General features: G+C 32.6%; 66 protein-coding genes and 2 riboswitches (2 of these 68 only partly in view). Of the genes, 58 read left to right on the top strand and 8 right to left on the bottom strand.

Annotated features, from left to right (window positions below; translation table 11 throughout):
- From bsdE14_RS16265 to bsdE14_RS16315, 11 genes are all read left to right on the top strand, one after another.
- Window positions 1-84 carry the end of a hypothetical protein gene (locus tag bsdE14_RS16265; RefSeq protein ID WP_264851055.1) on the top strand. The gene continues 144 nt to the left of window position 1, outside the view, so the window shows 84 of its 228 coding nt (coding positions 145-228); the start codon falls outside the window, past its left edge; the stop codon is at window positions 82-84.
- Between the two features lie 85 nt (window positions 85-169).
- The gene (locus bsdE14_RS16270) at window positions 170-550 is read left to right on the top strand and encodes a hypothetical protein (RefSeq protein ID WP_264851056.1); all 381 of its coding nucleotides are present in this window, start codon (window positions 170-172) and stop codon (window positions 548-550) included.
- A gap of 102 nt (window positions 551-652) precedes the next feature.
- A complete protein-coding gene (locus bsdE14_RS16275; RefSeq protein WP_264851057.1) occupies window positions 653-1261 on the top strand; it encodes an AAA family ATPase in 609 nt (202 codons plus the stop codon).
- 111 nt (window positions 1262-1372) lie between these two features.
- Complete coding sequence (locus bsdE14_RS16280; RefSeq protein ID WP_264851058.1) at window positions 1373-1897, top strand: GNAT family N-acetyltransferase; 525 nt, start codon at window positions 1373-1375, stop codon at window positions 1895-1897.
- A gap of 43 nt (window positions 1898-1940) precedes the next feature.
- Entirely contained in the window at window positions 1941-2111 is a 171-nt protein-coding gene (locus bsdE14_RS16285) for a hypothetical protein (RefSeq protein ID WP_264851059.1), read from the top strand.
- A gap of 65 nt (window positions 2112-2176) precedes the next feature.
- Window positions 2177-3310, top strand: coding sequence for a GNAT family N-acetyltransferase (locus bsdE14_RS16290; RefSeq protein WP_264851060.1), 1134 nt, complete (start codon window positions 2177-2179; stop codon window positions 3308-3310).
- 189 nt (window positions 3311-3499) lie between these two features.
- On the top strand, window positions 3500-3649 hold the full coding sequence (locus tag bsdE14_RS16295; RefSeq protein WP_264851061.1) for a hypothetical protein: 150 nt from the start codon (window positions 3500-3502) through the stop codon (window positions 3647-3649).
- Window positions 3650-3747: 98 nt separating this feature from the next.
- Window positions 3748-4020, top strand: a complete 273-nt coding sequence (locus bsdE14_RS16300; protein WP_264851062.1) for an NUDIX hydrolase — start codon at window positions 3748-3750, stop codon at window positions 4018-4020.
- Between the two features lie 25 nt (window positions 4021-4045).
- Window positions 4046-4309: a hypothetical protein gene (locus tag bsdE14_RS16305; protein ID WP_264851063.1), complete on the top strand. Its 264-nt coding sequence runs from the start codon at window positions 4046-4048 to the stop codon at window positions 4307-4309.
- A gap of 97 nt (window positions 4310-4406) precedes the next feature.
- Window positions 4407-4925: a methyltransferase family protein gene (locus tag bsdE14_RS16310; RefSeq protein ID WP_264851064.1), complete on the top strand. Its 519-nt coding sequence runs from the start codon at window positions 4407-4409 to the stop codon at window positions 4923-4925.
- Between the two features lie 298 nt (window positions 4926-5223).
- Complete coding sequence (locus tag bsdE14_RS16315) at window positions 5224-5481, top strand: hypothetical protein (RefSeq protein WP_264851065.1); 258 nt, start codon at window positions 5224-5226, stop codon at window positions 5479-5481.
- A 146-nt stretch (window positions 5482-5627) separates the two neighbouring features.
- Here the strand turns inward: bsdE14_RS16315 and bsdE14_RS16320 are convergent, their stop codons facing one another.
- Window positions 5628-6080 (bottom strand): GNAT family N-acetyltransferase, encoded by a 453-nt coding sequence (locus tag bsdE14_RS16320; protein ID WP_264851066.1) that lies wholly within the window; start codon window positions 6078-6080, stop codon window positions 5628-5630.
- Window positions 6081-6519: 439 nt separating this feature from the next.
- Here bsdE14_RS16320 and bsdE14_RS16325 point away from each other — a divergent pair, with 439 nt between their 5' ends.
- Window positions 6520-7059 carry a GNAT family N-acetyltransferase gene (locus bsdE14_RS16325; protein WP_264851067.1) on the top strand — a complete coding sequence of 180 codons (540 nt, stop codon included), beginning with the start codon at window positions 6520-6522 and terminating at the stop codon, window positions 7057-7059.
- 69 nt (window positions 7060-7128) lie between these two features.
- Here bsdE14_RS16325 and bsdE14_RS16330 read toward each other — a convergent pair whose 3' ends face one another.
- On the bottom strand, window positions 7129-7593 hold the full coding sequence (locus bsdE14_RS16330) for an NUDIX hydrolase (RefSeq protein WP_264851068.1): 465 nt from the start codon (window positions 7591-7593) through the stop codon (window positions 7129-7131).
- 356 nt (window positions 7594-7949) lie between these two features.
- Between bsdE14_RS16330 and bsdE14_RS16335 the strand changes: the two genes are divergently transcribed.
- From bsdE14_RS16335 to bsdE14_RS16365, 7 genes are all read left to right on the top strand, one after another.
- Complete coding sequence (locus bsdE14_RS16335; RefSeq protein ID WP_264851069.1) at window positions 7950-8441, top strand: GNAT family N-acetyltransferase; 492 nt, start codon at window positions 7950-7952, stop codon at window positions 8439-8441.
- A 156-nt stretch (window positions 8442-8597) separates the two neighbouring features.
- A complete protein-coding gene (locus bsdE14_RS16340) occupies window positions 8598-9140 on the top strand; it encodes a GNAT family N-acetyltransferase (RefSeq protein WP_264851070.1) in 543 nt (180 codons plus the stop codon).
- A 155-nt stretch (window positions 9141-9295) separates the two neighbouring features.
- Entirely contained in the window at window positions 9296-9766 is a 471-nt protein-coding gene (locus bsdE14_RS16345) for a GNAT family N-acetyltransferase (RefSeq protein WP_264851071.1), read from the top strand.
- A 126-nt stretch (window positions 9767-9892) separates the two neighbouring features.
- Window positions 9893-9995, top strand: a riboswitch (guanidine-I (ykkC/yxkD leader).
- An 85-nt stretch (window positions 9996-10080) separates the two neighbouring features.
- A complete protein-coding gene (gene sugE, locus bsdE14_RS16350; RefSeq protein ID WP_264851072.1) occupies window positions 10081-10401 on the top strand; it encodes a quaternary ammonium compound efflux SMR transporter SugE in 321 nt (106 codons plus the stop codon).
- 60 nt (window positions 10402-10461) lie between these two features.
- Complete coding sequence (locus bsdE14_RS16355; RefSeq protein WP_264851073.1) at window positions 10462-11169, top strand: B3/B4 domain-containing protein; 708 nt, start codon at window positions 10462-10464, stop codon at window positions 11167-11169.
- A gap of 60 nt (window positions 11170-11229) precedes the next feature.
- Window positions 11230-11919 carry a radical SAM protein gene (locus bsdE14_RS16360; protein WP_264851074.1) on the top strand — a complete coding sequence of 230 codons (690 nt, stop codon included), beginning with the start codon at window positions 11230-11232 and terminating at the stop codon, window positions 11917-11919.
- A gap of 320 nt (window positions 11920-12239) precedes the next feature.
- Entirely contained in the window at window positions 12240-13790 is a 1551-nt protein-coding gene (locus bsdE14_RS16365) for a hypothetical protein (RefSeq protein ID WP_264851075.1), read from the top strand.
- A gap of 135 nt (window positions 13791-13925) precedes the next feature.
- Here the strand turns inward: bsdE14_RS16365 and bsdE14_RS16370 are convergent, their stop codons facing one another.
- Window positions 13926-14729, bottom strand: a complete 804-nt coding sequence (locus bsdE14_RS16370; protein ID WP_264851076.1) for a Cof-type HAD-IIB family hydrolase — start codon at window positions 14727-14729, stop codon at window positions 13926-13928.
- A gap of 332 nt (window positions 14730-15061) precedes the next feature.
- Between bsdE14_RS16370 and bsdE14_RS16375 the strand changes: the two genes are divergently transcribed.
- The 19 genes from bsdE14_RS16375 to bsdE14_RS16465 all read left to right on the top strand — a co-directional run bounded on the left by bsdE14_RS16375 (window position 15062) and on the right by bsdE14_RS16465 (window position 35837).
- Complete coding sequence (locus bsdE14_RS16375; RefSeq protein ID WP_264851077.1) at window positions 15062-15823, top strand: DeoR/GlpR family DNA-binding transcription regulator; 762 nt, start codon at window positions 15062-15064, stop codon at window positions 15821-15823.
- A gap of 296 nt (window positions 15824-16119) precedes the next feature.
- Window positions 16120-16818 carry a VanR-ABDEGLN family response regulator transcription factor gene (gene vanR / locus bsdE14_RS16380; protein ID WP_264852283.1) on the top strand — a complete coding sequence of 233 codons (699 nt, stop codon included), beginning with the start codon at window positions 16120-16122 and terminating at the stop codon, window positions 16816-16818.
- Window positions 16796-17935: a vancomycin resistance histidine kinase VanS gene (vanS, locus tag bsdE14_RS16385; RefSeq protein ID WP_435382541.1), complete on the top strand. Its 1140-nt coding sequence runs from the start codon at window positions 16796-16798 to the stop codon at window positions 17933-17935. Before vanR ends, vanS begins: the two co-directional genes overlap by 23 nt.
- Window positions 17936-17962: 27 nt before the next feature.
- A complete protein-coding gene (locus bsdE14_RS16390; RefSeq protein WP_264851079.1) occupies window positions 17963-18511 on the top strand; it encodes a VanZ family protein in 549 nt (182 codons plus the stop codon).
- Between the two features lie 376 nt (window positions 18512-18887).
- Window positions 18888-19847 (top strand): D-isomer specific 2-hydroxyacid dehydrogenase family protein, encoded by a 960-nt coding sequence (locus bsdE14_RS16395; protein WP_264851080.1) that lies wholly within the window; start codon window positions 18888-18890, stop codon window positions 19845-19847.
- Between the two features lies 1 nt (window position 19848).
- Window positions 19849-20889, top strand: coding sequence for a D-alanine--(R)-lactate ligase (vanA, locus tag bsdE14_RS16400; RefSeq protein ID WP_264851081.1), 1041 nt, complete (start codon window positions 19849-19851; stop codon window positions 20887-20889).
- On the top strand, window positions 20886-21494 hold the full coding sequence (gene vanX, locus bsdE14_RS16405; RefSeq protein ID WP_264851082.1) for a D-Ala-D-Ala dipeptidase VanX: 609 nt from the start codon (window positions 20886-20888) through the stop codon (window positions 21492-21494). Before vanA ends, vanX begins: the two co-directional genes overlap by 4 nt.
- 376 nt (window positions 21495-21870) lie before the next feature.
- Window positions 21871-22896: a D-alanyl-D-alanine carboxypeptidase family protein gene (locus tag bsdE14_RS16410; protein WP_264851083.1), complete on the top strand. Its 1026-nt coding sequence runs from the start codon at window positions 21871-21873 to the stop codon at window positions 22894-22896.
- A 185-nt stretch (window positions 22897-23081) separates the two neighbouring features.
- A complete protein-coding gene (locus tag bsdE14_RS16415; RefSeq protein WP_264851084.1) occupies window positions 23082-23780 on the top strand; it encodes a FadR/GntR family transcriptional regulator in 699 nt (232 codons plus the stop codon).
- 56 nt (window positions 23781-23836) lie between these two features.
- A riboswitch (M-box (ykoK) riboswitch) is annotated at window positions 23837-24002 on the top strand.
- Window positions 24003-24192: 190 nt separating this feature from the next.
- Window positions 24193-25428: an Nramp family divalent metal transporter gene (locus bsdE14_RS16420; RefSeq protein ID WP_264851085.1), complete on the top strand. Its 1236-nt coding sequence runs from the start codon at window positions 24193-24195 to the stop codon at window positions 25426-25428.
- A 166-nt stretch (window positions 25429-25594) separates the two neighbouring features.
- The gene (locus tag bsdE14_RS16425) at window positions 25595-26941 is read left to right on the top strand and encodes a B12-binding domain-containing radical SAM protein (RefSeq protein WP_264851086.1); all 1347 of its coding nucleotides are present in this window, start codon (window positions 25595-25597) and stop codon (window positions 26939-26941) included.
- A gap of 175 nt (window positions 26942-27116) precedes the next feature.
- Complete coding sequence (locus bsdE14_RS16430) at window positions 27117-27821, top strand: ABC transporter ATP-binding protein (RefSeq protein ID WP_264851087.1); 705 nt, start codon at window positions 27117-27119, stop codon at window positions 27819-27821.
- Complete coding sequence (locus tag bsdE14_RS16435; RefSeq protein ID WP_264851088.1) at window positions 27821-30790, top strand: FtsX-like permease family protein; 2970 nt, start codon at window positions 27821-27823, stop codon at window positions 30788-30790. Before bsdE14_RS16430 ends, bsdE14_RS16435 begins: the two co-directional genes overlap by 1 nt.
- Before the next feature lie 12 nt (window positions 30791-30802).
- Window positions 30803-31318, top strand: a complete 516-nt coding sequence (locus bsdE14_RS16440; protein WP_264851089.1) for a hypothetical protein — start codon at window positions 30803-30805, stop codon at window positions 31316-31318.
- A 13-nt stretch (window positions 31319-31331) separates the two neighbouring features.
- Complete coding sequence (locus bsdE14_RS16445) at window positions 31332-32015, top strand: response regulator transcription factor (RefSeq protein WP_264851090.1); 684 nt, start codon at window positions 31332-31334, stop codon at window positions 32013-32015.
- Window positions 32016-32098: 83 nt separating this feature from the next.
- Entirely contained in the window at window positions 32099-33310 is a 1212-nt protein-coding gene (locus bsdE14_RS16450) for a sensor histidine kinase (RefSeq protein ID WP_264851091.1), read from the top strand.
- Window positions 33311-33542: 232 nt separating this feature from the next.
- On the top strand, window positions 33543-34160 hold the full coding sequence (locus bsdE14_RS16455) for a TetR/AcrR family transcriptional regulator (RefSeq protein ID WP_264851092.1): 618 nt from the start codon (window positions 33543-33545) through the stop codon (window positions 34158-34160).
- A complete protein-coding gene (locus bsdE14_RS16460) occupies window positions 34157-35047 on the top strand; it encodes an ABC transporter ATP-binding protein (RefSeq protein WP_264851093.1) in 891 nt (296 codons plus the stop codon). Before bsdE14_RS16455 ends, bsdE14_RS16460 begins: the two co-directional genes overlap by 4 nt.
- Window positions 35040-35837, top strand: coding sequence for an ABC transporter permease subunit (locus bsdE14_RS16465; protein ID WP_264851094.1), 798 nt, complete (start codon window positions 35040-35042; stop codon window positions 35835-35837). The genes bsdE14_RS16460 and bsdE14_RS16465 overlap by 8 nt, the downstream gene beginning before the upstream one ends.
- Window positions 35838-35859: 22 nt before the next feature.
- On the opposite strand, the gene bsdE14_RS16470 is transcribed toward bsdE14_RS16465, so the two are convergent.
- Window positions 35860-36717, bottom strand: coding sequence for an ABC transporter permease (locus tag bsdE14_RS16470; RefSeq protein WP_264851095.1), 858 nt, complete (start codon window positions 36715-36717; stop codon window positions 35860-35862).
- A 335-nt stretch (window positions 36718-37052) separates the two neighbouring features.
- Between bsdE14_RS16470 and bsdE14_RS16475 the strand changes: the two genes are divergently transcribed.
- From bsdE14_RS16475 to bsdE14_RS16525, 11 genes are all read left to right on the top strand, one after another.
- A complete protein-coding gene (locus tag bsdE14_RS16475) occupies window positions 37053-37496 on the top strand; it encodes a GNAT family N-acetyltransferase (RefSeq protein ID WP_264851096.1) in 444 nt (147 codons plus the stop codon).
- 103 nt (window positions 37497-37599) lie between these two features.
- Window positions 37600-38340, top strand: coding sequence for a class I SAM-dependent methyltransferase (locus bsdE14_RS16480; RefSeq protein ID WP_264851097.1), 741 nt, complete (start codon window positions 37600-37602; stop codon window positions 38338-38340).
- Window positions 38341-38430: 90 nt separating this feature from the next.
- Window positions 38431-39006: a flavin reductase family protein gene (locus bsdE14_RS16485; RefSeq protein ID WP_264851098.1), complete on the top strand. Its 576-nt coding sequence runs from the start codon at window positions 38431-38433 to the stop codon at window positions 39004-39006.
- Between the two features lie 124 nt (window positions 39007-39130).
- Complete coding sequence (locus tag bsdE14_RS16490; protein WP_264851099.1) at window positions 39131-39934, top strand: class I SAM-dependent methyltransferase; 804 nt, start codon at window positions 39131-39133, stop codon at window positions 39932-39934.
- Between the two features lie 205 nt (window positions 39935-40139).
- Window positions 40140-40595, top strand: a complete 456-nt coding sequence (locus bsdE14_RS16495; RefSeq protein ID WP_264851100.1) for an AraC family transcriptional regulator — start codon at window positions 40140-40142, stop codon at window positions 40593-40595.
- A 433-nt stretch (window positions 40596-41028) separates the two neighbouring features.
- Window positions 41029-41631 (top strand): GNAT family N-acetyltransferase, encoded by a 603-nt coding sequence (locus tag bsdE14_RS16500; RefSeq protein ID WP_264851101.1) that lies wholly within the window; start codon window positions 41029-41031, stop codon window positions 41629-41631.
- A 105-nt stretch (window positions 41632-41736) separates the two neighbouring features.
- Window positions 41737-42333, top strand: coding sequence for a YdcF family protein (locus bsdE14_RS16505; protein ID WP_264851102.1), 597 nt, complete (start codon window positions 41737-41739; stop codon window positions 42331-42333).
- Window positions 42334-42717: 384 nt separating this feature from the next.
- A complete protein-coding gene (locus bsdE14_RS16510; protein WP_264851103.1) occupies window positions 42718-43254 on the top strand; it encodes a GNAT family N-acetyltransferase in 537 nt (178 codons plus the stop codon).
- Window positions 43255-43418: 164 nt separating this feature from the next.
- A complete protein-coding gene (locus bsdE14_RS16515) occupies window positions 43419-44249 on the top strand; it encodes a class I SAM-dependent methyltransferase (protein WP_264851104.1) in 831 nt (276 codons plus the stop codon).
- Window positions 44250-44361: 112 nt separating this feature from the next.
- On the top strand, window positions 44362-44841 hold the full coding sequence (locus tag bsdE14_RS16520) for a hypothetical protein (protein WP_264851105.1): 480 nt from the start codon (window positions 44362-44364) through the stop codon (window positions 44839-44841).
- 132 nt (window positions 44842-44973) lie between these two features.
- Window positions 44974-45462, top strand: a complete 489-nt coding sequence (locus bsdE14_RS16525) for a GNAT family N-acetyltransferase (protein ID WP_264851106.1) — start codon at window positions 44974-44976, stop codon at window positions 45460-45462.
- Between the two features lie 116 nt (window positions 45463-45578).
- On the opposite strand, the gene bsdE14_RS16530 is transcribed toward bsdE14_RS16525, so the two are convergent.
- Window positions 45579-46736 carry a MerR family transcriptional regulator gene (locus tag bsdE14_RS16530; protein ID WP_264851107.1) on the bottom strand — a complete coding sequence of 386 codons (1158 nt, stop codon included), beginning with the start codon at window positions 46734-46736 and terminating at the stop codon, window positions 45579-45581.
- 303 nt (window positions 46737-47039) lie between these two features.
- Between bsdE14_RS16530 and bsdE14_RS16535 the strand changes: the two genes are divergently transcribed.
- The 7 genes from bsdE14_RS16535 (at window position 47040) to bsdE14_RS16565 (ending at window position 52047) form a co-directional block, all read left to right on the top strand.
- Window positions 47040-47255 (top strand): hypothetical protein, encoded by a 216-nt coding sequence (locus bsdE14_RS16535; RefSeq protein ID WP_264851108.1) that lies wholly within the window; start codon window positions 47040-47042, stop codon window positions 47253-47255.
- A 262-nt stretch (window positions 47256-47517) separates the two neighbouring features.
- On the top strand, window positions 47518-48102 hold the full coding sequence (rbr, locus tag bsdE14_RS16540) for a rubrerythrin (RefSeq protein WP_264851109.1): 585 nt from the start codon (window positions 47518-47520) through the stop codon (window positions 48100-48102).
- 277 nt (window positions 48103-48379) lie between these two features.
- Window positions 48380-48853: a peptide-methionine (S)-S-oxide reductase MsrA gene (gene msrA / locus bsdE14_RS16545; protein ID WP_264851110.1), complete on the top strand. Its 474-nt coding sequence runs from the start codon at window positions 48380-48382 to the stop codon at window positions 48851-48853.
- Window positions 48854-48944: 91 nt separating this feature from the next.
- On the top strand, window positions 48945-49685 hold the full coding sequence (locus bsdE14_RS16550) for an NADPH-dependent oxidoreductase (protein ID WP_264851111.1): 741 nt from the start codon (window positions 48945-48947) through the stop codon (window positions 49683-49685).
- Window positions 49675-50124 carry a peptide-methionine (R)-S-oxide reductase MsrB gene (gene msrB / locus bsdE14_RS16555; protein WP_264851112.1) on the top strand — a complete coding sequence of 150 codons (450 nt, stop codon included), beginning with the start codon at window positions 49675-49677 and terminating at the stop codon, window positions 50122-50124. The genes bsdE14_RS16550 and msrB overlap by 11 nt, the downstream gene beginning before the upstream one ends.
- A gap of 192 nt (window positions 50125-50316) precedes the next feature.
- On the top strand, window positions 50317-51234 hold the full coding sequence (locus bsdE14_RS16560; protein ID WP_264851113.1) for an ABC transporter ATP-binding protein: 918 nt from the start codon (window positions 50317-50319) through the stop codon (window positions 51232-51234).
- Between the two features lie 18 nt (window positions 51235-51252).
- Window positions 51253-52047, top strand: coding sequence for an ABC transporter permease subunit (locus tag bsdE14_RS16565; protein WP_264851114.1), 795 nt, complete (start codon window positions 51253-51255; stop codon window positions 52045-52047).
- Between the two features lie 223 nt (window positions 52048-52270).
- Here bsdE14_RS16565 and bsdE14_RS16570 read toward each other — a convergent pair whose 3' ends face one another.
- Window positions 52271-52504 (bottom strand): hypothetical protein, encoded by a 234-nt coding sequence (locus tag bsdE14_RS16570; protein ID WP_264851115.1) that lies wholly within the window; start codon window positions 52502-52504, stop codon window positions 52271-52273.
- A gap of 145 nt (window positions 52505-52649) precedes the next feature.
- Here bsdE14_RS16570 and bsdE14_RS16575 point away from each other — a divergent pair, with 145 nt between their 5' ends.
- Together bsdE14_RS16575 and bsdE14_RS16580 are read left to right on the top strand one after the other, a co-directional pair.
- A complete protein-coding gene (locus bsdE14_RS16575; protein ID WP_264851116.1) occupies window positions 52650-53966 on the top strand; it encodes a helix-turn-helix transcriptional regulator in 1317 nt (438 codons plus the stop codon).
- 49 nt (window positions 53967-54015) lie between these two features.
- On the top strand, window positions 54016-54945 hold the full coding sequence (locus bsdE14_RS16580; RefSeq protein WP_264851117.1) for a WYL domain-containing protein: 930 nt from the start codon (window positions 54016-54018) through the stop codon (window positions 54943-54945).
- A gap of 88 nt (window positions 54946-55033) precedes the next feature.
- Here bsdE14_RS16580 and bsdE14_RS16585 read toward each other — a convergent pair whose 3' ends face one another.
- Complete coding sequence (locus bsdE14_RS16585; RefSeq protein WP_264851118.1) at window positions 55034-56887, bottom strand: DNA-binding transcriptional response regulator; 1854 nt, start codon at window positions 56885-56887, stop codon at window positions 55034-55036.
- Window positions 56887-57671 carry the final stretch of a hypothetical protein gene (locus tag bsdE14_RS16590; RefSeq protein ID WP_264851119.1) on the bottom strand. Its footprint extends 1417 nt past the window's final position, so only the last 785 of its 2202 coding nucleotides appear in the window; its start codon lies beyond the right edge, outside the window; it ends in the stop codon at window positions 56887-56889. Before bsdE14_RS16590 ends, bsdE14_RS16585 begins: the two co-directional genes overlap by 1 nt.

Consider the following 57671-nt stretch of genomic DNA (forward strand, 5'->3'; position numbering starts at 1 on the left):
AATACAACAACATACTTTTTATCATTAATATCATCTGTGTTAATTATTAATGGGTATAGCAGGGTTAAGAAGGAAAACAGTTAGAATGTGTAGTTAAGTTTGATTGCAAAATTCTAATGCAAAGTCGCTTTGGTAAAGTATTGTACATTAATATTAGAAAGGAAAAAATATGTCAAATAGAAAAGTGAAGGTATTTATATTTGCTAGTATTGTGATTATAGCATTTGCTCTTATTACGATGAACTTTGACCTTAGGCTTGATAGATTTGGAACTTCAAAGATTACCTGGACAGATTGTATTCAAATAAATAACACAAAATATTATAGAGGTAACAAAAAAACTATAGTTGAACCATCTGAAATAGGAAATAAAATTGGAGAAGTTACTTATAATGTTGCTGGAAAGGTGGGTAATCCTAAATATCGTTTTAGAGATGGTGATGCAACATTGGTAAGTGTTGGAACAGAGATATACGACATAAACAAAATAGATAATGCAATAGCGGTAAAAATTGGAGAACAGTATTATTTATATAGCATTGAAAAATAAATACTTTGTTAATATAGTGGCTAAATATAATGGAAGTTGGTTATTGTGCAAGAAAAAAAGCAGAGATACTAATAAGCATAAGAGATTTAAGGGGATATATTTATGATTATATGGATAAATGGAGCTTTTGGTGCAGGTAAGACACAAACTGCTTTTGAGCTTCATAGAAGAATTGAGAACTCTTTTGTTTATGATCCTGAAAACTTGGGGTTTTTCATTTCAAAGAATATACCATCAAGCATCAAAAATAAAGAGGACTTTCAAGATTACGAAGTGTGGAGAGAGCTTAATTTTTCACTTATAAAGTATATAGAAGGGAAGTATGATGGTGTTTTAATTATTCCTATGACTGTAGTTAACCCAATATATTTTAATGAGATAGTTGGATCTTTGCGAAGTCATGGGATGATTGTAAAACACTATGCGTTAATGGCTTCAAAAGCAACCTTACTTAAAAGACTAAAAAGCAGAGGGGATGGAGCTAATTCTTGGGGTGCAAAACAGATAGATAGATGTTTGGAAGGCTTGTCAAATGAAGTTTTTCAGTCACATATAAATACAGAAAATATGTCAATTGATGATGTTGTAGAGAGGATTGCTTTAATGTCAGGAATCAAACTTAAGCCTGATGATATGGGCAAATTTGAGAAAAAAATCAATCGCATTAAAACGCAGCTTAAGCATATAAGGTTCTTTTCATGGAGGCTTTAGATGCTCACAAATTTATTATATATAAAAAGTGCTTTCTAATATGTATTAATAGATATTCCACATTTTAATGGGTAACTTTTACAGATAAAATTATAATGGAGGAATAATAGCATGATATATTATAGCGACGGTAAAATTGTTATTAGGACGATGAAGGAAGAGGATGCTGATATTATATTTTTAGAAGAAACAGCACAAGGATGGCATCCCAACATTGAATTATTTAAAAAATATTATAGAGAACAAGATAGTCATAATAGATATGTCTTTATTGGAGAGTATGAGGGTAATGTAGCAGGGTATACAACGCTAATCAAAAGTGCTGAGAATGGACCATTTATGAATCAGGGCATCCCAGAGGTGGTTGACTTTAATGTATTTATAAAATATCAGAAGAAAGGAATCGGCAATAAGATTTTGGATGTGGCTGAAAATGTGGCTGCCGGGTTAAATGATAAGATATGCCTAGGAGTAGGATTGCATTCAGGATATGGTTCAGCACAACGTATTTATGTAAAAAGAGGATATTTATTTGATGGCTCTGGTGTGTGGTATAAAGGAAAGCAATTAGAGCAGTATGCAGATTGCTGTAATGATGATGATTTGGTATTGTTTCTATCAAAGTCTTTACGGTAATTTGTGATGAGATTGATATTGTAAGATGGGGGGGAGTTTTGCAGTGGCTGTATGGTTTTATGGGTCTATAGTTGCTATAGCAATATTATATATCAATATTGAATCTACACTTAAAAAGATAAAGGATGATCAAGATACTCAAGTTAATACAGTGATAGGAGTCTGCTGTTCAATTTTTATTTTTATTTCCTTAGTATGTATCTTTGGAAATTAAATGACTAATGTAGCTTTAGAATTATAAGGTAATTGCTTTTTAGGGAAATTGAGGAGGAATTTTTAATGGATTACGAGATTATAAAGGGGAAGCCTGAGGATTATGAGGATATTATTGATTTTTGCAATTACGTTTTTAACGAAGAATTTCTTTTACTATTGCCAAAATTATATAAAGATCACAGAGAAACTTCTAAATATCACTATATTGTAAAAGAAGGGAAAAGAATAAAAGCCATAGTGGGAAGTTTTCCATTGGAATTAACAGTATGCGGAAATTACTTAAAAGGACGGGGAATTGGTAATGTATCTGTTCATAGGTATTCTAGGAACTCCGGATATATGAGGACTTTAATGGATAGAGCCGTCGAAGAAATCATAGCAGAGGATTGCGATTATGCCGTTCTTTGTGGACAAAGGCAGCGTTATGAATATTGGGGCTTTACGACCTGCGGAATGTCTTTAAATTTAAATTTTAATAGCTCTAATATTAGGCATTGCAATATAGACATAGAAGATGTTTATAAATTTATAGAATACGATAATGCTATTGCTAATGATTTAGAAAAGGCTGTTAGTCTACATGATTTACAGCCTGTGCATGTAGTAAGAGGAAAAGACAATTTTATTGAAATCTCAAAGACTTGGAACAGCCGTATTCTTTTTATATATAAAAATGATGAATTTGCAGGTTACCTATGCACATCAGATAATCGTGAAAGGATAAGTGAAATACTATTAACAAATCCTGAAGAAATAGATGAAGTAATAGTATCCTATATGAAGTACTTTAATTTAAAAAATATAAATGTAGTGCTGAATTTGAATAGACCTAATGAGTTCATGCAGTTAAGCAGGTTCTGTGAGAATTATTCATTAAACAGTTCTGCTAATATATATATTATTAATTATAAAAATGTTATAAAGGCATTTATGAATTTAAAAAACACTCTTTATCCGTTAGACGAAGGAACTCTTACTTTAAATATTGAGGAAAAGGGAAGATATAAAATTGAGGTGAAGGACGGAATTGTTAACGTGGAGGAAACGGATATTCCTTATGATATATCTTTATCACATATTGATGCTAGTGCACTGTTGTTTTCTCATTCAAGTTTTGTAAATTCAGAGTATAAAAACCATTTGGTGAAATCATGGTTTCCACTTCCATTGTTCTTTCCTGAACTTGATAACGTGTAAATTCTGAAGTTTTTTGTTTTGCTGTTGCTGTCAATAATATAGTAGCTACTATTTATAATATGGCATGATTATTTGCAAAGTAACTGTATATACTGCCATGCCTGAAAAATATCCAGCTCTAAATAAACTATATGAATCAGTGAAATTTAGAATTATAGGAAAACAATATATAAGTATAGGGGAAAATTGATGAATAGACTATTAGATAAGGTTATTTCAGGTGGAATTGAACAACGGATTCTAGTGAGAGGTATAAGCGAACAAAAACCTATTATTTTATTTTTGCATGGTGGTCCAGGACTGCCAATGATGCCTTTCCATCAGCATTGGACAAGTTAAGGTAATCATACTAGAAAACTCTGCTCATTATCCCTATATCGAAGAACCAAGTGCTTTTTCACAAGCTATAATAGATATTTTAGAGGTAGGACATAAGCATGGATAGACATTTTACAGTTTCAGTATATATTGTACATGAGGATAAAGTATTATTACATTTACATAATAGGGCGAAAAAAATACTTCCTATAGGTGGACATATAGACTTTGTTTATTATACAACTGCAAAATCTTTTGATACAAAACCAGAGGCTGGAGAATCTAGTTTGCTCAAGTGGTACAATAAAGAAGATTTGAAGAATGCATATGACATTCAGCAGAATGTTTTAACAATGGCTAATGAGGTATTGGAATTATTAGGAGAAGGATAACTTTGATACTTCTTTAGAAAATGTTTTGCAGGATATTGAGAAAAGAATAAGTAATCGTCAAATTTTATTAAATAGTGTAAATGTGTTATTGGAAGAGCCTACTGACTTTAAAGTATCCAATTTGTGTAAGACCATTATTTGTTTTTACAATAAAGATTATCAGAAAGCATTGACATATCTAAATGAATGTACTGAGAAGCAAAATAATGATGTATATGTACATGCTAATAATAATGGAAAAGCTGCTACCGAATATGCTTTTGAGTATTGTATGGAAAAATTGGTGTAGTTTTTTCAAAAATTTAATATTAATGCAACTTAGTAGAAAAATGCGAACTAACTAAAATAGAAATGTTATAGAGCAAAAAACTAAAAGGTGGGGTAAAATGAATGCATTTTTGACAGTAATACCACTAATACTTATTAGGTATGGGGTTTTAAGTATAATAGACAAAGAATCACTTAAACGTGCGGGTTTCTTTGCTCCATTAATCGGAAGAGAAAAAGTAGCATTCTGTGTTTATCAAATTACAACCGTCCTTATTTTACTATACCTATTATTACTCAAAATCAAAACTGACTCTGATTGGTTTTACATAGGTTTAGTAATATATAGTTTAGGAATTATTTTATATGCTGTATCTGTAGTAAATTATGCTAAGCCTAAAATGAATGGAATAAATTTAAACGGATTATACCGAGTATCCCGCAATCCTATGTACATTGCATATTTTATTTATTTTTTAGGGTGTGTATTGCTAACACATTCGTTGATATTACTTGCGTTATTAATCGGCTTTCAAGTATCCGCACACTGGATTATTCTTTCAGAAGAAAGATGGTGTATTAAGAAATTCGGAGAAGAATATATAAAATATATGAATAAAGTGAGACGTTATATTTAGACAGGTATGCTATAACTCTATTATTAAAGTTATGGTTTGTGTTCTTCTTATATTATTCACCAAGGAGAAGACTTGCAATGTCATAAATTTCTTATATTGTAACGTAACAACAATTATAACTTAAAAATATATGAACTATTTGTCAACTTCTCATTATTCATATAATTAAATGTTAAGTAGTCTGTATTCATAATGAGTACAGGCTTTTTTATTGATAATTAATTACCATAAGTTATATAATTAATTATTGAAGTAATACGAACTTGTGAGATGTTGTGAATCAAATGGAGGTTAAACAATGAATAATAATGAAGTGTATTATATAATACTGGAAGATTGTGTTCTATTAAGTAAGAAGAAATACAATGATTGGCATGAAATTCAAGATGAGTATTATGACAAATTCAAGACAAGTATAGGTCCTATGACATATGAAGATTTGATAACGTATTTTGAGGATGATTTTGGAGATGAAAACAAATGGCCATTAAGAAAAGAAAACATAATTGACTTTTTTGAAAGTACTGAAGAAATACTTTATTCGGATAGATTCTAATATTAGTTCGCATTTTTCTTAAAATGCGACGTAAAAACACCGCAAAATTCACATTTGAATAATGCGGTGTTCTAAATAATTATTAGTTTTTTATTGTTGTGACGCCAAATAAGAAATATGGGACTAAATAGAGCTACATATGATGATTACTTTTTAAATATATTTATACCCTCATATTTCATTAAATAATAAGGTTCATTTTCTGCAACTTCTTCCTCGATTGTCCACCCTTGAGATAAATAAAAATGCAAAGCATTTACATTTGCCTTTACACACTTCAATGTTAACGGTAATCCAACTGCTTTTGCAGACTGATTTATCAATGCTTTTCCTACTCCACACTTTTTAAAATTTGAGGAAACAAATAAATTGTGAATAAATTTATCTTCTTCCCAAATTGAAACAAACCCAACAATTTCATTGTCTATTTTTGCTGTTAATATTAATTCGCCTTCCGTGCTACTATCAAAATCTTCTAATTTTATACTATCATGTTTCTCCCAAGTAAAACTTTCCTGTCTTGTGTTAAAATAAATCTTGCGTAGTTCATCATAGTCTTTTTTTTGAGCTTTTTGTATAGAAATATTATTTTTATTCATTATATCTTCTCCTCTCATGCTGTAAGACAAGTCACTCTATTTTACTATTCTGTCTTAATTATTTCCAATTATATCATTTAGAGGTAGCTAACTCCATGAAATTTATAAATTACAGAGGATTATTATACTATTTTTCCACTGCATTATTTAATTTTCAAGGAGCATTATTCCTATTTGAAGAGATGAAATAACATTATTTTAACCTAAGTTATCCCATACTTTTTATTGCAATGTCACATTAGTAAGTTATTATGAATTGTATATAAGAGGAAATAAAAAAGTGTACACTCATGCACCAAAAGATTATAGCTGTCCATTTTGTTTAGTTGTTAATGGTGTTGAAAGCGAACATGTGTAAATTTTATTGTAATTAATAAGTCAAAGTGGTATCATTAGTCTCTATGATTCTATAAGCTCACTACTTAGGAGGACAAATAGCATGATTATTAGACAAATGAGAATTGAAGAGTTACCTATTATTGCAGAAATCTATAGAGACACTTTCAAAGCGACTCACCAAGGAATTGTAACAGATAGTTTTATCCAATCACTTACATATAAAAATGCCTTAGCAAGATTAGAAAGGATTTTTAATAATGCTGAAAATCAGCCATTTTGTTTTCTAGTTGAAATAGAAGATAAAATTATAGGATTTGCAGTAGGTTCATTTACAGTAAATTCAATTTATGGATATGAAGGTGAGCTAATAATGCTATATGTTTTGCCTTCTTTTCAGCGAATGAGCATTGGTAAATTATTAGTTCATGAGGTGGCTAAATATTTTGAAGCCAATGATGTCCAATCAATAGTTATAGGATCGTTTAAAAATAACACACTTGCCAGAAAGTTTTATGAATCTCTCGGGGCTGTGAAAATTGATGAATATATTGATGAAATCAACGGAGAGAACTTTCCTATAATAATTTATGGGGTGGCATCAGTTCACGAACTGATAAAAGTACTGAAACGCAATACTTAGTTAAGAAGTTATATAGTATTGTGTTTCAGTCACTTAAAAAGAAAAATCCTACATAAATTGTTTCTTAGATTACTTGAATACCCCAATTTTGTTTTCGAAAAAATCATTCAACATATCCGTATGCTGCTGGATAAATAATTTAGGAATATTATTTTTATCAAAAAACTTCAAATCAAAAGTTTCTTTGTTATCAACCAGTAACTCTCCATTGAGTATACTACACTTAAATAAATGACATATGGATTGTGACTGATCTCCATTTGAATAGGTATGAAAATATTTAGAATAGACTCCAATAAAATGATCCACTTCAACATTTAATCCAGTTTCTTCCTTTACCTCTCTGATCACAGCTTCCTCAATGGATTCGCCAATTTCAACTGCTCCTCCTGGAAGTCCCCAAATATCACCTTTATCACTTCTCTTTTGTAGTAATATTTCTCCATTTTCATTTATAATACATGCAACAGAGAAATTTAAAATTATAGGATCATGACCTACCCTGGCTCTTATCCACTTTATATAGTCTCTCAATTTTAGCCCCCCTTTTAATTCATCATATTTTAATATTCTGTGTTGAATATTTCTAATTATATCATTTAATGGTAGCCAACTCCAAATAGCTTATAAATTATAGAGGTTTTTCATACTATTTTTTCACCGTGTAACTTTTATTCAATAAAGAATTGTCCGATGCTTTGATCAAAAAAATAAGGAGTCTGGTACTTGTTATATTGAGGAAAATGAAAATAGGCTTGCTCAATGTGAGAAGTGTGATTATAATGCTAGTATATAATTCAATGTATATATAGATTAAGGGGTATTATTTATAAGATTTACTTAAAAGTATGAACTTTTTAATATTAATTTTATGGGTGAGGATGAGGTTTATGGAGAAAAGAATATATTTGGAGAAATTTACATCTATGGATTTTGATAATTATTATAAATTGGTTGGTAATGAAAAAGTAATGGCCATGATTACTGAAAGGGCCATTCCATTAGATGAAGCATTAGAAAACTATAATTTAATTTTGAATAACAGCAAATTACATAATTCCTTTGGCAATTTTAAAGTAATGGATATTTCAACTAACAAATTTATTGGCTCTGCTTTACTTAAAGTAAAAGAACCGAGTTCTACAGAAGCAGAACTTGGTTATATGTTATTGCCTGATTACTGGGGTAAGGGGATTGGTAATGAAGTTGCTAAATTGTTAATTGAGAAGGCAAGGGCAGAAAAGCAAATTAATAAAATTACTGCAATTATAGACCCTAATAATATTGCCTCAAGGAAAATATTAATTAATAGTGGATTTATTTCTGATATGGTATGTGAAATAGATGGATTGCCTGGAGAAATACTAAGTATGAAAATATAGATATTAATGTTTACGGCTAAGGAAATTGATGATATAAGCAAAAATATACTTTGATTTTATGATATCTTGAACAATATGCTTATAAAATGTCTCAGTTGTAACGTATTACATAAAAAAAAAATTATTTTGGATTTATGAATAGGAGGTAGAATTAATATGGGCCTTTCTGGTGATGAAATTTTTATTCGCTTTTTTGAAGATACAGATGCAGAAGCTTTACTCGATTTGCATTTAAGAAATGGTGAGTTTTTTCAGAAGTATTCGCCAACTTTTAGTGATGACTTTTATACACTTGATTCAAAATATAAGTATATTAGTAATTCTATAAAACAAAGAGAAGAAGATAAAGCCTATTCTTTTGGGATATATTTAAAAGATAACGGGAAATTGATTGGTGATATATCACTTTATCATATATCTCGAGGTTCACTTCAAAGATGTCTAATTGGTTATTCATTAGATAAACAATATAATGGTAGGGGATATACAACTGAAGCAGTCTATTTAGCAGTAGAATTTGCGTTTAATGAATTAAAACTACATCGTGTTGATGCAGGTGTAATGTTAAGCAATATAGGTTCAATGAAAGTGTTAGAAAAGGCAGGTTTTCACAAAGAAGGTATAGAACAAAAGGGTGTTAAGATTAATGGGAAGTGGGAAGATCATCAGATATTTGCTATAATATCAGATAATAACTAAACTTATTTAGTGAAATATGTTAAGATAAATGTCGTATTGGCAAACTATTATCTAGTAGTATTTCTTATATAAATAGAAATTTATTGAGTTAACCAACATAATTTGGATTAAGTTATATAGCAATTATCTTATAAGATTTTTAATGGGGTGATCAAATGCTTGAAACGGATAGATGTTTATTAAGATGTTTTGAAGAAAAAGATTTAGACTCATTTACGACTTATAGAAATAATAAAGAATGGATGAAGTATCAAAGCTTTAAGAATTTAACAAAAGATGAATATAGAAGAGCATTATTAGTTCCTTTAAATTTGGAAAAGGGTAATCAGCTTGCTATTGCTGATAAAATCACAGATGAGCTTTTAGGGGATATTTACATTGTTAAAAAAGATAAAACTATTACAATAGGATATACTATAAATCCACTTTATTCTCGTAAGGGATACATAAGTGAAGTTTTGAAAGCATTATTACAAAAGCTTAAAGCAGATTTTTCTGATTGTGAAATAGTAGCTATGACTGAAAAAGAAAACCTTCCTTCGAAAAATTTGCTGCTTAAACTTGGTTTTGTATATGATGAATGGATAGAAAAGTGGCAGTCAGAAGTTTATGTTTATTCAAAATAAGTTAATTATTAGGATTAAGGGGTTTCAAAAATCATTGATAAACTGCAAAAAGATTATTGATTTGAAGCTGTTCTTATGTTAAACTACATCTATAAGTTGCAACTTATAATTATAAAAAATTTATATAGTTTAGTTTTCTAGGGTTCCGCAGTTTATAACTTATAACTGGCTGGTCCGAGAGAAGACGCACAGGTGACTGTGTACACGGAAGGATAAAAGCCTGGGAGATATTTTTAAATATTTCCTTAGGCTTTTTTTATTTTCTTTTAATAGGCTAAGGAATATTACTAAACTATTTTAGGGAGGTAAAGTCTATGCAGTGGATTTATTTAATTATAGCTGGTTTATTTGAAGTAACCTGGGCAATAGGGCTGAAGTATTCAGAAGGATTTACAAAAATAGTACCTAGCATATTAACTGTTATAGGGATGATTGCAAGCTTTTATTTTCTATCCTTGTCTTTAAAAAGCTTGCCACTAGGTAATGCATATGCAATTTGGACAGGTATAGGGACTGTTGGTACTGTAGTCTTAGGTATTATTTTATTTAAGGAGCCAATTAATGTAATGCGCATGATTTGTATTGCATTTATAGTTATTGGAATCGTAGGCCTAAAAATAATACCAATAGACTAATAATCCTATATAGTTAAGAAATAATAAAAAACATATAATGTTGTCTAAGGAGGAATTTTAGTGAAAAAGTTTGTTATTGAAGATGATTTTTGGAGCCTATTTCCTAGTGCTAGGATAGGGGTTATTATTTGTAATGGTATAGATAATTCTATAAAGGATGAAGAAAAATATAAAGAAACTCTTTTAGAGGCAGAAAAGGAAGCCCTAAAGCATTTGCAGAATGAAGAATTCAGCAGCAACGGAGTAATAAAAGTATGGCGAGAGGCCTTTCAAAAGTTTAAAACAAAGAAAGGTGCAAGGGCATCTATTGAGGCATTATTAAAGAGAGTTAATAATGGAAATCATTTAGGGACTATTAATCCACTAGTTGATATTTACAATTCTATTTCATTAAGATATGCATTACCCTGTGGTGGTGAGGATATTGATAGATTTGCTGGTGATATAAGACTAACTAAGGCAGTTGGAAGTGAAAATTTTGTTACCTTAGGAACGGACAAAAGTGAACCACCCTATGAAGGTGAGATTATATATAAAGATGATGAGGGAGCTATTTGCAGGTGCTGGAATTGGCGTGAATCAGTAAGAACCATGCTCACTGAAAATACAAAAAATGCTTTTTTGTGCATTGAATTAGTTGATGAAAAAAGAGCAGATGAGTTTGAGAAGGCCTTAAAAGATTTAGCAAAACAAGTACAGGATGATTTAGGTGGAACATGTAAAATGTCAATCCTTGATATTAATAATAAGGAAGTATCAATAGGGTAACTTGCGGTGGGAACCGGTACGAATAAGATACCCAGTGTTTTGATTGAAAGGAGAAAGGTGATGAGTGGTTTTAGTTATAAAGATATTTATATTGAAGATGGAAAAAAGGTACTTGAAGTGAACATACTTCCTGAAAAGTATTGTAACTTTGACTGTATATTTTGCCCTATCGGAAGATCACAAAATAAGGTAGATACGCAAAAGTCATTTGATGAAATGGATAATCCATTAGAAGAATTAGAGGGCATGATTAAAAATACTAAAGCAGAAATAATCTTTATAAATTCAAAAGGAGAAGCCTTTGTAAATGATAAAATTGGCGATATTATTGATTTTATCAAAGCCAAAGGTTTACCTGTAAGACTGCTTTCTAATGGGTATTTACTAGGTAGAGATGAGAATATAAAGATTGCTAATAAATGTGACGAGGTAGTTGGAGAGATAAAAGCAATAACAGAAGAAGATTTTCAAAAAATCCAAAGGCCTATTGAAGGGTATACCTTAGCAGAATATATTTCAAACATGGTTTCTTTTAATAAACAATACAAAGGAAAGTTTATATTTGAAATCACTATAATTAAGGGCTATAACGATGATGAAGAATCGATTCAGAAGATAAAAAATTTTATTAAGGAAATATCTCCTGACAAGATAATTATTGAAAGAATGGAAGATGAAAGATTTATCAAAAAACTTGGTATAACTGATGAAAGATTTGAGGAAATTTCAAAGAAATTACTAAATATTTAAGATATACTAATAGCTAATTTTAAATAAGAAAGCATATGTAGAAAGTGGTAATCTGCATATGCTTTCTTTTCGATTTTTGAAAGCAGCAGTAACATGAGTATGTTAGATAAAGTGTATAAGTAAATCGTTGTAGAAAATTCACCTGATGAAGAGCTAAAAGAAAAGATCAAAAAAATTATATCAAGAAATAGGATTTAAGATTTACTAATGAAACATCTACTTAGCTTCTCAAGCAGTGGACGATATGTTACAATATTCATACAATGTTATGTCAAAACTACAAGCTTTGATAGATAAATAGTAAGTACTTGGAGGTAGCAATGGTTTGTAACAGCTGCAAAAGAGAATTTGATGATATAAATGGTTTGAAATTTTGTCCATATTGTGGAGCAAACATTGAAAAAGATACTGTTTTAGAAACCGAAAAACTTACTGAAGCAAGTGAGGAAATAACAAGCGAGGAAGAAACACATACAAAAAGTATACATGATACATTAGATATGCCGGTTATAACAAAAAAAGATATAAGAAAGTATAAAAGAGACAAATTTTTTGAGGCATTAAAAAAGCCATTTAAGAATTTGAAAGTAGTAATAACTATTATAGCTGTAATTCTTGTTATGGCAACTGCAGGAGCTGGATATTGGTTTTTATCAGGAAGGACTGTAGATGAAGGAAGGATAAAAGACGACCTTATAGGTAAAGTATTGACCCTTCCGAAGGGGACAAGTTTAGATATAAAAAAGGGTTATATAAAAAGCTTTAGTATAAGTGCAAGAAATACAAATAAGCGCGAGAAAAAGGATGATATAAAAGCAAATGTAACCTTAAATAATGGCACCATTGAGGTAAAGGCTTTGCTATCGCTGCAGTATGTTTATAATGAGAATAAAAAATGGATAATTAGCGATAAGATTAGTCTTGCTGGGGATACTTCTGTAAAGCCTTTGGTAGGTATGGATGAAAAGCAAATACTTGAAGGAGTTAAGAAATCAAGTATAAATATTGGCGATACAGCAAAGGCGTTAAGTGAAGAAGATGTTAAAACTCTTAAGATAGCTTCAAGAACACCGGATTTTTACAATTTAAAAGAGACTGCGATAATAGACGTAGAGATAGACAGTGGAATTATTTCATCTTCAGGTAAAATAAAATGTATGCTTAATTTTGAAAATGAAGCTTGGAAAATAGCTGGTATAGATAGAAATAGCAATGAGGATTTTGCGTTAGCATTATCATCAGCATTTTCACAAGATAAAATACTTGAGTTAGTTAAAAAGGAGCCTATAGATCAAACTGTAAGCTATGCTAATGTATTTGGTGGCAAGAATTTTTATATTAAGGATAGCTTTACTAAAAGTATTAATATAGCAGATAAAAAGTTTGATCCGCAAAGTAAAAATTTAAATATAACTGTTAAAAGACAGAATACAGCAGGAGAGGTTAATTCTGTACTATCAACGAATTATACTTATGCACTGTCTTATGACAAAATACAATTGTTAAAAAAGTCAAAAACCACAGTAGATAGCGTTACTATTGCTGACATATCCAAGGATTTTATAATGTCTAGCATTGTAAATGCTAAGATAGAAGGAAGTTATCAATTTTTATGGTTTTCTGATAGCCATATAATAACCGCTGATGAAGCAAAAACCTTTAAAACAAGTAAAGTATCATCACAAAAAGGACTGGAAAATGTAAAGTATGTATTTGGAAGCATTGCAAATAGTGATGGAAATAAGCAAAAAACCACTTCTATTGTGGCAGTCTATGTACTTGTATATGACAGCTCTAAAGGTTATTCCTGGAAGCTGGATAGAGTGGTAGGAGAGGATTCATCTAATTATAAGACGTATATCACTGAATAACAAAATTTAAGCAAGTGAGTAAATAAGGCCACCCATTTTTGAGTAGCCTTATTTTTTATTGAATTGTTCATAGTTGCTTTTGATAACTGTTCTAAAGCTATGCGATGGAAGGCTTAGTAGAATACATTTTGTACGCTACAATATGAATTTTTCAATAGCCTTTGCTACTCCATCATTATCATTATCTAAAGTTATATATTGAGCTATATTTTTAAGTTCCTCAATGGCATTTCCCATTGCAATTCCAAGACCCGCATAAGTTAACATTTCTATATCGTTTGCTTGGTCCCCTATACATATTATCTCTTCTCTTTTAATGCCTAGCTTGTCCGCTAAAACTTTAACACCATAGCCTTTATTACAATCTTTATTCATAATTTCCAGAACAGTTGGCATAGTTTTTACCGCATTATATTCACTATAAAATTCCTTAGGTAGCTCAAGCATTTTTTGGGCCAGTAATTCTTCAGTCTGAGAAAATAATATCTTTGTAATCTCATCATCAGCTTTAACATCTGAGTTAATATTAACAATTTTAACAGGTGTTCCAACATATTCTGCTTCAAACCTTGTAAATTCACTTTCTTCTGCAGCAATAGCACCTTCATGGGTATATGCAATCATATTAATTCCTAATTTCTTACTTAAACTGTGTGCCTTTGCTAAATCCCTACCCCTTAACCCTTTATAGGCAATACATTCAAAATTATTGGTTCTATATATAGTTCCACCATTATTGGCAATAAGGTATTGATTCTCTCCTCTTAAATTAACTTCCTCTAAAAAACTATCTAAACCCTTAAGTCCTCTTCCAGAGGTTATAACTACATTAACACCTTTTTCTATAGCTTTATTAATTGCTTCTTTGTTAGCTCTCGAAATACATTTGTTACTATTTAGTAATGTTCCATCCATATCAACTGTTAATAGCTTGTACATGTTTTACCTCCTACCATTGGTGCTTTTGTATTCATTAATTAGGCATCTTCAAAATAATTAGCACTGCGCTAAGCTTTTAAAGATGCCTATACATATAAAATATTACGCTAGGCATTACCCTATTACGCTAAATTATATGAACTATTAAATTGTAACACTGATTAACTAGTTTTATCATTATTATTTACTATTGTTTGTTATTAATTATTATCTGTTATTATCATTGTATATCATTTTCGACCTTTGTTCAAGTTATTTTATGAATTTATATAATAATGTTATAATATTAATAAAGAACGATACTAAACGTTAATGATTGGTGAGGTGCTTAAATGTTTACTGAAGAAAGATTAGAACAAATCCTAAGTATGCTTAATGAAAATGGCAGAGTAAAAGTTACTGAACTAAGTGAACGATTTAATGTTTCACAAGGTATGATAAGAAAAGATTTGCAGAGGCTAGAAGCAGAGGGGGTTCTTCAAAGGACCTATGGTGGGGCTATCTTAAATAGAAAAATCTCTAAAAGCAGTTCTATAACAGCTAGAATGAAAGTTAATTTAAGCAGCAAGGAGTTAATAGCTGAAAAGGCCTTTGCCATAATAGAAGATGAAGATGTAGTTTTTTTAGAGCCCTCAAGTATTAATTTTCTGTTAGCTAAACTAATTGCAAATAGTACTAAGAAGATTACTTTGATAACTAATATGTCCATAATACCGCCTCTCTTTAATGATAACGAAACCGTTAAGCTTATATGCATTGGTGGTGTATATGATAATAAATCTGGTGGAGTTATGGGCTCAGAAGCAATTAAGAGTATAGCTAAATATACTTTTAATAAAGGTTTTTTAGGAAGCTCAGGCGTGAATTTAATTACTAATAGCGTAGGCACCGCCACCTTAGAAGATGGAAATCTAAAGGAGATTATTGTTTCAAATAGCAAGGAAGTATACCTGCTAGTTGAAAAGGAAAAATTTAATATAGATAGCACTTATAGATTTGCTACTTTAGATGAATTCCATGGTATAATTACCGATTCAGATATTACAGATGATATTAGGGAAAAGCTAAAAAAGTTAAATGTGAATTTAATATGACTCTAAAAAGTGCCAAATTGCAGCACTTTTGTACATAAATGCAAAAGCAATATAGAACTTTAAAAAGCCATAGTAGTTCCGAATGTATTCCATGTGGGTAATGTGTAAAAATATACTTGGGATGTATATGAAAGAATGACATTCCATATGGCAATCCTTTATATTAGCATGGGAAATAGATTAAAGCCCATCTTAATAAAACCTTAAGGTTTTCATAAGAAAATTAATATGAAATAAATTTTTGTTTTGCAGTACTATGATAATGATTGTTTAACTAGGAAGAAGGGATGGAACTTATGAGTGTAAATATTTTGGTTGTAGACGATGAGCAGTCAATAGCAGACCTAATTGAAGTTTATTTAAAAAATGAAGGTTTTACTATATATAAATTTTATAACGGTGAAGATGCGCTCCGGTGTGTTGAGTCGGAACAGTTAGAGCTTGCCATACTAGATGTTATGCTGCCTGATATCGATGGCTTTACTATCTGCCAGAAGATTAGGGAAAAGTATAATTTTCCAGTTATCATGCTCACTGCTAAAGAAGAAGAGATTGATAAAATTACCGGATTGACACTAGGTGCAGATGATTATATAACAAAACCCTTTCGACCTTTGGAGCTTGTTGCTCGTGTGAAGGCACAGCTTCGGAGATTTACCAAATATAATTCTGCTGAACCAAATCAGGAAGAACACTTGATTACCTTTTCTGGATTGGTATTGGACATGGATACTCATGAATGTACGCTAAATGAGAAAAAGTTATCCTTAACGCCTACAGAATTTTCAATTCTTTGGGTCCTTTGCTCCAATCGCGGACGGGTGGTGAGTTCGGATGAATTGTTCCATGAAGTATGGGGAGATAAGTATTTTAGCAACAGCAACAATACTGTAATGGTTCATATCCGACATCTAAGAGAAAAAATGCACGACAGCGCAGAACATCCCAAATATATCAAAACTGTATGGGGGGTTGGCTATAAAATTGAAAAGTAAGATAGATAAAAGAAGGAATGACTATACAAAAATAAAAGGAAAATTATTTTCGCAAATGCTTCTGATTACTGTTGCCGCCACTGTGACTGTTTATGTATTGCGGGAAATCCTGCGTGGACAGATCGGAAATCGCATCGTTCGGTTTTTAGTCAGCGCTTTTAATTTTGACAATTCGGATGCACTGACAATATATCAGTTAGTGATTCGCAACAATATGGGCATAATCATTTTTGTTGTAATCCTAATATTTCTGGCTATCCTTTTTCGATTTTCTGCTTCATGGTTCACAAAGTATTTTGATGAAATAAGCGCTGGAATGGATAAACTTACTGAGGAATCCAATAATGAAATTACTTTATCACCAGAATTGGATTTTATGGAAAATAAGCTTAATCAGATAAAAAACAACTTGGAAAAACAAAAAAAAGCTGCACTTGATGCCGAGCAGCGCAAAAATGATTTGGTGGTTTACTTGGCTCATGATATAAAGACACCTCTCACCTCTGTTATAGGATACTTAAGTCTTCTGGATGAGGCTCCTGATATGCCACTTAAGCAGAAGGAAAAATATGTAAGTGTTACTTTGGAAAAAGCTTATCGATTAGAGCAGCTTATAAATGAGTTTTTTGAGATCACAAGATTTAATCTTCAAACCATTGTTTTGAATAAAGAAAAAATCAATTTACTGTTCATGCTCCAGCAGATGGCAGATGAATTCTATCCAATGCTGACTCCACAGGAAAAGCAGATATCTGTTAATGTGCCTGACGACCTCACTCTGTGGGGAGATGCAGATAAACTGGCTCGTGTGTTCAATAACATTCTGAAAAATGCCATAGCCTATAGCTATGAAAATAGTGTCATTGACATTTCTGCACAGCAGCAAGACGAAAATATAATTATAATTTTTACTAATCAGGGAAATCCAATCCCAAAGGCAAAGCTTGAATCTATTTTTGAAAAGTTTTATCGATTAGATTCTGCACGTTCCTCAAACACTGGTGGAGCAGGGTTAGGTTTGGCAATTGCTCAAGAAATTGTCACGGCTCACGATGGAACAATCTCTGTGGCAAGTAATACAGAAAATACTACATTTACAGTAAAGCTTCCCTTATAAAAAAAGCTTAAGAAGTATGGAGATATTATGAATAAACGAGAGAGAATTGAATCAGTCTTTTTATATGGAGTTTTTATTTGTTATATACTTTTTTTAATTAAACTGTTGTTATTATCAAGAGTTTCGCCTATGGCTATGTTTAATAGTCAAAGGACTGTAAATAGGTCAATTAATCTCATTCCTTTTTATAGTATAAAGGAATATATATTTAGCAACTCTGCCACTATAAAAAGATTCGCATTTAGTAATGTGGTTGGCAATATAGCTATCTTTATTCCTCTTGGCACATATTTGTCATTATTGAAAAAAAATAAAAGAGTAATAAACAATCTGCTGTTTATATTTATAGTGAGCTTATCTATAGAAATCATTCAAGGACTTTTAGGCATTGGAGCAGCAGACATTGATGACATAATTTTAAATTGTTTGGGTGGATTAATAGGTATTTTAGGGTATAAGTTTTTATTGTTTATATTACGGAATGAGAAAAAAGTACATGGTGCAATCACAATAATATCTGCAATAGGATTACCTGTTTTATTATATTTATTATTTGTGGCGAGATTGAGATTATGAGTAACTTTATTGCATGTTCAAGAAGATACTATGCACAAAAGGAGAACACCATTCTAAGCAGTATAATATTACCGATGCATTAGCTGCATATCGCAATATAGGAAAATAATAAGTTCTTCATAAGAATTTATTAAGAGTTTTATAAGTAAAAATTCCAATATAGCCTGCCTGATTTCGATAAGATGAAATTGTCGAATCAGACAGGCTTTTATATTTCTGAAAGGGGGTCTCGGACATGAAAAGATAATAGATCATATAAATGTTTCTATTTCTACTTGCAAACTGAAGAGTGAAGAAAAGATATTGCTTCTTTGTTAATTTGATAGTATGCGATAAAAACAAAGAAGAATGTAATAGGAAAGGATAAACCTAAATTATGTCAAAGATAGGAGTTACAATTTATGGATGCAGTAAGGATGAGGCCGTTTTGTTCCGAGAGATGGGGCCTCGCTTTGGTGTTGAGCCAACTATCACAGATGCTGCGCTATCTGAAGTTAATATTGAACTAGCACTTGGAAATTCACGCATTAGTGTGGATCATAAAACGCAAATAACAAATTCAATTCTTCTTGAGCTCAGTAAGGTTGGTGTAAAGTATATCTCTACAAGAAGTATTGGATGTAACCATATTAATGTAAAATACGCTGAGAGAGTTGGCATTTCCGTTGAAAATGTTACTTATTCTCCTGATAGCGTGGCTGATTACACTTTAATGCTGATGCTGATGGCAGTGCGAAATGTAAAATCCATTATTAGCCGTGCAGATATTCAGGATTTCACATTGAATGCTGTACGAGGGAAAGAATTACGCGATATGACCATTGGGGTAATCGGAACAGGACGTATTGGCACAGCAGTTATAAATAGGCTGAGGGGCTTTGGTTGCAATATATTAGCCTATGACCATAGTCCACAAACCTTTGCAGATTACGTTGATCTTGATGAATTGTTACAGAAGAGCGATATCGTAACGCTCCATATACCACTTAATGCGGATACAAAGCATATTCTTAATGGTAAGCGTATGGAGCAGATGAAGTACGGCGCGTTTGTTATAAATACTGGGCGTGGTTCGCTTCTTGATACCGAGGCTCTTATTCAAGCTTTAGAAAGCGGTAAACTAGGCGGTGCGGCGCTTGATGTCCTGGAAGGAGAGGAAGGGGTATTCTACTTTGATTACAGAAAAAAAACCATTGAAAGCAAACTGCTGCTCAGATTACAAAAATTACCGAATGTACTTATTACCCCGCACACCGCCTATTATACAGAACACGCCTTGAGCGATACTGCTCTAAATACTATTATAAATTGCCTAAAATTTGAAAGGAGAAAGTAACATGGATAGATTGAAAATAGCAATTATATTTGGGGGCTGTTCCGAAGAACATCCTATCTCAGTTAAATCTGCGCACGAGGTGGCAAAAAACCTTGATATGGAAAAGTATGAACCGTTCTATATTGGAATTACGAAAAATGGTGATTGGAAGCTTTGTAACTTCCCTGACTCAAATTGGGAAAACGGCAGCTGCCGTCCGGTTATGCTGTCACCAGACAGAAGCGTACACGGATTGCTTGTCATGGAGCAAGGACAATACAAACCCATTAGGTTGGATATGGTGTTTCCTGTTTTGCATGGCAAGCTTGGCGAGGATGGTGCGATGCAAGGCTTGTTAGAGCTTTCCGGCATACCATACGTAGGCTGCGATGTCCAAAGTTCTGCTCTGTGTATGGACAAATCCCTTGCTAATATGGTGGCTAGAAACGCTGGAATTGCTACGCCAAATTTCTGGACTGTCACGGGAAGCGAGAATATTGATGCCAATCAATTTACCTATCCCGTTTTTGTAAAGCCTGCTCGTTCAGGTTCATCTTTCGGAGTCAGTAAGGTATGTGGAAAAGAGGAATTACTCAGTGCGGTGGAGACTGCAAAACAGTTTGACTGGAAGGTGCTTATAGAAGAGGCTATCGTTGGCAGCGAGGTAGGATGTGCCATATTAGGGAACGGCATGGATTTAATTGTAGGCGAGGTAGATCAAATTTCTCTATCTCATGGTTTTTTCAGAATCCATCAAGAGGATAAGCCTGAAAGCGGTTCTGAAAACTCAGCTGTAATTGTTCCTGCTGACATTTCGGCAGAGGCGCGCTTGCGAGTTCAGGAGACAGCAAAAGCCGTATATCGCGCATTGGGATGCAGTGGACTTTCGCGGGTAGATATGTTCCTTACTGAGGATGGAAAAGTAATACTTAACGAGGTTAATACTCTGCCTGGTATGACCTCGTACAGCCGTTATCCTAGAATGATGGCAGCCGCTGGGTTGCCTCTTACGGAAGTGATAGACCGTATTGTAAAATTGACATTGAAAGGAGGAAGACTATGAAAAATGATTTTGTGTTTGTAGATGAGTTTGTACCCGGAATACGTTGGGATGCTAAATATGCTACATGGGATAATTTTACCGGCAAGCCTGTGGACGGATATGTAGTCAATCGAATTGTGGGTACCACAGCATTGTGTACAGCTCTTAAAAAAGTGCGAGAAAAAGCCACATCCGCTGGCTTTGGCTTGTTACTTTGGGATGGTTATCGCCCTCAAAGCGCCGTAGATTGTTTTCTCCGCTGGTCAAAACAGCCGGAAGATGGCCAGACGAAGCTAAAACACTATCCCAATATTGACAAAACTGAGATGATTGAAAAAGGATATGTGGCCTCTAAGTCTGGCCACAGTCGAGGAAGTGCAATTGATTTAACACTTTATCATTTAGCTACTGGTAAACTTGTCCCAATGGGAGGCGACTTTGATTTGATGGATTCAGTGTCACATCATGGAGCAAAAAGAATAACGCAAGTGGAAGCGAGAAACCGTCAATACCTTTGCTCTATCATGGAGGCCAGCGGTTTTGTTTCATATGATTGTGAGTGGTGGCATTACACACTGAAACACGAACCTTATCCAAACACTTATTTTGATTTCCCCATCGCATAGTTGAACCAGTGAAAGAAATTGCTAAAGGTGTTGAAAGCATTTATAGCAGCTAATATTTAGTCAACACAATCTATATGATAAGAGGTGCTTGTTGCAATGGAAATGACTGTACCCAAAATCGTCCCAGCTGAGTTTAAATCCCTTTTGAGCGATGCGGTTCTGATGAAAGGCTTCCGCGGCATGCACACGGACGAGATCCTCAGCGCCCTGCTTTAGCTTCCTAGTATCCCTCCAAGCTCACAGGTTTGGAGGGATTTTCTTTAACTATAGACCACCGCCATAAGAAAATCTTAAGAAGTTCATAAGATGGAATTCCAACATAGATCCTTATTCTGTGTTTAAATAATATCAGCACTAAATAAGGAGTTGTTTTATTATGGTACGAAAAGTAAAAAATAAAAAGGCAGGACTACGCATATTTACAGCGCTTTTGTTGATGGTTGTCATTGCTGCTTTCGTTTACAAATCCATCATTATTCCAAGAAACCAACAAATATTTGAGAAAGAATATAACGATAAAAATTCGTTAAATTCTTCTTTAAAGATAACACCCAATTCTTCTGACGATAGAACAAAAACGGTTTCTCCGTCAAAGATAGAACCTGATCCTTCTGTTTCTATATCTTTCGATAAGCTAAGCAGTCCTAATGCGATTCTAATCCGTTTAAAAGATGATAAAATTCTGAAGCAGAAAAATAGTGAAGAAAAAATCTATCCTGCTTCTTTAACTAAAATGATGACAGCCATTGTTGCTATAGAAAATTTACCTGATTTGAATGGAGAAATCATGCTAACTAATTCTGCATTTAAGGGATTGTACAAAGCAGATGCATCAATGGCAGGTTTCCAGCCGGGTGAGCATGTCAGGGCAATTGATCTGCTATACGGAGTACTGCTGCCCAGCGGCGCGGAATGCTGTATTGGACTTGCTGATCAGATTGCGGGGTCAGAGCAGAATTTTGTGAAAATGATGAATCAAAAGGCAGCAGAGCTTGGTATGAAAAATACCCATTTTGAAAATGCCACCGGACTTCACGATAAAAATCACTATACAACTGTGAAAGATCTGGCTATTCTTTTAAACTATGCTTTGAAAAATGATACTTTTCGGGAGATTTTTACTTCACCTCGTCATTCCACACCACCTACTAATAAGCATTCTGGAGGGATAAGCTTTAATAGCACTATGTTTCAAGAACTCAACAATCAAAACATAATTGGTGGGGAAATTTTAGGAGGGAAAACTGGATATACCGACGAAGCAGGTCTATGTCTCGCAAGTCTTGCCAAAGTGGGTAAACAAGAATATATTCTGATTTCAGCTGGTGCAAAGGGAGATCACCATTCAAAGCAGTACAATATTACCGATGCATTAGCCGTATACAACAGTATAGCAAAATAATAGAGCAAAAACTTTTCTAGCAACCAACCAGGGCATTAACATCAAAAAAGATTATCCCTCGGAGTTCATCAATGGAACTATTAGGATAAAATAATCCAGACGATTTTAAACTGGGGTTCATCAAATATGAGATGAGAATAGGATGATTGCCGGGGTGGGGTAGGAATTTATGGAGGGAGTAACAATTGGAAGAAAAAGAACTACATCAAAAATCATATACCAGGGTAATTGAATATATCAAGGAACAAATCCGAAGCGGCAACCTTGCATTGGGATCAAAGCTGCCTGCTGAGCGGGACTTATCAGCCATACTTGGCATCAGCCGTAGTTCGGTCAGGGAGGCTATCAGGACCCTGGATAATATGGGTGTTATCACCAGTAAGCATGGGTCAGGAAATTATCTGGCAGGTAAGTTTAAGGATAACCTGGTGGAAACCATGTCCATGATGTTCCTGCTGGATCAGATTGACTATAAGCAGATCAATCAGCTTCGTCGCTCCCTGGAGCTTCAGGCTCTGCTGCTTGCCATTGACAATATCTCGGAGCGGGAGGCAGACGACTTCTCGGCAAGTTTGGTGGATTTGGAGCATGTGACGGAAGAAAACAATATCCTTCTAGATAAAAAGCTGCATCTTACCATTGCAAAGGCTTCTAAGAATGCGTTGATTATTGATATGCTTCAGGCTCTGTCTGATGTGATTGAACAGTTTACCAGTGATTTTGGAAGAGAGAAATTAACCTCTTCCAAAAGTAAATTTATTCTTTGGAAAGCACATAACAACATGTTGGGAAGCCTTGTGACTAGAGATAAAGAATTGGCCTATAAAGCGATAAATATGTACTTTGACATGCTGGATTTACAGGAAACGAGCTTGAAGCTTTAAATAGTTATTGACAGCAGCTACTTTAGGTAGTATTATTTAAACGAATCAAAATTTAATAAGTATATTGTTAGGTGAGGCTCCTATACTAGATATACGCTACTGCCCAAAAATATCGAAAGATGCCAATGGGTCAACAGGTACTACCGAATTAAGGTTTTACTTAATGTAGCTGGAATTTTTCCAAAGCTGTATAGTGCTAAAGCTCAACGAAGGATATAGTGTTCTTGTTGTTGTTTTATTGAGCCTTTTTTGAGGCTCTTTTTATTTTTTGGAGGTGATATCAATGGAAGCAGACCCTAGTTATTTATGCATAAATAAAGTGAACATATCAAAAATTAAAAAATGTAGGATGGTTCTGCTTCAATTGATGAAGCCATAGGTTACTCTCCTACATTTTAGGGAGGGTAAATAAATGAAAAAGAGAAATAAAATTTTATTTGTATTAAGTATTATTGGACCAGGGCTCATAACTGTTAATGCTGGTAACGATGCTGGAGGAATAGCTACATATGCAACAGTTGGAGCATCCTATGGATATAAAATGCTATGGGGGCTTTTACTGATAACTTTTAGTTTAGCTGTTATTCAAGAAATGAATGCTAGAATGGCCGTAGTTACTGGAAAAGGCTTATCAGATTTAATTAGAGAAAACTTTGGCGTTAAATGGTCATTTTTTGCAATGAGCATATTGTTTATAGCAAACTTTGGGGTATGTGTTGGGGACTTCGCTGGTATAGCCGCAAGCTTGGAACTCTTTGGAATAAGCAAATATATTACAGTACCTTTGATGGCATTCTTAGTTTGGTTTTTAATAACTAAGGGTTCCTATGAGAAAACTGAGAAAGTTTTTCTAGCTTTTACTTTTGTGTTTTTCACATATATCATAACCTGCATAAAGGTCCATCCAAATTGGACTGAAGTAATGAAAGCCACTGTTACACCATCATTAGAATTTAATAAAGCTTACATATTAACTTTCATTGGTATGATAGGAACAACGATAACTCCTTATATGCAATTTTATCTTCAATCCTCAGTAGTAGATAAGGGATTGAGTGTAAAGGATTATAAGTATGAAAAGTTAGATGTATATTTAGGAGCCCTTTGGGGAGACTTAGTTTCATTTTTTATAATAGTTTGTACAGCAGTAACATTATATAAGGCTGGAATAACAATTGACAGCGCAGAACAAGCTGCTATGGCTTTAAAGCCACTTGCAGGAAGTTATGCTACAATACTTTTTGCTGTTGGTCTATTTGGGGCTTCAGTTCTGGCAACTATGGTAATTCCACTATCTACAACCTACGCTATATGTGAAGCTTTTGGTTTTGAGAGTGGTTTAGACAATTCCTTTGATGAAGCAAAAGCCTTCTATGGAATATTTACCTTTATGATTATATTTAGCTCAGCGCTAGTTTTAATACCTAAACTATCATTGGTAGGGATAATGCTTGTTACTCAGCAAATTGCTGGAATGCTAAGTCCAGTAATCCTGATATTTATGGTTTTATTAATAAATAACAAGGATATAATGAAAGACTATACAAATAATAAGCTGCAAAATGTAGTAATCTGGATAACAGTAATATTTATAGTTATTTTATCAGTAATTTTATTTGTTTCCCCTGTATTAGACAAATTGTTTTGATCATGGTGTTCATTGGTGCTAAGAGAGTAAGTTAAACAATAAATATATTATATAAGTCAATAAAATTTTATTGATAAACGATAAATGATGTGCTATTCTATATATAGGCAATAAGTAAAAGATAAAAGTGGGGGTTTTTCGAAAACAGTTTGTTTTGGGGGGAAATATGAAGATTAAATTAATTCAACCTGCAATGTTGCCAAGGCCTATGGATACAAAGTTAAAGACAAGAATGGCACCGTCCTTAGCATTACTTACAATAGCAAATCTTACTCCAAAGGAGCACGAAGTTATTATAGAGAATGAAAATGTTGAGAAGATAGATTTTGATGAACCTATAGATTTGGCAGCAATAACTGTCACAGTAGATGTGATGAACAGAGCTGTGGAAATAGCGGAGGAGTTTAAAAGGCGTGGGGTAACAGTAATTGCAGGAGGTATACATATTACAGCAGACCCTGAAGAAGCCGTTAATAGTTTTGATGCAATATGCGTGGGAATGGCTGAAAGAGTTTGGACAAAAATTCTTAAGGACAAAGAAAAGAATTCGCTTAAGAAGATATATTGTGATATGGGGAATATGGATGGGAAGGAAATAGTATCACCTAATTATTACATTATTGATAACAAGAAGTATTTATACACTAACGTAATTAGCACAAGCAGGGGATGTCCGTTTAAATGCGATTTTTGCTATAATAGCTGCAAAGATACACTTAAAACTTATATTAATAGACCAATAGAGGATGTAATTAAAGATATAGCTGCATTGAAAACAAGACATATAATGTTTATTGATGATAATTTTATTGGAAATCCAAAATGGACAAGACAGTTATTAAAGGAAATAAAACCTCTTAAACTAAAGTGGAATGCAGCGGTTACTTCTAATATTGTGGATATGACTGAATTGTTGGATGAAATGAAGGAGTCAGGTTGCCAAAGTCTATTTATAGGCTTTGAAAGTATAAATAGTAAATCAATAGATAGTGTCCACAAGGTGCAAAATAGTGTTAAGAGATATGAGAAACTAGTAGATGAGATTCATAAAAGAGGAATAATGATAAATGCTAGTTTTGTTTTTGGATTAGATGAAGATGATGCTTCTGTATTTAAAAATACATTAGAATGGATAGTTAAAAATAAGATAGAAACAGTAACTTCGCATATACTCACCCCATATCCGGGTACTAAGCTGCACTCATCATTAATAGAGGAAAATAGGATTGTAGATTATAATTTGTCAAATTATAATACGGCAATTGTGGTATATAAGCCTAAGAATATTACTGCAGAAGAATTGTATAAGGGCTATCTATGGATATATAAGGAAGCGTACACCTTTAAAAATATAATTAAAAGGCTTCCAAAAGCTAAAAAGCAGTGGATTCCTTTTCTTGCCTTTAATTTGTTTTACAGGAAGTTTGGAAAGTTTACTGAATTATTATGTGATATAGTTTCTTTTGAGAATATAGGAAGATTTTTTAGATGGTTATCTTATAGTATAAGATAGATAATTCACTGAATAAAAAAGCGATATGCTAAGCAGGCATATCGCTTTTTTATTCAGTAGTTTTGTATTAAAAGGGGAGCTCTTAATTTTTCTTAATTTTTTCTCTCTTACTTTTTAATTTTATTTATATATCATAAGGATAAACAAATTGAATTGAAAACACGGAGGTTAAGAGATGAAAAAGATAATTGATTTTAAAAATGTAACAAAAACCTATAAGGTAGGAGAGGTTGAAATAAATGCTCTAAGTGGTGTTGATTTTGATATTTATGAAGGAGAGTTTGTAGTAGTACTAGGGGCTTCTGGGGCAGGTAAAAGCACGATTTTAAATATTTTAGGAGGTATGGACAATGCTACTAGTGGCGAGATTATTGTGAATGGAGAATATATAAAAAATTATAATGATAAACAGCTCACTAAATATAGAAGAGATAACATAGGTTTTGTATTTCAGTTTTACAATCTCGTTTCTAACTTGACTGCCCTTGAAAATGTAGAATTTGCTGCAGAAGTATGCAAAAATCACCTTGATGCAAAAGAAATACTCTCTAGAGTTGGGCTTGAGGAGAGAGCAAAGAATTTTCCTACACAGCTTTCTGGAGGTGAACAGCAGCGTGTTGCTATTGCAAGAGCTATAGCTAAAAATCCTCTTCTGCTTCTATGCGACGAACCCACTGGAGCTTTAGATTATGTGACTGGAAAAAAGGTACTTCAGCTGCTGGAAGAAGTTAATAATGAATTTGACAAGACGGTAGTTTTGATAACACACAACTCTCTCATTGCTCCTATGGCAGATAAGGTCATTAGAGTTAAGAGCGGAAAAATAGAAAGTGTTACTTGTAACGAAAGAAAAGTAAGTATAAAGGAGCTTGAGTGGTAATGAAAAAGCTGATTGTAAGATTGCTCAGAGATATAAAAATGAGTCTCGGCCAATTTATTTCTATAGTATTAATTTTAGCTGTAGGTTCTATGATGTTCACTGGCATGTTTGGGGCCATAAAAGGTCTAAGCAGCTGGGTTGACAATTATTATACCGATCAAAACCTGGCAGATGGATGGTCCTATTTTAAAGGTATTTCACAAAGCGAAATAGATGACCTTTCCAAAGAAAATAAAGCTTCAACTTTGGAAGGTAGATATACCTTTGAAACTACCTACTCTATTGGCAGTAATGATACAACCTTGAGAATACACAGTCTTAGTAATATTAACAGACCCTATATAATTTCAGGTACTGTGCCTAAAAATGATTTTGAAATCATTATAGATGAAGGCTATAGCAAAGCTAACAAAATAGGTGTTGGCCAGGAATTAATCCTTCCTATAAATAGTAAGAGCTACAACTTTAAAGTAACTGGAATATGCGAAAGCCCAGAATATGCATATAAAATCAAGGACTCAGGCGGAGGTCCTGCAAGTAATAAGACCTTTGGAATTGCTTATTCAACTAAAAATACACTTTTGGAATTAAATAAAAATAGTGACACTTACATTTCATATAAGGATGAAATAGACACAAAATTCAAAGATGCAGAAAATAGCCTAAAGGATGCGAAAAATCAATTAAGTGACAAGGAAAATCAGTTGGCAGAAAATAAGAAAAAGGCAGATGAGAAATTTGCAGCTTCAAAAGCTAAGCTTTCAGATGCAAAGCAAAAGCTGGATGATGCAGAAGTACAACTTAAGGAGGAAACTACAAAATTCACCTCACAGACTGCAGATGCTCAAAAGCAATTGAATACTGCTAAACAAACTTTAGACGAGTCAAAAGCTAAATTGGATGCACAGTATGCTCAATATATGTTAATAAGAAGTACTCTCAGTGAAGCTCAAGCCTCAGCTAAAGACGCCGCCTTTGCAGATCAATATATGACTATCAATGGTAAATATGATGAGATCAATAACCAGCAGCAGCAGCTAAATTTAAAAGTGGGTGAAGGAAAAAAGGCCATTGCCGAAAAGCAAGCAGAACTTAACTCAAAATTAGCCGATTATAACAGCAATTTAAAGAAATTAACTCAAGAAGAAGCTAGTGCAAGAGCCGAATTTGCTAAAGCTGATGAAGAAATAAATAAGGCAAATCAGGAGTATGTAAATAAAGTTAATGAATATAACAGCAGTAAAAATGATGCCTACTCGGAGCTGGGGAAAATACCATCCTATTATCAGGAGGTTATGATTAAGTCTTCAGATATTGAAGCTGTTAGAAAAACATTTGAGAAGAATGATAAGTTTGTTAACTTGATTTCAAGAGAAGAAAATGTAAGCTATGTTATGCTGCAAAATGCTTTGGATCCAATAAAAACTGTTTCGAAAATATTCCCTGTAATCTTTTTTCTTGTGGCTGCCATCATTACATTGATATCTATGACAAAATCAGTGGAGAGTGATAGAACACAGATAGCTATGATGAAGGCTATAGGAATATCAAAAGGTAAAATTAGATTCAGCTATATACTCTACTGCTTTATAGCTTCACTTTTAGGTTCCATAGGTTTTGCTTATTTAGGTAATTTGATTATACCAAAAATCCTTTTGAGAACTCTTACAGCAAGATTTTCGCTGCCTAAGATTGGGGTGCCCTTCTACTTCCAATTGGCAATTGTTACATTGATTCTATCCTTTATTTTCAGTGGAACTGCAGCACTTATTGCAGTACAGAGAGTTCTTAGAGAAAGTCCTGCCCAGGGTATGAGACCAAGACAACCTAAAAAGTCCAAGACCATATTAATAGAAAGATTTAACTTCCTTTGGAAAAGATTATCATATTCTTCAAAGTTGATTTTAAGAAACATTTTCCTCGGAAAAGTTAGAATTATTTTAAGTTCTGTTGGTATAGTTGGAAGCATGATGCTCCTTATTACAGGACTTTCTCTTAACAGCTCGGTTACAAAGGTTATTGATACTTCCGTAAGCAGCATAGGTTATAATCTGTCTGTAAAATACAAGGATCCTATAGAGGATAAAACTAAACTAAATTTTCAGTATCCTGTTAAGACGACAGAATTAACTAAGAGCATAAAAGGCACTCTTAAGCTGAGCAGCGATGTAGATACCACTGTTCAGCTGGTGGAAGAGAATTCAAGTCTTATTAATCTTTATGATAACAAAGACAATAGAATAGGTATTAAAGAAAATAGTGTAATTATACCTAAAAGCATAGCTGATAAATATAGCCTTAATATAGGTGACAAGCTATCTTTTGAAGCAAATGGTGAAAAGTATGCTATGACTATATCTGATATATCGGTGCAATATATTGGTAAAAGCATATATGTATCATATTCAAATGCAAAAAACATTGGATTTGATACAAACTCCAGCTCTCTTCTGGTTTCTACAGATAATGCGGAAAAATTGTCAGAGGATCTTTCAAAGGATGATACTGTAAGGAGCGTAGATACCAAAGATAATATAATAAAGAAGAGCAAAGAGACTATAAATATGCTAAACACATTAATCTTTATTATAATAGCTGCAGCAGGCGTTTTAGCAGTAACTGTCATATACAATATTACATCTATAAATATATTTGAACGTACAAGAGAGCTGGCTACCTTAATGGTGCTTGGATATTATAAAAACGAATCAGGAAAGCTTGTATTTATTGAAAATCTTGTACTGGCGGCCATTGGTTGCCTTGGTGGAATACCACTTGGTGTAATTCTTTTTAAAAACATTATAAATATAATAGCCACTAATGATTTAGCTTTACCTAAAACAATTAATCCAATTATGGTTAGTGCAGCTGTACTGCTTACCTTTGTATTTACCATGTCAGCAAACCTACTTTCAAAAGGCAAAATTAAAAAAATTGTCATGGTTGAAGCCTTAAAAGGCGTGGAATAGAGGAGGAGCAAAATGAAAAAAAGATATGTAATTATTTTTTCTACTATAATTATTGTAGGTGTTGGATGCTATTTTATAGCATCTGGCACACTCCATAAAAATCACACATCAGTGACTGAAAATAGTATAGAAAATAAACAATATGATAAGGTAAGCGAAATTTGCAGTGCATATACCGAAATAAGTAATTTGTTATCTAAATCCTCCAAGGGTTCTGAAAATAATATGGCCAAATTTCTTGGACTTTCAGACATTCTTAACAGCATTGCAGATGAAGCCTCCACTGCAATATCAAAGTCAGAGGATATTACAGTATTGATAAAAAACTGCAAGGATGAAGGTAAATTGGAGATATACAATAAAGATATACAAAGCTTTAAGGATAATTTTGCACGGAAAAGTGATATAATAAAAAATGCGAAACAGGATAGGAACGTGGACAATTTAACGCAAGCACTAAAGGATATGCTGCAGCTGGTTAATGAATATAATTCCTATCTCGATAAAGTACTTGATGAAATGAAATGAAATGAGGGATTTTATGAGTAAAGTTCTGATAGCGGATGACGAGATAAGTATTGCAACATTAATTTCCGACTCCCTTGAGGATGAAGGAATAGAAACGATTATTGTAGGAAACGGCCGTGAAGTGCTTTTACAAATTGAAAAAGAAAGCTTTGACCTTATAATACTGGATATCATGATGCCTGAGATGGATGGAATTGAGGTCTGCAGAAGAATCCGTGATATTGTTACCTGTCCCATAATATTCGTAACTGCTAAAAATCGCACACTAGATACCCTTGTGGGTCTTGAAATCGGGGCTGATGATTACATCGTTAAACCTTTTGTGGTGGAAGAACTGGTAGCCAAGGTGAAGGCTCATATAAGACGTGATAAAAGAAAAATGAAGGATAAGGCTTTGATAACTGTAGGTGAATTAAAAATCTTTCCTGAAAACTATGAAGTGTATAAAAAAGATAAAAGGATTGATCTCACTACAAGAGAGTTTCAGCTGCTCATGTATTTTTGCAGCAATATAGGTAAAGTCCTCACCCGTGAGCAGATTTTTGATGCAGTTTGGGGCAGTGATTATTCAGATATCGGTACGGTTACAGTAACTCTGAAAAACCTCAGGGATAAGATTGATAAGGAAAATGAGTATCTGAAAACTGTATGGGGTGTGGGTTATAAATTTATAAAGCCTTATGGTGATAATCTATGAGTATAAAATGGAAGATGCCCCTAATTATATTGGCTGCCTTCATTTTTAATATTACTATACTTAGTATATTTTACAGGTTTTATTTGTCAGATAAAGTCAACCAAAGATTAATGCAGGCTCAGCATAATGTTGAGGAAATTGCTCTAAAAACTGCTGAAGAATCAAACAATAAAAGTTTGAAGTATGCTCTTGAGAAAATTAATAATATAGCCTCTCAGAAAAATGTGGCTATTAGTCTAAAAAAAATAGGCACAGATGAAGAATATACCATTAAAACAAGTAAAAATAATTCTGAGACTTTCTCTGCTTCTCGGGAGATTCGCCTCGATAATGGCTTTTATATGCTTACGGTAAAGAGGCTAATGAATGTCCCTAACTTAGGAAATTCTGATATAGTAAAAGATATTTTATATTTTGAATTTGTTATTCTATTTATTATGCTGCTTATACTAGGCTTGGTACTATATTTAAGCTATACAAAACCACTAGTAAAGCTGAGCAGTGAAATAAAGCAGTATGGAACTGAAAAAACTTTTAAAACAGAATGGGCAAGACGTGATGAGCTTGGCCAGCTTCAGAATACCTTTTATAAGCTTATGAATAATCTGAATGAAGAAAAGAAAATTCAGGATAGAATCATAGCTTCTATATCCCATGATATTAAAACTCCTTTGACTTCAGTACTGGGATATTCGGAAAACCTCTTAAAGAAAGAGCTGCCTCCGGAGCGAAAGAAAAAATATATAAATACTATTTACAATCAGGCTAAGGATATTGAAGGAATTGTAGAAGAATTTGATAATTATATTTCTAATAAGCTGGATTCGCAGCTTCACCAGCTGAAATATTCTGTGAAATATATTTGTGATATGCTGAAGGATGAGTATTCACAGTATTTAGCAGAAAGAAATATGACTTTTGAACTTGTGAATAATTGCCATTTGAACTGCAGCATTTCTATGGACTTGAGTAAAGTAAGAAGAGTCTTTGCAAATGTCATCGGCAATTCCATAAGACATGCTAATACTGAAAAACTCAATATCACTATAACAGTATGGGAGAAAGCAAGTGAAATCTTTTATAAAATCAGTGATAACGGTTATGGGGTTAAGGAAGATGAACTCCAACATATATTTGAACCTTTTTATACTACAGATAAAAGCAGAAGGGTTTCCGGATTAGGGCTGTCCATATGTAAGGATATCATAGAAGCCCATGGTGGAAAGATAACTGCTGAGAATAACAGTATCGGAGGCTTTTCAATCATTTTTAGTATGCCCGAATTAAAACTTTAGCAAAACTCTAAAAAGTAGGTTATACCATGGTAGATGAAAATACTGAGAATTCTATTAAAGCAGCAATATTTCAGAAAAAATTAGTAATATAATGAAAAAATTAGAGTTACCACTTTGGTAGCTCTTTTTTGCAGTGAAGTTCATAAAATTTTACTTATAGTATGTCTTCTCAAAATCGGTCAATGGAGATAGAATGATATTAACCGATTCGGTCAATGATAGGAGGAATAACTTGAACGATAAATTTTATAATCTACCTATAGATAAACAGAATGCAATTATAAATGCCGGGTATAGAGTGTTTTCTGAAAATAGCTATAAACAATCTCCTATGTCAGAAATAGCAAAGGAAGCATGTATATCAAAATCTCTACTATTTTATTACTTTAAGAATAAAAAAGAGCTGTATTTGTTTTTATATAACTATGTATTTATTCTAGTGAATAAAATAGCTGAAGAGGAAATTAATCCTTCCGAAACTGATTTTTATGAGCTTATGCTGCAGTCCTCAAAGTATCAACGCAAGTTATTGAAGCAGCATATGTATGCCTACCGTTTTATAATGAAGACCTTTTACGAAGATGAAGAAGTAGCAAGAGAATTGATTGGAAAGAATATTTCAGTCACAGATAATAGTATTAATCTTCTACTTGGACGGATTGATAGAAGTAAATTCAAGGAAGGAACAGACATAACACAGCTAGTTAGTATAATTGGTTGGTGTGCTGAAGGATTTTGGAAGGAGAAGTTCTGTAATCCTAACGTAGATATGGATGAAATTGATTCAGGATTTAAAAAAATCATAGACTTTTTCAGAAAGAGTACTTATAAGGAGGAATATTTACCGTGAATGTTATTGAGATAAAGCAACTAACTAAAGATTACGGAAATAAAAAAGGGGTATTTGACCTAAACCTTTCAGTAAAAAAAGGTGAGGTGTTTGGATTTTTAGGGCCAAATGGTGCCGGAAAGACTACTACCATAAGACATCTTATGGGCTTTATTCATCCTGCAAAGGGAAAGTGCTTTGTAAATGGCATGGACTGTAGCTCTCAAAGCGATATGATTCAAAAGAGCCTAGGATATCTGCCAGGTGAAATTGCTTTTATGGATGATATGAGTGGAATTCAGTTTATTAAATTCATTGCAGAAATGAAAGGTATAAAGGATTTTGGCCGAGCTCAGGAACTAATAGATATGTTTGAATTAGATCCAAATGGAAGAATCAAAAAAATGTCCAAGGGTATGAAGCAGAAAATTGGAATTGTATGTGCTTTTATGCAAAATCCAGATATATTAATTCTTGATGAGCCTACAAGTGGACTAGATCCCTTGATGCAAAATAAATTCATTGAGCTTATATTATCAGAAAAGTCAAAGGGTAAGACCATCTTTATGTCATCACATATTTTTGATGAGATTGAACGAACCTGTGACCGTACAGCAATTATAAAGGAAGGTCATTTGGTGGCAATTGAAGATATGAAGACACTAACACAATCAAAGAGTAAATCTTATGTTATTTCATTTTTGACAAAGGAAATGGCTATGGATTTTATGAAAGAGGGCTTTAAAGTAAGAGACAGCAAAGGAAATCAGGTGACAGTATTTGTTAAGGGGAACATTAATCCTCTAATACACGCTTTAGATAAATATGAAGTAACCAGTCTTGATATTAAGACTCAGAGCCTGGAGGAATTATTTATGCATTATTATGGAGGTGATAAGAATGTTTAGTTTCACATTATTTAAAAGAGAAATGAAGGCAAATTATAAGCTGCTGACAATTTTTATATATATACTAACCATATATATTTTAAGTATAGTATGGATGTTCAATCCTGACAGTACTAATGCCTTTGATGAAGTAATCAAATCTATGCCAGGATTAATGAAGGCTTTTGGCTTTTCTATGAGTGGAAATTCTCTTCTTGGTTTTATAGCTACGGATTTATATGGTATGTTAGTTCTAATGTTTCCAATGATCTTTTCCATAATCCTTGGAAACAAGCTTGTGGCAGGTTACGTGGACCGCGGTTCTATGGCTTACCTTTTAGCTACACCAAATAAAAGAGTAAAGCTTGCTTTGACACAGGCCTTAAGTATGTGGGTAAATATGGCCATACTGATAGCTTATACTACTGTGGCAATAATAATTTTCTCAGCAATAATGCACCCTGGAAAACTTGAAATAGGGAAGTTTATTCTTATGAATGTGGTTGTATATTTTCTTCACATTGCTATAAGTGGGATATGCTTTTTTGCTTCCTGTATTAGTAATGATACTAAGCGTTCCTTCACCATTGGTGCAGGGATTCCTATTATTTTCTTCCTAATACAGATGCTTGCAAACCTAGGGGGCAAGCTGGAAAATCTAAAGTACTTCACAATATTTACTCTTTTTAATACAAGCGATATTATTGCAGGCAAGAGTGTAGCTTTACCTATATTGCTCTTAGCAGCAATAGCAATTGCATTATACAGTACTGCAATATTTATCTTTTCAAAAAGAGACTTGCCGGTATAAGGAGTAGTTCTAAGCTGTTTTATTAGACTGTTAAGAACTTATTTACAACTAAAATGCTTCCTAAAGAACTCAAGATTATTCCAATAAGTATAAAGCTCCAAGACATAGTTGTGAATATAAAAGATGGACTTACAAAACTAATGAGATTAGTTTCTAGAAAAGAAGCTACTTTACTGAATATAAAACTATATAAGTAATAAAGGGCTATTACTGCGGACACCGCTCCTAAAAAACCAAGTATAATTCCTTCAAAAATAAAGGACCATCTAATAAACCCATTTGTTGCACCAAGATATTGCATTATACTAATTTCATTAAGTCTTGGATATAATGCAAGTTTTATTGTATTTTTGATAATAAAAAATGATGCTGCAATAAGTATAAGAAAAAGTATTGCCCCTATCCATTGAATAGCTCTAGTTATTGCAAAAATTTTTTTTGGAATATTTTTACCGCTGCTAATTTTATTTATACCTTGTAATCCGTTAAGTAGTGAAATAACTTTAGGTATATCATCTGGTTCATTCACTTTAATTATATATGCTGCAGACATGGGTGCATTATTTTCTAAAGTAATATCTGTTATGTAATTTACTGCTTTTATTTTATTGTATATATTTTGATAGTCTGTAACTTCTATATCAGCTTTTAAATCTACTCTTATTTCAAACTCAGTGTAAATACCCATAATCCCCATCCTAAGATTTAAAATGAATAGAAGAAACATTCCTAAAATAAACAACGCTGACATAATTGCAGCAGTGGAGGCAATGCTAGTAGTAGCATTGCTTCTAAGATTTTTTGAAGAATCTTTTAAAAATAAATTTATGGTACTAAGCTTCATAATTTCAATTATCCTTTCGCCATATCTTGTACACATTTCATTTTTGATATTGAAATTTATACTAGTAATTACTACAATGACATTTTTAAATATCTTAATAACAGCATTAAATTTAATAAAATACTTTCACATTTATATTTCCTGTTTTTATTTGTTAATTATAGCATAGTGAACCATATTTAAAAACATTATCAAAAAGGCTGATGCTTTCGCAACGAAGTAATGTTTTAACGTACAATTGGTTTGAGCTTTAGTATATATTAATAAAGATAGCAAAGTAATTGTTCTAGTATAAACACATTGTATAGGATATTTATAGTATTACATAATGTGGTATAATTGTTATAGTTTGTAGCTAGGGAGGGTTTATTATGTGTGAGTATTTTGATATTACATATAATGAAGTTAGTATTATTAAGGATCTTTGGGAAAAAAACAGACAATATCATGAAGAAAGTTCAGAGTATTTTGGACATCTATATCGTTCAATTAAATTTGATGATAGAATTAAGGCTTTTGCTGGATTTAATGGAGATACTTTAAAAATAACTGTTGCAAAAGAAAATGATGAATATGTTGGCTATTGTATTTCAACTATTGTAGAAGATAAAGGTGAACTCCAGTCAATTCATGTAAGTGCGCAAAAAAGAGGAAAAGGAATTGGCAAGGAACTTGCAAAAAAGCACCTTAACTGGATGAAAGAACAAAATTGCAAAGTTATTGGTGTTACAGTATCACAAGAGAATGAAAATACAATATTTTTTTATAAATCATTAGGTTTTTATCCTAATACTCTTTATATGCAGCAACTCTAAAGAGAAGGTTTAAAGAAAAAAGATGAAAATTTTTAGTCAGTAACAATGTATTAGTAGCAAAGGATGCAAGATAACTCAATAAATAGTAATTTGGAGGTGCAAAATGAAACAAGATAGTTCAACAGAATGCTGGAATCAAGTTGATATAGATGATTTAGCCACAAAAGCTCAAATGAATGATTTCCGACTATATTATATAATGCCATATACTTTAGAAAAATTAGGAGATGTATACGGTAAACAAGTTCTTGATTTGGGTTGTGGTGAAGGGGGATATGCAAGAGCTTTATCCAAACAAGGAGCAGTTGTTACCGCTGTAGATTGTTCTGAAACTTTTATAACTTATGTTAAAAATAAGTCTAGAGAAGAAAGCTTGAACATTAACACATTATGTAGAAATGCTAATGAATTAACAGGAATCATTGAGAACACTTTTGATGTTGTGCTTTGCTCCATGATGTTAATGGATGTTGAAGATCTTGATGGAACACTAAAAGAGATATATCGGGTTATAAAACCTAATGGAAGGGTTTTTATATCTATATTGCATCCATGTTTTAAGCCAAAAGAAAGTAAATGGATACTGGAAGATGATAAAATAGAGGTTTTGGTTAGCGATTATTTTAATCCAACAGAATGGGTTGGATTGATTAAAGGTATTGATACTTCCATAGTATATAGGCATAGAACTCTATCAGAGTATATCAAAGCTTTCGTAAGAAATAAGTTTACAGTAGTGGATATGAATGAGCCAATTCCATCAGAAGAACAGATGGATATGTCATCAAGAATTAAATGGTTATCGAAAATACCAATGTATTTGTTTATGGAATTAGAAAAGTAAATTTCAATTTGTAGAGATGAAAAATTGCTCTAAGCCACATTTTTTTATTATATTTTGTGCCTTGAGCAAGCGAAAGGAATAGATATAATTATGAAAAAAATTGATATAAAGCCTCAAAGAATGTTTTGTCCTCAACCTATGTATGTAATTGGAACATATAATGAAGATGGACAACCTAATTTCAGTGTAATTACAAGGATAGGCTTTGCATGGGATGGAAGTCCCCATATTATGCTTAGTATGGATGGAACGAAAAAAACAAAAGAAAATATTCAAAGAACAGGGGTGTTTGCTGCAAATCTTGTTAGTACAGATATGTTATTGTTAGCAGATTATTTTGGAAGAACACATGGGTCTAATGGAATAAAAAACGAAGTTGATTTTCAGTTTACTAATGGAAATGTTCTAAATGTACCAGTGCTTGATAGCAGCAAGTGGGTATTTGAATGTGAAGTGAGTAAGACTATTGAATTAGTGGATAGTCATATATTTATTAGCAAGATTAATAATATCCTAGTTGCAGAGCAATTTAAGGATATGGATATGCACATGATTGATTTATCACAACTAGACCCTGTACTCTATGCACCATTTAATTATTATAGTTTAGGTGAAAAACTTGGGAATTGTGGTGACTGGGAAAAACATATTTCTAAGTTAGATTGATATTTATATATTCTATTTTAAGGTAAGGACAGTTAGTCCATAAGGAGAATGCAATGAGAGAGGTTTATATTGATAAAGATGGGGTTAAGGCAAGAATCCATCACTAGGGAAATGGGGAGAAAATATGGGGAATCAAATTGATAATCATGATTTTGTTAAAGAGCAGTATAAAAACGATGACAACCTAAATGCAAGAATTAACTTGCATAGTTTTAATATCAATAAAATTGATTGGAACACTTGGTTTTTTGAAAAAATGAATATACCAGAGAATAGTAGCATTTTAGAATTAGGTTGTGGTAACGGATTATTGTGGAAGAAAAATGAACAAGCAATAAAAGAAACTTTGAATATAACCTTATCCGATTTTTCTGAAGGGATGCTTCAAAGTGCAAAACAAAACTTAAAAAATGAAAAGATAAAATATCAAGTTATCGATATACAAGACATCCCTTATGAAAATGAAAGTTTTGATATTATTATAGCAAGACATATGTTGTATCATGTTCCAGATATTGATAAAGCACTTTCTGAAGTTAAAAGAGTGCTAAAGCGGGGTGGAAAATTTTATGTTTCTACTAATGGTAAGGAACATATGCAGGAATTAGAAAGGTTGGTAAAAGACTATGATAAAAACATAGAGTATGACCTTCAAAAATTCCCTAATAAATTTGGTATTGAAAATGGAGAAAAATTCTTAAAAAAGTACTTTAGCAAGGTCCTCTTGGAAGAATTCAATGGTCAAATTGTAGTTGATAAACTAGAACCTGTGGTGTCGTATATAATGTCCTCTACAAATTTCCGAAGAAAGATGCTTGATGAACATAAATTAGATAACTTTTATAAATATATAGAAACAGAGATTAATAAAGTAGGAGCATTTAGAATAAACACAAAGGCAGGTATGTTTATTGCATCAAGCCCATAATATAAATACTTCCTATAATTATTCTTATATATATTTTTGGTCGAAAACGTAACATTGCTAAGTAAATGATATGCTTTGTAAAAAATGCGATAAAACTCAATAAATAGTAATTTGGTAATTTTAAAAAATAAGTTGAAATACATTTTAAAGCGTTATATGATGAATTCAGGCATCGATGTACTTTATTTGAAAAAGAAGGTAAGTTATGGATATTAATATTGAAATGATACCAGCATATGAAATTGCTTATATACGAAGAATAGGGCCCTACGGTTCAGAAAATGTGCAAATAATGGAACAATTAAAAAGTTGGGCTAGAGAAAAAAACTTATTGGATGGAAATTCAATCATCTTAGGAATAGCCCAAGATAATCCTCAGTTCACAGAACCTAAAGATTGTCGTTATGATACATGTTTAGTTGTTTCGGATGAATTTAAGGCTGATAATCAGTATATTAATTTTGGAAAAATTATTGGTGGAAAGTATTGCGTATTTAAAATAAGCCATACTATACATGCTATGCAAAAAGCATGGATGGAGATATTTCCGGAGTTATCAAAAAGAAATTACGAATTTGATGATAAAAGACCTATCATTGAACGCTATGCAATACAGATGATAAATAATCATTACTGTGAAATTTGTGTACCAATATTATAAAAGATTATTAAGACTAATTCCAATTTGCAAAATTGAAAGAATTAATTTATAGATACATTTTATTTTCTAAAAATAAATACACATTTTTATAGATCACTAAATAGAAAAGCATATGGGGAAAGGGGGAATCCTCATATGCTTACTATTTTATATATCATATTAAAAGGGGGAACTTTTAATTTATATATGTACTAGAAGTTTGTTTTCCTTCTATGTTTTAAATTATACATACTGATTATTGCAAAAGTATCAAGGTTTTGTGTGAAATTAATGTGATTCTAAACCATATGCTTTGTGATAACTTAATAAATGAATTGTAGGAAGAAATATACATTATATAGTATAATTACCTTAAGATATGTTGAATTAGAGCTGTAGTTAATTGTGAAGGATAAAAAGGTTAATTTAAAAGTGGGTTTAGTATGGAGGATATATGGAATATTTATTTCAAAATGGTGATATAGGAATTCGTAAAATGGAAGACAATATCACGGATTATAAGCTTATTGCAAAGTGGCTTTCCACTGAAGAATTACTTGATTATTATGAAGGTCGTAGTAATTCATTTGATTTAGAGAAGGTAATTAAAAAATTTGCACCTCGTGCTAAAGAGGAAGAAGCAGTTGTACCATGTATAATAGAACATAATCAAAAGGCTATTGGATACATTCAATATTTTATTATAGAACCCGGTGGATATGATGTTGGAGATTCCATTAATATGAAAAGCTATAGATTACCATATGGGATGGATTTATTTATTGGTGAAACTGATAATTGGAATAAAGGGATTGGAACTATGATAGTAAGGTCATTGATTTCATATTTATTTAATAACAAAAATGCGGACATTATTTTTATTGATCCACAAACATGGAACAAGCGTGCAATAAGGTGTTATGAAAAAAGTGGATTTATTCCGATGATAGTTATAAAGAATAGAGAAATGCATGACGGAGAATATAGGGACAGTTTTATAATGTCAGTTTCTTATGAAGAATGGAAAACAAATAATGAGCATATCCCATATTTATAGCTAATTCAGAATATTTTTATATAATGTCACATTGGTAAAAAAATGCGAAACATAGTTTTATGTTAGTGAGAGTAGTAATAGATAAACGCAGGGGGGATGTACTAAATGATGGTATTATATATTTTATGTTTAATACTAATATTCTTTACCATTGAGTATTCTGTACTTTGTAGCAGTTATAAAAAGGCAGCCCATAATAATGGACAAAAAAGAGATGTGATTATTGCACTTGGTTATCCAGCGAAAAAAGATGGAAGTATGTCACCAATTTTGCGGGAACGAATAAAAAAAGCAGCAAAACTATATCACGAAGGAATTGCTGGGGTAATTATTTGCACTGGTGCGGCTGTTGCTAACAACTATGTTGAGGCGGATGTTATGGCACAAGCATTGATAGAATTAGGAGTTCCAGATTGCAGTATAATTCGTGAAAAATTTGCAACGGGTACATACGAAAATTTAGTAAATTCAAAGAAAATTATGCAGGATAGAGGACTAAAAACGGCAGTTATTGTTTCCTCACCATGGCATTTAAGAAAAGCCAGTTCGTATGCGTATAAGATTGAAATTGACCATTTGGTGGAAAACTCTAAATTTCCACATGAATACCTAATAATAGGGGTAGGATTAATATACTTTTATTTATATACGCAGATGTTCGTTAACCTTTTGCGTAATCAAAAAGGTAAACAAAAAAGCTAAGTTGTCATTTTCTTAATGGTGAAACTATGCTTATATAACGTTTAAATAGTAATATTATTAACACTGTATCTGATAAAATATATTGATAGAAATCTTTTGTTTTAAAACAAGTTATGGAGGTGAAATATGTTTCCATTGGAGGCGCAATCTTTACATGAAATAGCGGTTACTCTAAAAGTTGGGTTTAGTTTCATATGTATTTTGCTTTTTTTAATTTTCATTAGATTATGTAAAAACGAAAAAAATAAATAAACGTGCTGAACTAGCTGCATACAATTTTTTCTTGTGTCGCATGAGTAAATCGGTGCACCATATGAAAGATGTAAGAAGACCAGTAAATATTAATTTATAGAGTGAGTTTCACGGATAAAGGAGAAGGTAAAAATGAAAGTGGAGACAAACGATTTGATTATCCGCAATTTTGAGTTAAGCGACGAAAATGATTTATGTGAATATATGCTGCAGCGTGTTAATGCTGAATTTGAGGCATATCCAGATTTCACTTGTCAAAAGGTGAAAAAAGAGATTGAGTATAGAGCACAAAGCGATGAATTCTATGCAATCGAGTTAAAAAAGGAGCATAAGGTTATTGGAAATATTTATCTAGGAAAGAGGAACTTTAATACAAGAGAACTTGGGTATGTATTGAACGAGAAATATCAGCATAAGGGCTATGGAAGTGATGCCAGCAAAGCGGCGATAGAATATATGTTTAATCAAGGTGTCCATCGAATTTATGCAGAATGCGCTCCTCAAAACACACCTTCATGGAAGCTAATGGAGAAGATTGGGATGATACGAGAAGCACATTTTAAAAAAAATGTTTCTCTTCATCAAGATGAAAATGGATACCCTATATATTGGGATACCTATGTATATGCAATATTAAACCCATATCAGGATGCTCATTCTAACCAGTAGGTTCCAATTTATTATTGGGACTAGCATATTCTTTACTTCACAATTTTCTTATATAATTTAATAATCAAAAAATAATTAATCAAATATCTCAAATAGCTTACAACCAAAACTGGATAAAGACAGTGAGTTTTAAAGTAAGTAAATTTTTATAAGGAGATACGATTATGTTTAATGAACTTAAAAAATATACAACCAAACCTAAATTATATGCTCCAAGCACGAATAAATTTTGGGATGATGAACATATATCTAAAGGTATGTTAGAAGCGCATCTAAATCCAAATTGGGATGCGGCAACTCGAAAGCCTGGATTTCTAGATAAATCAGTAAATTGGATTTCGAAAATTGCACCATCATCTCAATATAAGCTTTTACTTGATTTAGGTTGTGGCCCTGGATTATATGCTGAGCGGTTTAATAGTTATGGATATTCTGTTACAGGAGTGGATTTTTCTAAACGCTCTATTGAGTATGCAAAAGAACAAACGTTACTTAATAAAAGCAATATAGTGTACTATTACCAAAACTACTTGACAATTGATTATATAGAACAGTTCGATGTAGTAACATTGATATATTGTGATTATGCAGCATTATCTATTACGGATAGGCTAATTTTATTGAAAAAAGTGTATCAAGCATTAAAGCCAAACGGTAAATTTATCTTTGATGTATTTACACCTCTTATGAGAAAAGATGAAAGTTGTTCATGGCAATACAATGAAAAGGGTGGATTTTTTAGCGAAAAGCCACATATTTGTTTAGAATCCGTTTATCAATATGATGATGAAGATAATACAGAATTAAGGCAGGTTATTGTGATAACCGAAGAAACTGTAAATTGCTATAATATATGGGATCATTTTTTTACTAAGGAAGCACTGTTATCTGAAATTCAAATTGCAGGTTTCAATACATTTGAATTTTATGGTGATATTGCGGGAAAAGAATTTTCAGATTCAGGAGAAACAATTTGCGGTGTTTTTACAAAGTAGAAGCTTCGAATAGTATAAGCAAAATCCGCACTTGAGTTATGACTCATTCTTATTTTAGAACGACCAATTAGTAAAGCATTGTGTATTTTAAATTATTGGGGGTAAGTTTTTTATGAGATTTAAAAAGTATATATCAATTATTTTGATTTCTGTTTTCATTTGCTCATTATCTGGATGTAGTGATAAAAATAAACAAGCATCTATTAATACTGATGTTAATAAAAATATTGAGGTTACTATAAGCTCTGAAATTAATGAATATAGTCCCTTAATGTCATCTGTACCAGGTATACCTCTCAATATAAAATTTAAAGAAAACACAACAGGTGAAAATATGAAATTTCATTGGATTACTGAACAAGGAACTTTTTTGAATTGGCAGCAGGATAATGGCAAAATCAGTGTTTTAGGCAAAGATATTAAAATCAATGATAAAAAGATATATTGGTCAATAGATCCAAAAGAAAAAATAAATAAATCTTCGTTTAAAATATACCTTAAAGTAGAAAATAAGGATGCTTCAAAGGTAATCTATGAAACAAGTATTGAAGTACTGCAAAATAAAGAAGGCACTTTTTCTATAAAGAAGTAATTGAGACTATTCCTTGATTCCATAAATCATCTATAGAATGTGGACTAACTTGTATTTTTACTGTAAAATGAGACTTTACTATATTGTATTATAAGTTTAGATAATAAAATAATCTCAGTGAGGAGAAAAAAGTTGGATAATTATTTGATTAGAGAACTTAAAAATAATGAAGCATATATTTTGGAAGATATGTTATATGAGGCTATATTTCAACCTGATAAGTCGAATCCTATATCAAGGGATGTTATAAATCAGCCTAACTTAAGAGTTTATATTGACAACTGGGGGCAGCTTGATGATTTGTGTATTGTTTCAGAAGTTAATGGTAAAATAGTTGGTGCTGTTTGGACAAGGATTTTTAACGGAGAAATAAAGGGCTATGGGACTATTGGTAATGAAACACCTGAACTTTCTATAGCTCTGTATAAAGAGAATAGAAACAAGGGTATTGGGCGTGAATTAATGAAAAGCATATTAAAAAAACTCAAGGAACATGGCTACCCTAAGGTATCATTAAGTGTTTCAAAAAATAATTATGCTTTTAGGTTGTACCAAGATTTGGGGTTTGAGGTAATTCAGGAGCGAGAAGATGATTATTTAATGATGTGCAAATTAGATTAAGACAAAGATTATAAGTATACTCAAAATAAATGTCCTAAACAAGGATATTAATATTTAACGAAAAAACACCGCAAAATTCCATATAATGCGGTGTTTAAGGTTAGGAGAATAAGCAATTACTTATTCTCAGAATAAAATTTTAAAGCTTCTCCAATAAATTTAGATGCACCATTTCCATATTTTTTGTCAGTTACTTTTATCATGGTGGAGTTTGACAAATAAAGCTCTGCAGTATACCCCAAATGATTTTCACCAGCATCTACTTTTAAAGCTTCATTCTGCTTTTCTGTCTCACTTGCTATTTCTTCAACGATTTTTTGAATTTCCTCTGAAGATGGGTCTTTACTTAAATCGGAGGTTAGCTTTTCATATATTGTTTCTATTTTAGGCTTTTTATCTCCTAAATAATTTTTTAGGGCTTCACCGATAAATTTAGATGCACCATCTCCATATTTCTTATCAACTTCTTCCATCCAATCAGGAAATATCAAATAAGTTTTTACAAAGTAGAACCAATAGTCATTTCCTAAATCAGTTTTGAATATTTCATAATCCTCTTTAGCCGTATTTGTTATTTCTTCAGCAATTTGTTGAATTTCCTTTGAAGAAGCATCTTTGTTTAAGTCAGATACAAGCCTTTTGAATAGTTCTTTTAATTTAGGATTTTTATCTTGAAGAAGATCTTTTTTAAATTCATCAATTTGTTCTGCATTAGTTATTGCAGCACTATCGAGATTCTTCTTCATAGCTTCAGCATATTTTTCAATACTTCCATATTTCTTTATGGCCATTTTAGCTATCTCATCTTTATTAGCTTTAAATTTTTCAATGTGTTCATTAAATTTATCTACGCTGCCATAAATCTTAATTACTTTGTCCTCATGTTCTGTTTTAAATTCTTCCAAAGCTTTAAAATACGCACTCATATCAAATTCTTTAAAACTCATAGTATTGTCTCCTTTTATTGTTTTATTAATAAGCTCTATAAGCTGGTTCAGTCTGTCGCGCTTTAAAATAAGCAGTTTTTCCTGCCTTTCTAGTGCTTGCATTTTATCAAAGTATGGGCTCTGCATTATCTCTTTAACATTCTTTAAAGGTATATCAAGTTCTTTAAAAAATAAGATTTGCTGCAAGGTTTCAAGGGCTTTATCGTCATAAAGTCTGTATCCTGCCTCTGTTATTTCGCTTGGTTTTAACAATCCTATTTCGTCGTAATAATGTAGTGTGCGCACACTTACACCGGTCAGATCTGAAACTTGTTTTACTGTTCTCATTATTGCACCTCAAGGTTTCATTTTAGAGCTAACGCTACTATTTAATACTCCAGTGGTTGTGAGTTTTTGTAAGTATAGGTAAGCTCTACATATATATTGCACTATGACGTGGCGTTAGAGTCAACACTTTTTGAAAAAAATTTAGTAAAATGAAAAAGTAACTTCTTGTTTGCAATACTTAATTCATTTTTCATGATTTTAGACTTGTACCAGATATGTTAATTTTATTAAGATAAGTATGGGTAATATGAACATTTTGAGAACCCTTCTGCAATTGAAATTTATTTTAGAGAAATCCAAAGAATGAATATTGTTTCTACACCTTCGAATTATTGGTATAGTATTTTCGGAGCAACACTTGAATATATGGATGGAATATATTATTGGGCGGATGAAGAAGATTTTAATATTGATAATCCTAATAATGATAGAACAATGTGGATTTCTGCAAAAGGGATAAAATGGCGTGACAGAAGCGAATTTATGGGTGAAGGACTAAGATATGGTAAAGGAGAATAGTAAATTTGAAACACTTTTGGATAAGTTTTGGGCAGGTATAGTCCTAACAAGCTTTAGAAGGCAGTGGAACGATGAAAAATAAAAATTAAAAAAATCCTCAAAGGAAAATTGCTTGAAAAACTCGGAGCATTATAATATAAAGTAACTCAAGAAAATCGTACTGAAAGGTCATTTACAAGGGTAAGAAAAAGAGGATTATTGTCGGGCGTGTAGAATATAAGTATTTAATAGTAATTATTATTTATTACAAGGAGGTATCTTTATGAATTCTTTAAAAGGAACAAGAACTGCTGAAAATCTTATGAAAGCTTTTGCTGGAGAGTCTCAAGCAAGAAATCGCTATACTTATTATGCATCTGTAGCAAAAAAAGAAGGCTATGTACAAATATCCAATCTGTTCATCGAAACTGCTGAAAACGAGAAAGAACATGCAAAGAGATTTTTTAAGTTTTTAAATGAGAGTTTAAATGGTGAAGCAGTAGAAATAAATGCTACTTATCCTGTTGGACTTGGCGATACAAAAGCAAATCTACTATCAGCTGCTAATGGCGAAAATGAAGAATGGACAGAACTTTATCCTCAGTTTGCAGATATTGCTGATGAAGAAGGTTTTCCATCTGTAGCAGTTGCTTTCAGAAGAATAGCTGAGGTTGAAAAGCGTCATGAAGCGAGATACAGAAAACTTTTAGAAAATCTTGAAAATGATAGTGTATTTAAGAAAGATTCTGTAGTTCTATGGAAGTGCAGCAACTGTGGATATATCTATGAGGGAGAAAGCGCTCCTGAAGCTTGTCCTGCATGTATTCATCCAAAGAGCTACTTTGAACTTTTTGTTGAAGCATATTAACTAAAAAACTTCTAATTAAAATGAATAAGCCGATTGAGATGTATCTAAGATTATCTCAACCGGCTTATACTTTTACTACAGCATGCAGCTTACATCTATCTGCAATGTTAGTAAAATTTAAAAATAATGAATTTATATACTCTTGGAAAGGTGGTTTTCATTACTAATTTTTCCTCGTATAGGGATGGTGCAGGAAAAAATACGGATACAAGAAACATGAGATACACAAAATAATATATAGGTTTAGATAAAATTTTTAGAAAAGGAGAAGAAATATATGAAGGAAATAGTACTTGCAGGTGGATGCTTTTGGGGAATAGAAGAATACATATCTAGAATACTTGGTGTAAAGGAAACAAAGGTTGGTTATGCTAATGGACATAAAGAAAGACCAAGCTATGAGGAAGTGTGCTATAGCAATACCGGTCATGCAGAAGCCTGCTATATAAAATATGATGAAAATGTAATTAGTTTGGAAGCACTTTTGGATAAGTTTTGGGCAGTTATAGACCCAACCAGCTTTAACAGACAGGGAAATGATATAGGCAGCCAGTATAGAACAGGAATTTATTACATTGATCAAAAAGATTTGGGCACTATAAAAGATAGTATGGAAAGAGAACAGGTAAAGCACAATATGAAAATAGTAACAGAGGTTGAACCACTTAAGTGCTTTTATGAGGCTGAGGAATATCATCAACGATATCTTAAGAAAAATCCAGGAGGATACTGCCACATACCTTTAGACTAAAGATTGATTTAATCGAATTATTTGACAATTATTTCTTTTGTTGTATAATAATAATTAAGAAATAATTATTATCCATAGGAGATGTTAAAAAATGAATGAAACTATTAAAGTAATACAAAATCATAGATCAATAAGAAGTTTTTTAGATAGGGATGTAGAGGATGAGGTTATTGATGAAATATTAAAATCCTCTCAGTCTATGCCAAACTCTATAAATGGGCAGCAGACTTCTGTAATTGTAATCAAGAATAAGGAAGCAAAGGCAGAAATTGCACATATGGCTGGAGATCAAAAATGGATTGATGAAGCACCTGTTTTTTTAGTTTTTGTTGCTGATTTTTATAAAACTAACATTGGAGCAGAAAAAAATAATAATAAGCAAATTATTCATGAGAGCATAGAAGGTACTTTGGCAAGTACTTTTGATTCTGGACTTGCAATGGGAGCTGCTATTATAGCTGCAGAGTCTATGGGACTTGGAATTGTACCAATTGGAGGTATTAGAAAAGATCCAAAGGGAATAATAGATTTACTTAAACTCCCTAAATATACATATCCTATAGCAGGACTTGCCATGGGGTATCCTAAAGATAATTCAAGAAAAAAACCAAGATTGCCATTTAGTACTTTTAAACATGAAGAAAAATACAATACTGAAAATATGAAGGAAACCATAGATAAATATGATGAAACCATGGAAGTTTATTTAAAAGAAATCGGCAGGGAAAAGGAAGTTAACTGGAGCAGTAATATTTCTGGAATATATAAATATGTGTATTACCCAAAAGTATATCCAACTATGAAAGAACAGGGATTTTATAATGACAAATAAAAATAATTACAAAAGACCTTCAAAAGAAGAATTACTTGAAAAGCTTAGTCCTCTACAGTATGAAGTAACTCAGGAGAATGCTACAGAAAGACCTTTTACAAGTGAACTTTATAATTTTGATAAGCAGGGTATATATGTAGATATTGTAAGTGGAGAGCCTTTATTTAGTTCAAAGGATAAATTTCATTCGGAGTGTGGCTGGCCAAGTTTTTCTAAACCTATAGAGAAAAATATAAAAGAAAAATTAGATTTAAGCCATAATATGAGTAGAACTGAAGTTAGAAGTAAAATAGGAGATTCTCATTTAGGGCATGTATTTACAGATGGACCTGAAGAAAAAGGTGGTCTTAGATATTGCATAAATGGAGCAGCTTTAAGATTCATACCTTTAGAAGACTTAGAAAAAGAGGGTTATAGTGAATATTTAGAGCTGTTCTAGCATAAGAAATGACTTTCAGTTATTAAATTTTATTTAATAGCTGAAAGTTTATTTTTTTGAATTTCGTTTTGCTCACTAATGCCATGTATAAAGTAAATGTTTCCTGATAGTTAACTTTTTTCACTAAGGTCAACTATAAATCCATTTACAGGAAGCAAGGAAGTATATAAAATTTAATTAGAGGTGAAAAAAATGAATGCAATAAATGTAGAAAATCTTAATAAATCTTATGATGGGCAGATAAATGCTTTAAATAATATAAATCTATGTATACCAAAAGGTGAGATATTTGGCTTTCTTGGCCCTAATGGTTCAGGGAAAACAACTACTGTTAGAATTCTTAATGGCATTCTTTCAGCATCATCAGGTCATGCTGAAATTTTAGGAATACCTGTGGGAGAGAAAAATCTTGAAATTCATAGATTATGCGGGGTTATGACCGAAAGTTCCTTCTGTTATGAAAATCTTACTGCTGAGCAAAATCTAATATTCTTTGGGAAGATGCATGGAATAGATGAAAAGTTGCTTAATGAACGCACAAATTTTATATTGAAGAGGCTGGAGCTTGCTGATGTAAAGAGTAAAAAGGTAAAATCCTTCAGTACAGGTATGAGAAAAAGAGTTTCCTTAGGACTTGCTTTAGTTCACAATCCTAAGATTTTATTCCTTGATGAACCTACTTCTGGTTTAGATCCAGAAAATGCACTTAATGTTACAAGGCTAATAAAAGAACTTGCAGAGGAAAATCAGGTCACAGTGTTTCTATGTACTCATCAATTAAAGTACGCAGAAGATATTTGTACACTATATGGATTTATAAATAGCGGCAATATACTTGGCTTTGGTACATTTGATGAGCTTGCTTCAAGAAAAAATGCCACACTTCAATTAAAGATTAGAGGAAAAAATATTTCGGATAAATTAGGATTTATATATGAAGGTAATGATATGTATAGTAAAGCCATCTTAGGAGACAAAGAGGTTAATGCTCTAATACAAGGCATATTGACAAATGGTGGTGAAATCTACGAAGCCGTTCAGCAAAAGTGGTCTTTGGAACAGCTGTACTTTAAATATATAAAGGGTGTATCAGATAAAGTTACATTATAAGATTGGGGTGATTAGAATATGAATATAAATGAAAAAGCATTGATAAATAAAGATATAAATGAAATAACAAGTGCAAAACAGGTTATTATGCCTATGACTATCGTGCCCATTGTTCTCATTGTAGCAATACCACTGGCTATATTGATAGGCGCCAGCTTTATTGGAAAAGATTCAAGTATGCTAACAAAAATGGGTCCACTTATAAAAAAATTGCCATCTTATTATGCGGCATATTCTCCAGCTCAACTTTTAGTTAAAGTATCGCTAGACTTTATGTTTCCTCCATACTTTCTTATAATTCCAATAATGTGTTCGGCAGTTATAGGAGCTAGCAGTTTTGTTGGGGAGAAGGAGCATAAAACTATGGAGTCCCTGCTTTATACACCAATATCCATGGAGCAGCTGCTTAGAGCAAAGATTTTAGGGGTTTTTGTGCCTTCCTATATTGTGACTTTGATTTCATTTATAGTTTTTGGCATTATAATTAATATAGGTGGCTTTATATATTTTGGAACACTTATTTTTCCGGATATAAAATGGCTCATAATAATACTTTGGATTTCGCCTGCAATCAATTTATTATCACTAACATTTACTGTGATGGTATCTGCAAAGTCAGAAACCTTCCAAGAAGCACAGCAAGTGAGCGGTCTACTTGTACTTCCACTAATTCTTATATTAGTAGGGCAAATGACAGGTGTTCTTATGCTCAGTAACCTTGTTATGCTTATAGCTGGTGGTGTCATTTTGATACTAGATTATATTTTAATAAAGAGAATTTCTTCAAAATTTATTCCAGAGAAATTGATTTAATGTACATTGCCCTAGTGTCACACAGTTATTTTTGAGCCGTGTAGATATTGATTATTTTTGATAAAACAAAGCTGAAGCAAACTTTCTTGTTTACTTCAGCTTTATGTTATTTAGACATATGATGGGATTCAGCATCAGACAGAGAAGTCTGTACTTGCAGAAAGCACATTTCCCTAGCATCATGTTATCACCTCCCTTTGCTTTAATTTTGGGGTTTCAAGGCTTAATCCTCCTCTAGGAATCCGCCGACGAAGCCAACTACGCCTCCGAAAGCGCCACCAACAGTTGCTCCTGTGCCTTCACCAACTACAGCGCCGAACACTGTTCCAGCGGGACCAAAAACTGAACCACTGGCTGCGGAGATGGCGCAGAATACGCTTCCTACTATTGAAGCACCAGCGCTTCCTCCAAGAGCTGCACCTTTTAAACCATTTGATAGTCTGTCTGTGAATTTCATACAGAACACTTCCTTTCAGTTTTTTTTATTGTTATAATGTTGCTATGTAATCCCTGCTGCCTCTTTTAAGTGGCTGCTGATTACATTTTTTATTATATCAAGGTCTTAATACACAGTCCTTTCAAAAACTATGCGAGGTTAATATATGGGTGAGAGTAAATACAATAATTTTATAAAACACTATGATACCATAAGAGAAATTCTCAGAGATTTTTATATTTATGGCTGCTACACAAGGGATAACTTTTCTTCAAATAGAACCAGCGGCAGGAAATATGATAATGAACGAAGGCGTATTTTATGCTACATTAATGAGATTCATATAGTGGAGAAAAAAAGAGGGCATCAAAAATATATAAGTTTATCCTATGATATGTACAGGTGTACAAGAAACTTTCTATCAGATTCTTTTTTGTCAAGGAGCTTTAGCAGGAATGACATTATGCTGCATTTTTATATTCTTCAGCTGCTGGCAAAAAAAGCTGCACCCATGTCTCTGGATGAAGTTGTTGAGGAACTGGATACTTTAACTAGGGATCTGCCTGGACTTAAGGATGGCTTTGACAGGAATACAGTTAGACGTAAGCTGGAAAAGCTCCTTTTGGAGGAAGTGCTTGACACAGAAAAGGATAAAACCAAGAAATTGTACAAAATAGCAGAGGACTTTTATAAGGACTTTGATGACGAAGAGCTTATAGATATTTTATATACCATGGAATTTTTCTCAAATACTGCAGCAGTTACTTTGCCGGGGTATTATGCAATGGATACCTTGAGGAATTATGCTAAGCAGGAACGAAACCTTTCCATCTCCACAGAGGATATATTTATGTACAAGCATAATCATCTTCAGAGGATTATAGATGATGAGATATTGTGGGATATTTTTGAGGTTATGAAAAGTGGCAGTTTGGCAAGCTTCAACTATATAAGAAAGAATAATAGTAAAGAAGATAGTAATAAAATAGTAAAACCACTAAAAATTATTATAGATTTTCAATATGGAAGACAATATCTTTTATGTATTGACTGCAAGAAGGATAGATTATCTTTTTACAGAATAGATCGTATAAAGAATTTAAAGCGCTGTGATGATGAAATACTTCAGCAGAAGGCTAATAAGGTATCAGAGGAATGCTACAACAAGTGCTGGTGCGCTTCCTTAGGCAGAAACGAGGAAGGCAGCATCACCACAAAGGTAGAAGCAGAATTTTCATTTGATGAAGTGAAAAAGAGTTATATTTTAGACAGGATTAAGAGAGAAGGAAGATGGGGAGAACTTCAGAAAATCTCACAAAATAAATATTTATATACTATTGAGGTTACAGATCCAGAAGAACTGCTGCCTTGGTTTCGTTCCTTTGGGGAGCATGTGAGGGTTAAAGCAAGTGATGAGCACAAGCTGGATGAAAAGCTGAGGGATAACTGGAAGGAGCTGCTTATAAAGTATGGAGCTGTTTAATGAAACTAAAAATAGGTATTTTGGGGTTGTGCAAAATATAATAAACCGTATGAATAAAGAGGTCTTTACAGAAAAGGATATAAAAGATATTCTGCAGCAGCAGAGCTATAATGAGCCTGATTTTGAGTTTGAAGCTTCTCTGCTTAATAAATCACGAGATGGAGATAGCAATCTGTTTCTCATAAAAAAAGAGGAAGGTATTTATACACCGCATATTAACAGCACAGTTTCTATTAGACCTTCAGCTGTGGAAAAGAAGTGGCTTAAAGCTCTAACGGAAGAGGAGATACTTGAACTTTTTTTAAAAGAATCCACCATAGAAAAGCTGAAAAAAAAGTTGGAGAATATTGATAATCCAATAAATATGGACTTTATAGAATATAGGAATGCAGATAAAACAGCAGCTAAAATAGAACAAGAACAGAAGCTTTACATTGAGTGCTTTAAAAATGCATACAGGGCTTTAAAGGAACATAGATTTATTAGTTATACCTACTGTGGAAATAATGACAGATTGTATGAAAATCTGAAAGGTTATCCCTTTAGAATAGAGTATTCCTCAAAAAATAATAGATTTAGATTGTCCATTATGCCTGAAGATATGAGCCGACCTATAAAAATGAATATGGATGGGCTTAAGGTTGTAGAAATTCTTGAAGAAGCGAATTCACAGTATAGAAATGCAGCAATGGAGAAGATCTTAAAGAAAAAAGCTGATAATCCAATTGTGCTTGAAATAGAGAACAAACATAATGCCATAGAGAGATGTTTTTCGCTATTTTCTTATTACGATAAGGAAGCTTATTATGACAGTGAGAAGGATAAGCATTATATGAAGCTGTCTTATTATGAGTTTGATGAAAGGGAGCTTGTAAAGGATATCCTGTCCCTTGGGAGCTCAGCCCTGGTAATCTCTCCAGAAAACATTAGAACTGAAATAATAAACAGGGTGAGAGAGGCGCTTCAAAATAATTATTAAATTTATAAAAAGCCTGAGAGAGCTTGAAATTAAAATTAAAAGGCTTCTCTCTGGCTTATTTTTAGGATTTTCTAAGACTATTAGCAAACTATTTTTGATTAAAAGCTCTATTATAGCTTGCAAGATATAAAAACGTTAATATGTCTTTGTTACCATCATTATCAAAGATAGTATTTTCCTTATGATTGTAATTTACTACTGGAAGTATGTTATCCTTTAAATCATAGGATGGAAAATACATGGTATGCCAGAACATCTTGTACAGATAGTCACTGCTGCAGTTAGCTTTTCTGCCTATATCAGTCAAAACATCATAAATATTGAGACTAGAAAGCTTCTTGTTATTTTCATTAATTATACTATTAAGAGATTTTGTAATTAGCTCATCTATATTTTCAGGTTCTAGTTTAGAAATTGATGTTTCAAGGTACGCAAGGGTATTATCTTCTGATGTACATAGTTTTAATAGGTCCTTTTCCCAAGTAGCAACATCATCAAGGACTTTACCAAAGTAGCTTCTCATAAAAAGCACAAAAAGAAAAGCAATATCCTTTTCATTAAATTCATATATTCTTGAATGAGCTGTCCAATTTCTAACACACTTTAGAACTGCAGTAATGCTGCACTGTATAAGCTCATTTCTACCTTTATAGTCATCTACTTTTGGATGAGGAACATAAGCTGCTTCATATGGATGGCTCAGCTGCCTAATCAGCTGCCTGTAGAGCTGCTTACTTACGTTTTCCTCTGGTTCTCTTAAAGGCAAGGCTTCCTTTATCCAGTGAAGCATGTCCTCAAAATAGTTTATATCATATATTTCCTTCTTTTCATTTAAATTAACTTCTTGAAATATAACTCTTCCAGGTTCAACCCTATACTTTTTTTCAACCTTTGTGTTATGTTTTGCATCAACTATTTTGTGGAAGGGTATAAACCTTTCAATGGTGCTGCTTATCTCATTTTGGTACTCGAAGATTTGACCTTTCATTTTAATTTTTTTCGAATTATAATCACCATTATAGCTTTCATATCTTGCAAATAATTCAGCATTTAAGGATTCTTGCTTTTGCTCTAAAAAAGCTTTTGCGTTTGATAACTTGTTTAAATGCTCTATACAACCTTCAATTATTCCAGAGCGTAGGGCGTAGTAGCTGTTTTTATCTAAAGTCTTTAGCCACTTAAGAAGTTTCTTATCCTCTGTTCTATCACTAGTAGCTTTATATTGATTTGGGTTTTTGCTGAATTTTCTTTCAGGAGGAATATTTATGCCAGCCTCGTGAAAGGCTTTAAAATTCTTTTCTATGTTATTAGTTTTTTCGTTACATCCTTCAGCCGATGCCGATATTTCCTCATAAGAATTGGAGGAGCTGTTGTTCAAGCTTTGAAGGGCCTCGTAGGCTTCGGTATATAAGCCTGCCTTAAGCTGCTTTATAACTCTGGTTATTGGATGCCTCAACACCTCAACAGTTCTAAGGTAACCAAGATTTAGGTATACCTGCTGCTCAATTTTCTCAAAACAATGTGAAGCTTTGTACTCATTGAGCATACCGCTGCTGCTCATAAGCTGGAGCAAGGCATTAATTCTTTCAGTATACCCTCCTATGTCATCTTCGTTTATATACGCACTCAAAAAGGCTATTCTATTATTTGGGAAGCCCTTGTCTAATAATTTAAGATATATATAAAAGCCACCGTCTGTGCTGCTTCCATTTTTAAGCCTGTCATGCGTTACAATGCCATCAAGCTTATTCAGATATTGATTATTCTCAATTTCGATATTGATATCCAGGATGGCAGCATCAAATTCTCCAAAATGATTATCTATAATATCTAGAGCGTCATTAAGGGTATCTGCATAGAGCACTCTACTAGGCTCAAGATTGTACATTTCGCAGTAGAGCGCCTTGTCCCTTACATCATCATCTACGCAAAGGTATTTCATTATATATCCTCCTCCTCATCTGAAATTAGTCCTTTGTCCAGGAGAACCTTAATGGAATAAATGTCTTCAAAAATACTCGCTTGAACACTTTTAAGCTTTTTGTTTCCATTAAGCATTCTCATGAATTCATCCATGGCTTCAAGACCTTTTTTATTGCCGCCAGTAAAGATATTTCTATCTTCTACCGGATTTAGAACTTCAATGGATATGTAATCCAGTGCATCAACAGTGTTGGTAGTTAACACTAGATTAATATATGAAGCAGAGCCTTTCTTACCATAGGTAAGTGCATTGAAGAACAGCTCCATAAATCTTCCTATAAGAAAGGAAGCACAGCCGCTAGTTGGGTCAATGGTTATTGGGCTCAGGCTTTCATCTATGCTAAAGGATACCTCAAAGGCCTTTGAGGTAAACCAATGAAAAACTTCAGTATTGCCTTGAAGTACTTGTTTTTCAAAGGAAGCCATAAGCTCATGAGTATCAAGGCCTGATGAGCTGAAGCTATTCCTAATCCACTGGCATCTACTGGAGTTGTCAAAGAAAACTCTAAGCAGCACCCTTTTAAAGGCATAATCTATAAAATAAGGCAGTCCTACTGCAGTGCTGGATTTTGATATGCCTTTTCTTAAGTATGCCTGAAGCTGTATTGGATTTGCAGAATGGGAAAGCTTTAATATCTCACATTCATTCTGCATCATGATTTCATCATTGTAGACCTGCATAAGAGTAACATAGTAGTCCCTGAACTCTTCATGCTGGGCTAGAGCTTCTGCAACCTTATAAA

This window comes from Clostridium omnivorum, from assembly GCF_026012015.1.
GTDB lineage: Bacteria > Bacillota > Clostridia > Clostridiales > Clostridiaceae > Clostridium_AX > Clostridium_AX omnivorum.

Coding starts and splice junctions, on each gene's coding strand:
- bsdE14_RS16270 (WP_264851056.1), top strand. CDS start 170: ATGTCAAATAGAAAAGTGAAGGTATTTATATTTGCTAGTATTGTGATT.
- bsdE14_RS16275 (WP_264851057.1), top strand. CDS start 653: ATGATTATATGGATAAATGGAGCTTTTGGTGCAGGTAAGACACAAACT.
- bsdE14_RS16280 (WP_264851058.1), top strand. CDS start 1,373: ATGATATATTATAGCGACGGTAAAATTGTTATTAGGACGATGAAGGAA.
- bsdE14_RS16290 (WP_264851060.1), top strand. CDS start 2,177: ATGGATTACGAGATTATAAAGGGGAAGCCTGAGGATTATGAGGATATT.
- bsdE14_RS16295 (WP_264851061.1), top strand. CDS start 3,500: ATGAATAGACTATTAGATAAGGTTATTTCAGGTGGAATTGAACAACGG.
- bsdE14_RS16300 (WP_264851062.1), top strand. CDS start 3,748: ATGGATAGACATTTTACAGTTTCAGTATATATTGTACATGAGGATAAA.
- bsdE14_RS16310 (WP_264851064.1), top strand. CDS start 4,407: ATGAATGCATTTTTGACAGTAATACCACTAATACTTATTAGGTATGGG.
- bsdE14_RS16315 (WP_264851065.1), top strand. CDS start 5,224: ATGAATAATAATGAAGTGTATTATATAATACTGGAAGATTGTGTTCTA.
- bsdE14_RS16320 (WP_264851066.1), bottom strand. CDS start 6,080: ATGAATAAAAATAATATTTCTATACAAAAAGCTCAAAAAAAAGACTAT.
- bsdE14_RS16325 (WP_264851067.1), top strand. CDS start 6,520: ATGATTATTAGACAAATGAGAATTGAAGAGTTACCTATTATTGCAGAA.
- bsdE14_RS16335 (WP_264851069.1), top strand. CDS start 7,950: ATGGAGAAAAGAATATATTTGGAGAAATTTACATCTATGGATTTTGAT.
- bsdE14_RS16340 (WP_264851070.1), top strand. CDS start 8,598: ATGGGCCTTTCTGGTGATGAAATTTTTATTCGCTTTTTTGAAGATACA.
- bsdE14_RS16345 (WP_264851071.1), top strand. CDS start 9,296: ATGCTTGAAACGGATAGATGTTTATTAAGATGTTTTGAAGAAAAAGAT.
- sugE (WP_264851072.1), top strand. CDS start 10,081: ATGCAGTGGATTTATTTAATTATAGCTGGTTTATTTGAAGTAACCTGG.
- bsdE14_RS16360 (WP_264851074.1), top strand. CDS start 11,230: ATGAGTGGTTTTAGTTATAAAGATATTTATATTGAAGATGGAAAAAAG.
- bsdE14_RS16365 (WP_264851075.1), top strand. CDS start 12,240: ATGGTTTGTAACAGCTGCAAAAGAGAATTTGATGATATAAATGGTTTG.
- bsdE14_RS16370 (WP_264851076.1), bottom strand. CDS start 14,729: ATGTACAAGCTATTAACAGTTGATATGGATGGAACATTACTAAATAGT.
- bsdE14_RS16375 (WP_264851077.1), top strand. CDS start 15,062: ATGTTTACTGAAGAAAGATTAGAACAAATCCTAAGTATGCTTAATGAA.
- vanR (WP_264852283.1), top strand. CDS start 16,120: ATGAGTGTAAATATTTTGGTTGTAGACGATGAGCAGTCAATAGCAGAC.
- bsdE14_RS16390 (WP_264851079.1), top strand. CDS start 17,963: ATGAATAAACGAGAGAGAATTGAATCAGTCTTTTTATATGGAGTTTTT.
- bsdE14_RS16395 (WP_264851080.1), top strand. CDS start 18,888: ATGTCAAAGATAGGAGTTACAATTTATGGATGCAGTAAGGATGAGGCC.
- vanA (WP_264851081.1), top strand. CDS start 19,849: ATGGATAGATTGAAAATAGCAATTATATTTGGGGGCTGTTCCGAAGAA.
- vanX (WP_264851082.1), top strand. CDS start 20,886: ATGAAAAATGATTTTGTGTTTGTAGATGAGTTTGTACCCGGAATACGT.
- bsdE14_RS16410 (WP_264851083.1), top strand. CDS start 21,871: ATGGTACGAAAAGTAAAAAATAAAAAGGCAGGACTACGCATATTTACA.
- bsdE14_RS16420 (WP_264851085.1), top strand. CDS start 24,193: ATGAAAAAGAGAAATAAAATTTTATTTGTATTAAGTATTATTGGACCA.
- bsdE14_RS16425 (WP_264851086.1), top strand. CDS start 25,595: ATGAAGATTAAATTAATTCAACCTGCAATGTTGCCAAGGCCTATGGAT.
- bsdE14_RS16430 (WP_264851087.1), top strand. CDS start 27,117: ATGAAAAAGATAATTGATTTTAAAAATGTAACAAAAACCTATAAGGTA.
- bsdE14_RS16435 (WP_264851088.1), top strand. CDS start 27,821: ATGAAAAAGCTGATTGTAAGATTGCTCAGAGATATAAAAATGAGTCTC.
- bsdE14_RS16440 (WP_264851089.1), top strand. CDS start 30,803: ATGAAAAAAAGATATGTAATTATTTTTTCTACTATAATTATTGTAGGT.
- bsdE14_RS16445 (WP_264851090.1), top strand. CDS start 31,332: ATGAGTAAAGTTCTGATAGCGGATGACGAGATAAGTATTGCAACATTA.
- bsdE14_RS16465 (WP_264851094.1), top strand. CDS start 35,040: ATGTTTAGTTTCACATTATTTAAAAGAGAAATGAAGGCAAATTATAAG.
- bsdE14_RS16470 (WP_264851095.1), bottom strand. CDS start 36,717: ATGTGTACAAGATATGGCGAAAGGATAATTGAAATTATGAAGCTTAGT.
- bsdE14_RS16475 (WP_264851096.1), top strand. CDS start 37,053: ATGTGTGAGTATTTTGATATTACATATAATGAAGTTAGTATTATTAAG.
- bsdE14_RS16480 (WP_264851097.1), top strand. CDS start 37,600: ATGAAACAAGATAGTTCAACAGAATGCTGGAATCAAGTTGATATAGAT.
- bsdE14_RS16485 (WP_264851098.1), top strand. CDS start 38,431: ATGAAAAAAATTGATATAAAGCCTCAAAGAATGTTTTGTCCTCAACCT.
- bsdE14_RS16490 (WP_264851099.1), top strand. CDS start 39,131: ATGGGGAATCAAATTGATAATCATGATTTTGTTAAAGAGCAGTATAAA.
- bsdE14_RS16495 (WP_264851100.1), top strand. CDS start 40,140: ATGGATATTAATATTGAAATGATACCAGCATATGAAATTGCTTATATA.
- bsdE14_RS16500 (WP_264851101.1), top strand. CDS start 41,029: ATGGAATATTTATTTCAAAATGGTGATATAGGAATTCGTAAAATGGAA.
- bsdE14_RS16505 (WP_264851102.1), top strand. CDS start 41,737: ATGATGGTATTATATATTTTATGTTTAATACTAATATTCTTTACCATT.
- bsdE14_RS16510 (WP_264851103.1), top strand. CDS start 42,718: ATGAAAGTGGAGACAAACGATTTGATTATCCGCAATTTTGAGTTAAGC.
- bsdE14_RS16515 (WP_264851104.1), top strand. CDS start 43,419: ATGTTTAATGAACTTAAAAAATATACAACCAAACCTAAATTATATGCT.
- bsdE14_RS16520 (WP_264851105.1), top strand. CDS start 44,362: ATGAGATTTAAAAAGTATATATCAATTATTTTGATTTCTGTTTTCATT.
- bsdE14_RS16530 (WP_264851107.1), bottom strand. CDS start 46,736: ATGAGAACAGTAAAACAAGTTTCAGATCTGACCGGTGTAAGTGTGCGC.
- bsdE14_RS16535 (WP_264851108.1), top strand. CDS start 47,040: ATGAATATTGTTTCTACACCTTCGAATTATTGGTATAGTATTTTCGGA.
- rbr (WP_264851109.1), top strand. CDS start 47,518: ATGAATTCTTTAAAAGGAACAAGAACTGCTGAAAATCTTATGAAAGCT.
- msrA (WP_264851110.1), top strand. CDS start 48,380: ATGAAGGAAATAGTACTTGCAGGTGGATGCTTTTGGGGAATAGAAGAA.
- bsdE14_RS16550 (WP_264851111.1), top strand. CDS start 48,945: ATGAATGAAACTATTAAAGTAATACAAAATCATAGATCAATAAGAAGT.
- msrB (WP_264851112.1), top strand. CDS start 49,675: ATGACAAATAAAAATAATTACAAAAGACCTTCAAAAGAAGAATTACTT.
- bsdE14_RS16560 (WP_264851113.1), top strand. CDS start 50,317: ATGAATGCAATAAATGTAGAAAATCTTAATAAATCTTATGATGGGCAG.
- bsdE14_RS16565 (WP_264851114.1), top strand. CDS start 51,253: ATGAATATAAATGAAAAAGCATTGATAAATAAAGATATAAATGAAATA.
- bsdE14_RS16570 (WP_264851115.1), bottom strand. CDS start 52,504: ATGAAATTCACAGACAGACTATCAAATGGTTTAAAAGGTGCAGCTCTT.
- bsdE14_RS16575 (WP_264851116.1), top strand. CDS start 52,650: ATGGGTGAGAGTAAATACAATAATTTTATAAAACACTATGATACCATA.
- bsdE14_RS16580 (WP_264851117.1), top strand. CDS start 54,016: ATGAATAAAGAGGTCTTTACAGAAAAGGATATAAAAGATATTCTGCAG.
- bsdE14_RS16585 (WP_264851118.1), bottom strand. CDS start 56,887: ATGAAATACCTTTGCGTAGATGATGATGTAAGGGACAAGGCGCTCTAC.